The sequence below is a fragment of the Nocardioides zeae genome (genome assembly GCF_030818655.1).
GTDB classification, from domain to species: Bacteria; Actinomycetota; Actinomycetes; order Propionibacteriales; family Nocardioidaceae; genus Nocardioides; species Nocardioides zeae_A.
In genome coordinates this window covers 3,367,294-3,424,534 of the sequence record NZ_JAUTAN010000001.1, presented here as the reverse complement: position 1 = coordinate 3,424,534, position 57,241 = coordinate 3,367,294, and the positions used below count along the sequence as shown (strand labels likewise).

At 74.3% G+C, this 57,241-nt stretch carries 53 protein-coding genes and 1 pseudogene (2 of these 54 running past the window's edge); 17 read left to right on the top strand and 37 right to left on the bottom strand.

The window, feature by feature from the left end; genetic code table 11:
• The 3 genes in view from QE405_RS16225 to QE405_RS16215 are tightly spaced (at most 32 nt apart) and all read right to left on the bottom strand, a layout consistent with a single transcriptional unit that may run on beyond the window.
• Positions 1-305, bottom strand: partial view of a DNA-formamidopyrimidine glycosylase family protein gene (locus tag QE405_RS16225; RefSeq protein WP_307202621.1) — the 5' end (the start) only. It extends 526 nt beyond the left edge of the window; the window shows 305 of its 831 coding nt (coding positions 1-305); its start codon is at positions 303-305; its stop codon lies off the left edge, out of view.
• A complete protein-coding gene (locus tag QE405_RS16220) occupies positions 306-1,628 on the bottom strand; it encodes an NADH:flavin oxidoreductase/NADH oxidase family protein (RefSeq protein ID WP_307202619.1) in 1,323 nt (440 codons plus the stop codon). It lies immediately after the preceding gene.
• A 32-nt stretch (positions 1,629-1,660) separates the two neighbouring features.
• A complete protein-coding gene (locus QE405_RS16215) occupies positions 1,661-3,817 on the bottom strand; it encodes an acyltransferase family protein (RefSeq protein WP_307202618.1) in 2,157 nt (718 codons plus the stop codon).
• A gap of 84 nt (positions 3,818-3,901) precedes the next feature.
• Between QE405_RS16215 and QE405_RS16210 the strand changes: the two genes are divergently transcribed.
• On the top strand, positions 3,902-4,315 hold the full coding sequence (locus tag QE405_RS16210; RefSeq protein ID WP_307202616.1) for a DMP19 family protein: 414 nt from the start codon (positions 3,902-3,904) through the stop codon (positions 4,313-4,315).
• A gap of 19 nt (positions 4,316-4,334) precedes the next feature.
• On the opposite strand, the gene QE405_RS16205 is transcribed toward QE405_RS16210, so the two are convergent.
• The 10 genes from QE405_RS16205 to QE405_RS16160 form a co-directional block, all read right to left on the bottom strand.
• Complete coding sequence (locus QE405_RS16205) at positions 4,335-5,822, bottom strand: HNH endonuclease signature motif containing protein (protein ID WP_307202614.1); 1,488 nt, start codon at positions 5,820-5,822, stop codon at positions 4,335-4,337.
• 278 nt (positions 5,823-6,100) lie between these two features.
• The gene (locus tag QE405_RS16200; RefSeq protein WP_307202612.1) at positions 6,101-6,967 is read right to left on the bottom strand and encodes an NYN domain-containing protein; all 867 of its coding nucleotides are present in this window, start codon (positions 6,965-6,967) and stop codon (positions 6,101-6,103) included.
• Between the two features lie 33 nt (positions 6,968-7,000).
• The gene (locus tag QE405_RS16195; RefSeq protein WP_307202610.1) at positions 7,001-7,843 is read right to left on the bottom strand and encodes a DUF1295 domain-containing protein; all 843 of its coding nucleotides are present in this window, start codon (positions 7,841-7,843) and stop codon (positions 7,001-7,003) included.
• Positions 7,840-9,201, bottom strand: a complete 1,362-nt coding sequence (locus QE405_RS16190) for an SAM-dependent methyltransferase (RefSeq protein ID WP_307202608.1) — start codon at positions 9,199-9,201, stop codon at positions 7,840-7,842. Before QE405_RS16190 ends, QE405_RS16195 begins: the two co-directional genes overlap by 4 nt.
• Positions 9,198-10,613, bottom strand: a complete 1,416-nt coding sequence (locus tag QE405_RS16185) for an SAM-dependent methyltransferase (protein WP_307202605.1) — start codon at positions 10,611-10,613, stop codon at positions 9,198-9,200. Before QE405_RS16185 ends, QE405_RS16190 begins: the two co-directional genes overlap by 4 nt.
• Positions 10,610-12,778 carry a DUF1365 family protein gene (locus QE405_RS16180; RefSeq protein ID WP_307202603.1) on the bottom strand — a complete coding sequence of 723 codons (2,169 nt, stop codon included), beginning with the start codon at positions 12,776-12,778 and terminating at the stop codon, positions 10,610-10,612. Before QE405_RS16180 ends, QE405_RS16185 begins: the two co-directional genes overlap by 4 nt.
• On the bottom strand, positions 12,775-13,557 hold the full coding sequence (locus QE405_RS16175; RefSeq protein WP_307202601.1) for an anti-sigma factor: 783 nt from the start codon (positions 13,555-13,557) through the stop codon (positions 12,775-12,777). The genes QE405_RS16180 and QE405_RS16175 overlap by 4 nt, the downstream gene beginning before the upstream one ends.
• Positions 13,554-14,186 (bottom strand): ECF RNA polymerase sigma factor SigK, encoded by a 633-nt coding sequence (gene sigK, locus QE405_RS16170; protein ID WP_307202599.1) that lies wholly within the window; start codon positions 14,184-14,186, stop codon positions 13,554-13,556. Before sigK ends, QE405_RS16175 begins: the two co-directional genes overlap by 4 nt.
• 35 nt (positions 14,187-14,221) lie before the next feature.
• A complete protein-coding gene (locus QE405_RS16165) occupies positions 14,222-14,926 on the bottom strand; it encodes a fasciclin domain-containing protein (RefSeq protein WP_307202596.1) in 705 nt (234 codons plus the stop codon).
• A gap of 624 nt (positions 14,927-15,550) precedes the next feature.
• The gene (locus QE405_RS16160; RefSeq protein ID WP_307202594.1) at positions 15,551-16,996 is read right to left on the bottom strand and encodes a molybdopterin-dependent oxidoreductase; all 1,446 of its coding nucleotides are present in this window, start codon (positions 16,994-16,996) and stop codon (positions 15,551-15,553) included.
• A 194-nt stretch (positions 16,997-17,190) separates the two neighbouring features.
• On the opposite strand from QE405_RS16160, the gene QE405_RS16155 reads away from it, so the two are divergent.
• Positions 17,191-18,111 (top strand): AEC family transporter, encoded by a 921-nt coding sequence (locus QE405_RS16155; RefSeq protein ID WP_307202592.1) that lies wholly within the window; start codon positions 17,191-17,193, stop codon positions 18,109-18,111.
• A gap of 109 nt (positions 18,112-18,220) precedes the next feature.
• Here QE405_RS16155 and QE405_RS16150 read toward each other — a convergent pair whose 3' ends face one another.
• Genes QE405_RS16150 through QE405_RS16135 form a run of 4 tightly spaced genes read right to left on the bottom strand, consistent with a single transcriptional unit; the run spans position 18,221 to position 21,359 of the window.
• Complete coding sequence (locus tag QE405_RS16150) at positions 18,221-19,513, bottom strand: molybdopterin molybdotransferase MoeA (RefSeq protein WP_307202590.1); 1,293 nt, start codon at positions 19,511-19,513, stop codon at positions 18,221-18,223.
• Complete coding sequence (locus QE405_RS16145) at positions 19,506-19,742, bottom strand: MoaD/ThiS family protein (RefSeq protein ID WP_307202589.1); 237 nt, start codon at positions 19,740-19,742, stop codon at positions 19,506-19,508. The genes QE405_RS16150 and QE405_RS16145 overlap by 8 nt, the downstream gene beginning before the upstream one ends.
• A 52-nt stretch (positions 19,743-19,794) precedes the next feature.
• A complete protein-coding gene (moaA, locus tag QE405_RS16140; protein WP_307202587.1) occupies positions 19,795-20,811 on the bottom strand; it encodes a GTP 3',8-cyclase MoaA in 1,017 nt (338 codons plus the stop codon).
• Entirely contained in the window at positions 20,808-21,359 is a 552-nt protein-coding gene (locus QE405_RS16135; RefSeq protein WP_307202586.1) for a molybdenum cofactor biosynthesis protein MoaE, read from the bottom strand. Before QE405_RS16135 ends, moaA begins: the two co-directional genes overlap by 4 nt.
• A gap of 216 nt (positions 21,360-21,575) precedes the next feature.
• On the opposite strand from QE405_RS16135, the gene QE405_RS16130 reads away from it, so the two are divergent.
• Positions 21,576-22,568: an AraC-like ligand-binding domain-containing protein gene (locus QE405_RS16130; protein WP_307202584.1), complete on the top strand. Its 993-nt coding sequence runs from the start codon at positions 21,576-21,578 to the stop codon at positions 22,566-22,568.
• 256 nt (positions 22,569-22,824) lie between these two features.
• Here the strand turns inward: QE405_RS16130 and QE405_RS16125 are convergent, their stop codons facing one another.
• The 7 genes from QE405_RS16125 to QE405_RS16095 form a co-directional block, all read right to left on the bottom strand.
• The gene (locus QE405_RS16125) at positions 22,825-23,817 is read right to left on the bottom strand and encodes an NAD(P)/FAD-dependent oxidoreductase (protein ID WP_307202582.1); all 993 of its coding nucleotides are present in this window, start codon (positions 23,815-23,817) and stop codon (positions 22,825-22,827) included.
• Positions 23,814-24,140 (bottom strand): ferredoxin, encoded by a 327-nt coding sequence (gene fdxA / locus QE405_RS16120; protein WP_307202580.1) that lies wholly within the window; start codon positions 24,138-24,140, stop codon positions 23,814-23,816. The genes QE405_RS16125 and fdxA overlap by 4 nt, the downstream gene beginning before the upstream one ends.
• 1 nt (position 24,141) lies before the next feature.
• Complete coding sequence (locus QE405_RS16115) at positions 24,142-26,325, bottom strand: molybdopterin-containing oxidoreductase family protein (protein ID WP_307202579.1); 2,184 nt, start codon at positions 26,323-26,325, stop codon at positions 24,142-24,144.
• A 114-nt stretch (positions 26,326-26,439) separates the two neighbouring features.
• A complete protein-coding gene (gene mobA / locus QE405_RS16110; protein ID WP_307202577.1) occupies positions 26,440-27,033 on the bottom strand; it encodes a molybdenum cofactor guanylyltransferase in 594 nt (197 codons plus the stop codon).
• Entirely contained in the window at positions 27,030-27,821 is a 792-nt protein-coding gene (locus QE405_RS16105; RefSeq protein ID WP_307202575.1) for a GntR family transcriptional regulator, read from the bottom strand. The genes mobA and QE405_RS16105 overlap by 4 nt, the downstream gene beginning before the upstream one ends.
• Positions 27,822-27,867: 46 nt before the next feature.
• Positions 27,868-28,641, bottom strand: a complete 774-nt coding sequence (gene fabG, locus QE405_RS16100) for a 3-oxoacyl-ACP reductase FabG (RefSeq protein ID WP_307202573.1) — start codon at positions 28,639-28,641, stop codon at positions 27,868-27,870.
• 4 nt (positions 28,642-28,645) lie between these two features.
• Positions 28,646-29,656: a phosphotransferase enzyme family protein gene (locus tag QE405_RS16095; protein WP_307202571.1), complete on the bottom strand. Its 1,011-nt coding sequence runs from the start codon at positions 29,654-29,656 to the stop codon at positions 28,646-28,648.
• Between the two features lie 161 nt (positions 29,657-29,817).
• On the opposite strand from QE405_RS16095, the gene QE405_RS16090 reads away from it, so the two are divergent.
• Positions 29,818-31,200, top strand: coding sequence for an aspartate aminotransferase family protein (locus QE405_RS16090; protein WP_307202569.1), 1,383 nt, complete (start codon positions 29,818-29,820; stop codon positions 31,198-31,200).
• 48 nt (positions 31,201-31,248) lie between these two features.
• On the opposite strand, the gene QE405_RS16085 is transcribed toward QE405_RS16090, so the two are convergent.
• Positions 31,249-32,364 (bottom strand): carboxylate-amine ligase, encoded by a 1,116-nt coding sequence (locus QE405_RS16085; protein ID WP_307202567.1) that lies wholly within the window; start codon positions 32,362-32,364, stop codon positions 31,249-31,251.
• Between the two features lie 69 nt (positions 32,365-32,433).
• Between QE405_RS16085 and QE405_RS16080 the strand changes: the two genes are divergently transcribed.
• Positions 32,434-33,195, top strand: coding sequence for an enoyl-CoA hydratase-related protein (locus QE405_RS16080; protein WP_307202565.1), 762 nt, complete (start codon positions 32,434-32,436; stop codon positions 33,193-33,195).
• Between the two features lie 36 nt (positions 33,196-33,231).
• Here QE405_RS16080 and QE405_RS16075 read toward each other — a convergent pair whose 3' ends face one another.
• A complete protein-coding gene (locus QE405_RS16075; protein WP_307202563.1) occupies positions 33,232-34,053 on the bottom strand; it encodes a transglutaminase-like domain-containing protein in 822 nt (273 codons plus the stop codon).
• Positions 34,054-34,238: 185 nt separating this feature from the next.
• On the opposite strand from QE405_RS16075, the gene QE405_RS16070 reads away from it, so the two are divergent.
• Both QE405_RS16070 and QE405_RS16065 read left to right on the top strand, forming a co-directional pair.
• Positions 34,239-36,500: a HelD family protein gene (locus QE405_RS16070; protein ID WP_307202561.1), complete on the top strand. Its 2,262-nt coding sequence runs from the start codon at positions 34,239-34,241 to the stop codon at positions 36,498-36,500.
• Positions 36,501-36,503: 3 nt separating this feature from the next.
• Positions 36,504-37,637: a glycosyltransferase family protein gene (locus QE405_RS16065; RefSeq protein ID WP_307202558.1), complete on the top strand. Its 1,134-nt coding sequence runs from the start codon at positions 36,504-36,506 to the stop codon at positions 37,635-37,637.
• A gap of 299 nt (positions 37,638-37,936) precedes the next feature.
• On the opposite strand, the gene QE405_RS16060 is transcribed toward QE405_RS16065, so the two are convergent.
• Positions 37,937-38,215, bottom strand: coding sequence for a hypothetical protein (locus QE405_RS16060; RefSeq protein ID WP_307202556.1), 279 nt, complete (start codon positions 38,213-38,215; stop codon positions 37,937-37,939).
• A gap of 106 nt (positions 38,216-38,321) precedes the next feature.
• Here QE405_RS16060 and QE405_RS16055 point away from each other — a divergent pair, with 106 nt between their 5' ends.
• The 6 genes from QE405_RS16055 to QE405_RS16030 all read left to right on the top strand — a co-directional run bounded on the left by QE405_RS16055 (position 38,322) and on the right by QE405_RS16030 (position 45,811).
• Complete coding sequence (locus tag QE405_RS16055; protein WP_307202554.1) at positions 38,322-39,314, top strand: GNAT family N-acetyltransferase; 993 nt, start codon at positions 38,322-38,324, stop codon at positions 39,312-39,314.
• Between the two features lie 120 nt (positions 39,315-39,434).
• Positions 39,435-40,532, top strand: a complete 1,098-nt coding sequence (locus tag QE405_RS16050) for a sulfurtransferase (RefSeq protein ID WP_307202552.1) — start codon at positions 39,435-39,437, stop codon at positions 40,530-40,532.
• On the top strand, positions 40,525-41,796 hold the full coding sequence (locus QE405_RS16045; RefSeq protein ID WP_307202550.1) for a YeeE/YedE family protein: 1,272 nt from the start codon (positions 40,525-40,527) through the stop codon (positions 41,794-41,796). The genes QE405_RS16050 and QE405_RS16045 overlap by 8 nt, the downstream gene beginning before the upstream one ends.
• Positions 41,797-41,874: 78 nt before the next feature.
• Positions 41,875-43,818 (top strand): anthranilate synthase family protein, encoded by a 1,944-nt coding sequence (locus QE405_RS16040; protein WP_307202548.1) that lies wholly within the window; start codon positions 41,875-41,877, stop codon positions 43,816-43,818.
• Positions 43,818-44,414, top strand: a complete 597-nt coding sequence (locus tag QE405_RS16035; protein ID WP_307205897.1) for an anthranilate synthase component II — start codon at positions 43,818-43,820, stop codon at positions 44,412-44,414. The genes QE405_RS16040 and QE405_RS16035 overlap by 1 nt, the downstream gene beginning before the upstream one ends.
• Positions 44,411-45,811, top strand: coding sequence for an anthranilate synthase component I family protein (locus tag QE405_RS16030; protein WP_307202546.1), 1,401 nt, complete (start codon positions 44,411-44,413; stop codon positions 45,809-45,811). The genes QE405_RS16035 and QE405_RS16030 overlap by 4 nt, the downstream gene beginning before the upstream one ends.
• Here QE405_RS16030 and QE405_RS16025 read toward each other — a convergent pair.
• The 10 genes and pseudogenes from QE405_RS16025 to QE405_RS20995 all read right to left on the bottom strand — a co-directional run.
• Entirely contained in the window at positions 45,762-46,364 is a 603-nt protein-coding gene (locus QE405_RS16025; protein ID WP_307202544.1) for a DUF3558 family protein, read from the bottom strand. The genes QE405_RS16030 and QE405_RS16025 overlap by 50 nt on opposite strands.
• Positions 46,357-47,673 (bottom strand): S1C family serine protease, encoded by a 1,317-nt coding sequence (locus QE405_RS16020; protein ID WP_307202542.1) that lies wholly within the window; start codon positions 47,671-47,673, stop codon positions 46,357-46,359. The genes QE405_RS16025 and QE405_RS16020 overlap by 8 nt, the downstream gene beginning before the upstream one ends.
• Before the next feature lie 10 nt (positions 47,674-47,683).
• Positions 47,684-49,288, bottom strand: coding sequence for a sensor histidine kinase (locus tag QE405_RS16015; protein WP_307202540.1), 1,605 nt, complete (start codon positions 49,286-49,288; stop codon positions 47,684-47,686).
• The gene (locus tag QE405_RS16010; RefSeq protein ID WP_307202538.1) at positions 49,285-49,980 is read right to left on the bottom strand and encodes a response regulator transcription factor; all 696 of its coding nucleotides are present in this window, start codon (positions 49,978-49,980) and stop codon (positions 49,285-49,287) included. The genes QE405_RS16015 and QE405_RS16010 overlap by 4 nt, the downstream gene beginning before the upstream one ends.
• A gap of 48 nt (positions 49,981-50,028) precedes the next feature.
• Positions 50,029-51,090 carry a hypothetical protein gene (locus QE405_RS16005; RefSeq protein WP_307202536.1) on the bottom strand — a complete coding sequence of 354 codons (1,062 nt, stop codon included), beginning with the start codon at positions 51,088-51,090 and terminating at the stop codon, positions 50,029-50,031.
• Positions 51,091-51,326: 236 nt separating this feature from the next.
• Positions 51,327-52,205, bottom strand: a complete 879-nt coding sequence (locus tag QE405_RS16000) for a fructosamine kinase family protein (RefSeq protein ID WP_307202534.1) — start codon at positions 52,203-52,205, stop codon at positions 51,327-51,329.
• Positions 52,202-52,723 carry a low molecular weight protein-tyrosine-phosphatase gene (locus tag QE405_RS15995; RefSeq protein ID WP_307202532.1) on the bottom strand — a complete coding sequence of 174 codons (522 nt, stop codon included), beginning with the start codon at positions 52,721-52,723 and terminating at the stop codon, positions 52,202-52,204. The genes QE405_RS16000 and QE405_RS15995 overlap by 4 nt, the downstream gene beginning before the upstream one ends.
• Positions 52,720-53,115 carry a phage holin family protein gene (locus QE405_RS15990; protein ID WP_307202530.1) on the bottom strand — a complete coding sequence of 132 codons (396 nt, stop codon included), beginning with the start codon at positions 53,113-53,115 and terminating at the stop codon, positions 52,720-52,722. Before QE405_RS15990 ends, QE405_RS15995 begins: the two co-directional genes overlap by 4 nt.
• A 54-nt stretch (positions 53,116-53,169) precedes the next feature.
• Entirely contained in the window at positions 53,170-53,469 is a 300-nt protein-coding gene (locus QE405_RS15985; RefSeq protein WP_307202528.1) for an FCD domain-containing protein, read from the bottom strand.
• Between the two features lie 154 nt (positions 53,470-53,623).
• Positions 53,624-53,842 (bottom strand): annotated as a pseudogene (locus QE405_RS20995) (GntR family transcriptional regulator); the annotation flags it as partial.
• An 80-nt stretch (positions 53,843-53,922) separates the two neighbouring features.
• On the opposite strand from QE405_RS20995, the gene QE405_RS15980 reads away from it, so the two are divergent.
• The 4 genes from QE405_RS15980 to QE405_RS15965 all read left to right on the top strand — a co-directional run.
• Entirely contained in the window at positions 53,923-54,864 is a 942-nt protein-coding gene (locus QE405_RS15980; protein ID WP_307202526.1) for a dimethylarginine dimethylaminohydrolase family protein, read from the top strand.
• Positions 54,865-54,885: 21 nt separating this feature from the next.
• Positions 54,886-55,446 carry a VanZ family protein gene (locus QE405_RS15975; protein WP_307202524.1) on the top strand — a complete coding sequence of 187 codons (561 nt, stop codon included), beginning with the start codon at positions 54,886-54,888 and terminating at the stop codon, positions 55,444-55,446.
• Positions 55,447-55,456: 10 nt separating this feature from the next.
• Positions 55,457-56,551: a histidinol-phosphate transaminase gene (hisC, locus tag QE405_RS15970; RefSeq protein ID WP_307202521.1), complete on the top strand. Its 1,095-nt coding sequence runs from the start codon at positions 55,457-55,459 to the stop codon at positions 56,549-56,551.
• 254 nt (positions 56,552-56,805) lie between these two features.
• Positions 56,806-57,241: the start of a TIGR03857 family LLM class F420-dependent oxidoreductase gene (locus tag QE405_RS15965; RefSeq protein WP_307202519.1), read on the top strand. It continues 638 nt past the right edge of the window; only the first 436 of its 1,074 coding nucleotides appear in the window; the start codon lies at positions 56,806-56,808; the stop codon falls past the right edge of the window.

Below are 57,241 nucleotides of genomic sequence, written 5' to 3'. Positions count from 1 at the left end.
GCGGTCGGCCCCGCGGTGGTCTCGAGCACGACCCGCACGTCGGGGAGCAAGCGTCGGGGGAGGCGCTTGCCCGCGCCCGTGACGGTCCAGCTGCCGTCCATCCGCAGGTGGGAGTGCAGGGTGACGCCCCCGGAGAACCGGGTGAGGAGGTGCTTGCCGTGGGTCGCGTGCTCGAGCACCTCGCGGCCGGCGAGGTCCTTCGTCGCCAGGCGCGGCACGCGGAGGTCGCTGCGCGCGACGGTCCGGCCGCGCAGCGAGCGGTCCAGCCGCCGCGCCAGCAGGTGGACGCTGTCGCCCTCGGGCACCTAGCCCCGCTTCGGCACGAAGGCGCCCGGCCCGTTGCGGAGCGTCGCGGTGACCGCGGTCCGCCACCACGGGCGGGCCAGGTCGGGGGCCTTGCCGGCACCGAGCCGGTGCAGCTGGTCGGTGTGCCACGACAGGTCGAGCGCGCTGTCGACGGTGTGGAGCGGCGCGAGGCGGCGGACGAGCCGCCGGGCGCCCACCTGCACGGCCGGCAGCTCGATCCGTTCGAGGCGGCCGTCGAGGAGGTCCCGCGCGACGTGGGGGTACGCCGAGGCCGGGCGCCCGAGGCCGATGACGTCGCACTCGCCCGGTGCCGCGGCGGAGCTGGCCGCGGCGGAGCCGGCCGCGGTGGAGCTGGCCCCGCTGCCGGTGTCGCTCTCGTCGGGGCCCAGCGCCGCGGTCATCGCCGCGCGGGTGCGGAAGCCTCCCGTGACCGCGACGGGCACGGCACCGGCGGCGTCGCGGACGGACGCGGCGTACTCCAGGAAGTAGGCCTCGCGCTCCCGGGTCGACGCCCGCCGGGTGTCGGGGCCGAACATCACGGGCGACTCGTAGGTGCCGCCCGAGACCTCGAGCAGGTCGATGCCCTCCGCGGCGAGCGCCGCGACCACCTCGCGCGACTCCGACTCGGTGAAGCCGCCGCGCTGGAAGTCCGCGGAGTTGAGCTTGATGCCGACCGCGAAGCCGGGGGACACGCGCTCCCGGATCGCGCGCACGACCTCGAGCACGAAGCGGCGTCGACGCTCCGGGTCGCCGCCCCACGCGTCGGTGCGCTGGTTGGAGCGGGGCGAGAGGAACTGGGTGACGAGGTAGCCGTGGGCGCCGTGGACCTGCACCCCGTCGAAGCCGGCGGCCTCGGCGACGGCCGCGGTCGCGGCGTACCGCTCGATCGTCTCCCGGATCTCCGCCTCGGTGAGGGCGCGCGGGCGCGTGGCCACCGCGACGTCGGCGGCGACGGCGCTGGGGGCGACCGGGCGCGTGCGCCCGACGAGCACGTTGGCCTGGCGGCCCGGGTGGTTGACCTGCATCCACAGCGGCGTGCCCGAGGCGCGGAAGCCGGCGGCCCAGCGGCGCAGCGCGTCCAGGTGCCGCTCGTCCTCGACGACGACGTTGCCGGGCTCGCCGCGGTGGCGGAGGTCGACCATGACGTTGCCCGTCACGACGAGGCCCCAGCCGCCGCCGGCCCACGCGTCGTACAGCCGCTCGAGCCGGCGCGTCGGAGCGCCGGCGGAGGTGCCGAGGGCCTCCGACAGCGCCGACTTCATGAGGCGGTTGGGGAGGCGCTGCCCGCAGGGCAGGTCGAGCGGGGTGCCGAGGTCGGTCATGGACCGCATCGTGGCACGCTGTTGAACGTGGTTCAAGAGGGCGGCGGCAGGACGCCGAGGGTCCCGAGCCGTTCGGTGAAGGCGGGCTGCAGGAGCCGCTGGTAGGGCTGCGAGAAGTGCACGAGGTCGACCTTCACCAGGGTGTCGCCGACGAAGGCGGGGCAGCGGTCCTCGGCGCAGAACCAGTCGCGGCTGTCGACGTAGGTCGCGCCCATCTCCTCGGCCATCGCGGCCTCGGCGTCGTGCATGCCGCTCCACTGGCCGCGGACCTTGCTCACGCAGTCGACGGGCGAGGAGAGCAGGTTGTAGCACTCGTCGATGTTGACGTCGGACGGCGGCGGCGCGAGCACGACGGTGCGGCCGACGGCGTCGGCGACCTCGCCGAGCTGCGTGCGGGTGCTCTCCGCCCAGCGCTCGGGGGTGATGGTGCCCTCCTCGCCGACCTCGGTGCGGGGGGCGTACATGTCCGCCACCACGAGCACGTCCGGCCGGAGCTCCTCGACCGCGTCGACGACGTCCGCCTTGCGCTGCTCGCACCCGTCGACGATCGCGGCGTCGGGGTGCTCGGACAGCAGGTCGGTGAACGGGCAGCCGTAGGCGCCCAGCGACGTCAGGCTCCAGCCCTCCGGGAGCGCGCCGACGAGCAGCGGCACGTAGTTGACCGCGATCGAGTCGCCCACCACCGCGATGCTCTGGCCGCCCGCAGCACGGTCGAGCTCGCCGAACGTGCAGGCCGCCACGTCGACGCCGTCGATGTCGCCGCACGGCATGACGCTGCTCGGTACCTCCCGCCCGGCCATGGCCTCCTCGATCGGCGGGTCCAGCTCCGGCCACGCGCCGGCGGCCAGCGCCACGCGGATCTCGGTCTGGAGGTCGGCGACGGCGGGCGTGTACTCCGCGTGCGTCTCCGCGTCGATCGCCGCCACGTCCGCGTCGCTCAGCGTGCGCACCCCGTTGTCGGCGAGGACCAGGGAGGGCATCACGGGTGCCGCGGCCAGGGCGAGCAGGAAGACACCGGTGTACGCCGCCCGCAGGGTGCCCCTCCTCCCGGCGCCCGCCTCCCGCGACGTACGGCGGGGGAGGCGCCACGTCGCGGACCGCAGGGGCTCCTCGACGAGGTGGTAGGAGTGCACCGCGAGCACGAGCATCACGACGCCGAGGCCGGCCAGCACGAGCGGGGAGTCGCCGAGCACGACGACGCCGAGGATGGCGACGGGGAAGTGCCACAGGTAGAGCGAGTAGGAGATGTCGCCGACGTAGCCCGCCACCCGGTTGGTCAGCGGGAGGAGGAAGCGCTGCTGGCGACCCCGCTCGGCGAAGGTGCCGGCCGCGATCACCAGCGCCGTCGCGCCGACGGGGAGGGCCGCGGCGGGTGCCGGGAACCCGGCGTCCTCGGTGACGAGCCACAGGGAGGCCGTCATACCGACGAGGCCGCCCCAGGCCAGCACGGGACGGACGGCGTCGGGGATGCGGGAGCACAGGGGGGCCGCGACGGCGACGAGGGCGCCGAGCCCGAGCTCCCAGACGCGGGTGAAGGTGGAGAAGTACGCCGCCGACGGGGCCGCCGAGGTCTGCTGCAGCGCCCAGGCGAACGACGCGGCGACCACGCCGGCCAGGACGAGGCCGACGACGAGGCGGTGGTGGTCGGGGCGGGTGGTCGCGCCCGGGGGCGTGCCGGTGCGGCGGCGGGTGCGGGCCGCGAGGAGGGCGAGGACGCCCAGCATCAGCCACGGCCACACGAAGTAGAACTGCTCCTCGACCGCCAGCGACCAGTAGTGCTGCAGCGGCGAGACCGGGCCGTTGGCCGCGAAGTAGTCCGTCGCCTGCGTCGTGAACCGCCAGTTCGCGCCGAAGAACAGGGCCCAGAGGCCGTCGGTGGCGATGCTGTCGGCGCGCAGGCGCCCGACGAGCGCGTAGGACAGCGCCACCGTCACGGCCAGCACGAGGATCGACGCCGGCAGGATGCGCTTGGCGCGACGGCGGTAGAAGCCGACGAAGGAGATCGTCCCCGTGCGCTCGTGCTCGCGCAGCAGGATGCCGGTGATGAGGAAGCCGGAGATGACGAAGAAGACGTCGACACCGACGAACCCTCCGTGCGGCCAGCCCAGCAGGTGGTCGAGGACCACGGCCGTCACCGCAAACGCGCGCAGCCCCTGGATGTCGCGCCGCTGCGTGCTGGCCCTGCTCAACCGACGTTCCCCCTTCTTGCGGACTGCGGCGACGATAGTGCGTGAGCCGGGGGGCGCCGGGCCAATCGAGAGGGAGTGGCGGACGTGGTGGAGCGCAGCCGGGAGAAGGTAGCGGTCGACTTCTGGAACGAGTGCGGGGTGCCGCGGGACGCGCTGGAGGATGCCGCCGATCGCGAGCGGTGGGACCTCGGGGCGCTGGTCGCCCTGGTCGGTGTGGCCGGCAACGGAGGCCTCCTCGGCATGATCGAGAACAACCGCGAGACGAGCGGACCCCTGGTCGCGGACGCGCTCACGGCACTCCGTTCTCTCGGGCTGACGGACGCAGCCGACCTCGTGGCGCGAGCCGAGGCGGCGTACCTCGTCATGCGCCCCAACGACTGCAGCGACGACCTCACCGAGGAGCAGGAGGAGCTCTGGGACGAGCTCGACGAGGCCTGGTGGCCGGTCGGGGAGGAGATCGAGCGCGTCGTCGACGAACGTCTGGCCGCCCTCGGATGATCTACCTGCCGGGGCTGGGTCACTCGCGTCGGGTGAAGCGGAGCTTGCCGGTGCCGAGGCGTTCGGTGAGGTAGAGCGGGTCGTGGATCTGGTGGTGGTGCTGGTCGCAGAGGAGGCAGCTGTCCTTCGTGTTGGTGTGGCCGCCTGCTGACCATTCGGTGAGGTGGTGGGCGTGGGTCTGGTGGGGTGGTCTCGTGCAGCCTTCGGCGACGCAGCCCTTGTCCCTGGTGGCCATGGCGAGGCGCATGGCCTTGGTGTGGAAGCGGGCGGTGCGGCCGAGGTCGAGGACCTCTGACGTGGTGCCGAAGACGGCGGGGATGAGGCCGGCGTCGCAGGCGAGGCGTCGCGCTTCGGCGGCGCTGATGGTGCCGCCGGTGTCGAGCGACGCCGTCGCCAACCCGCCCATCAGCGACTCCAGGGTCATGGTGACCACGACGGTTGCGCCGGTGCCGCCCGTTGCGGGGAGGTCTTTCTGGTCGAGCATCTCAAGGAGCTGTTGGAAGGCCTGGCCGTAGCGTTCGGGGGTCGACCGGTCCCGTTGGAAGCGTCGCTCGGGGTCGTCGGCGGCGTTGAGGTGCTGCGGCGCGGCGTAGGCGTCGAGGGCTTTGCGGAGCATCGCGCCGTGGAGCTCGGGGATCACGAATCGTCCCCAGACGCGGCCGAGTCCGTCGGAGACCATCGAGAGCTGCGAGGTGGCCCGTGCTTCTCGCTCCTCCCGTTCCAGCAATGCCGCCTCGTGGGCCTCGCCGATGTCGGGGGCGATCACGGTGAGGATCCTCTTCCCGATCGCGCGCAGGGCGCGGGCGTCGTGGTCGGCCGCGAAGCCGACCAGTGTTTTCTCGGCTTGGAGTCGGAGGTCGGGGTCGAGGTCGTCGGGTAGCGCGTCGAGGGCCTTGACGATGACGTCGGCCTGCTCGGTGTCCACGCCGCCGGTCTCGCACGCAGGTGCGAGGTGGGTCCGGTAGCGGCTCGTGTCGTCGATGATCGCCTCACCGACGCGGGCGAACCGGTAGGCGTCGCGTCGAGTGGTGGCCGTCGCGTTCGCCAACCACACCGCTGCGGTGGAGGCGCCGTTGCTCCGGTGGAGCTCGACCTCCTCGGCGTGCTGCACCAGCACGGCCACCAGCGCGGAGGCCCGCGCCACGAGCCGGTGTGCGTCGACCAACGCGATGCCGGTCTGCGGTGCGCTCAACCACCCGAGCCCGGTGCGCCCGTCGGCCGAGAGCACGTCCGTCGCCGTCCGGATCGCCTCGAGCAACGGGTGTCCCACGTCGACACCCGGCGCCACCCACCCGGGCTCCGGCTCCGCGGCGGGGTCAGGCGCGTCATACTGACTTTCGCGACTGACGACCCGGCACCCCAGCGTCGCCTCCTCGGGCCACTCCCCGGTGGTGAACGCGTGCTCCAACCAGTCCGGCTCCGGTGTGTCGACCAGGAAGTCGGCAGGGGGTTCCGGCACCGGTGGCCCGAAGCCACCGGCGTCCCCAGAAGAGCTGACCCCCGTCATGGCCACCACTCAACCCGGACCCACCGACAGTTCTGACCAGCGCGGCCCACAGCGCCGTACCGCCTGTGGACAACCGCGGCGTACATGACAACTCGCCGCGCCGTACGACCCAACTCGGCGCTCCTGCCGCGCCGTACGACCCAACTCGACGCACCCGCCGCGCCGTACGACCCAACTCGACGCGTCTGCCGCGCCGTCCGACCCAACTCGACGCCCACGCCGCGCCCTAGAACCCAACTCGACGCCCACGCCGCGCCGTACAACCCAACTCGACGCAGCTACCGCGTGAACCACACGTGCTGGTTCCGCTCGTCGGTCTCGACGCCCTCCTGGGCGCGGACGTAGGCGGAGAACGAGTCGAAGCCGAGCGTCGTCTCGTCGAAGCCCGGGCTCATCCGCACGAGCACCTGCTTCAGCACGGACAGCGGGACCTTCTCGTCGCTGCGCTGCTTCTGCACGAGGTTGACGGCGCGGCGGAAGAGCTTGGAGTACGGCACGGGGCGCGCCCGGTCCTCCGTGTCGGGATCGTCGTCCACCCCAGCCCCGACCCCGACCCCGGCATCGGCCCCTGCAGCGGGCGGCGACGTGACGGCCGGCTCCACGCCGGGCAGGGCGTCGTAGCGCTTGAACTCGTCGCACGCGGCCTCCCAGTAGCGGCCGATCGACCCCGCGACGCCCACACCGACCACCGACCGGCCGAGGCGCTTCGCCTTCTGGGCGACCGCCACGTAGTCGGAGTCGCCGGCGGCGACGAGCACGTGGGTGAGGTCGGCGTAGCGGGTCAGGTCGTCCACGACGTCCGTCGCCAGCCGGATGTCCGCGCCGTTCTTCGTGCCGGACAGGGGGAACAGCTGCGTGAGGTCGATGGCGCGCGAGGTCAGGTCCCGGGCGTAGGACGAGAACGCGGGCGAGGCCCAGTTCGCGTAGGCCCGGCTGATCGCCACCACCCCGAGCGACGCCGCGTAGTCCACGATCGCGTCGACGTCGAGCCGCGAGGCCTCCAGCCGGGGCGCCACCACGGGGTCGTCCGCCGCCGCGTGCACCACCTTGTCGCGCTGCCAGGCGTGGCGGCCGTGGACCGCGTCGTACTGGGACGCGACGAGGTTCTCGAAGTCGACGTAGAGGGCGACGCGGGGTTCGGTCATGTCCCGATCCTGCCGGAACCCCCCCCGCGGGATTCACCCGGCGCGACGACGCGGGGGCCGCGGGACGAACATCGAGGTGCGCGCGGCGTACTCCGGGTAGCCCGGGCGCTGCATCATCTCGCGCTCGAGCAGTCGCGCCCCCGTCGCGAACGCGAGGAAGTAGGTCATCGCGATCGGCGCGACGACCGTCGCCAGACCCGCGACCCACCCCGAACCCAGGCCGCCGACGAGCCACAGGCCCCACCAGACCGTCGCGTCGCCGAAGTAGTTCGGGTGCCGCGTCCACGCCCAGAGGCCCGTGTCCAGCACCGGCGGCCGCTCCGGCTTGGGGATCTCCTTGTACGCCGCGAGCTGCGCGTCGCCCCGGGCCTCGAACGCCAGCCCGACCGCGAACACGACGACGCCCAGCACGATCGGCCACCGCTGCCACGACGACGCCGGCACGGCGACGGCCGCGCCGACCACCACGGGCAGGGCGACGACGAACATCGCGACGCCCTGCGTGACGAAGACGCGGGTGACGGCGTAGGAGAACGGCTTGCCCTCCATCAGCTGCGCGTAGCGCGGGTCCTCGGGCGGGGTCTCGCCGGGACCGAGCAGCCCGTGCGCCCGCGAGCGGATGTGCCACGCGAGGCGACCGCCCCACACGGCGACCAGCAGCACGAGCAGCCAGCGCTGCGCCACCGTGCCGCCGCCGCCGGCGTCGACGACGGTCGTGACCACGGCGGCGACCAGGGCGACGAGCACGAATCCGGCACCCCACACCACGTCGACGACGGCCAGCCGGCCGACCCGTCGCGCGACCACGGCGGTGGCGGTCATCAGCACCGTCACCGTGGCCGCCGCGGCCACGAGGGCCGCGACGAGCGCGCTCACCAGTCCCGGCGCGGCGGGAGGGTGTGCGCGGCTCCCGGACGCACCATCAGGATCTGGTCGACGCCCATGCGGCCGTCGCGGAACGCCATGCGGCCACCGACGAGGTAGAGCCGCCAGACCCGCACGACCTCCTCGCCGACGAGCTCGGTGAGCCGCGCCTCCGCCTTGGAGAAGCGCTCCATCCAGGCGTCGACGGTCCACACGTAGTGCTCGCGCAGGGCGTGCACGTCGCGCACCTCGAGGCCGCCGGCCTCGAGCAGGTCGACCGTCTCGCCGACGGGCCGCATGTGCATGTCGGGCGCGATGAACGACTCGATGAACGGGCCGCCGCCCGGGTGGCCCTTGCGGCCGCCGGAGCGCGACATCTGCTGCACCAGCACCCGACCGCCGGGCTTGACGGCGTCGTGGAGCACCTTGGCGTACGTCGGGTAGTTCTGCTGGCCGACGTGCTCGCCCATCTCCAGGCTCGCCACGGCGTCGAAGTGCCCGGCGCCGCCCTGGGCCTCGGGGACGTCGCGGTAGTCCTGCAGCCGGATCTCGACCCGGTCGCCCAGCCCGCGCTCGGCGATGCGGGCGTCGATGAACTTCTTCTGCTCGGCGGCGATCGTCACGCCGGTGACCTTCGCGCCGAAGTGCTCCGCGGCGTACAGCGACAGCGAGCCCCAGCCGCAGCCGACGTCGAGGAACGTCGCGCCCTCGGTCAGCCCGACCTTGCGGCAGACCAGGTCGAGCTTGTCGGCCTGGGCGTCCTCGAGCGTGTAGCCGGGGGTGCTCGGCGGCTGCGTGTAGTAGGCCGAGGAGTAGGCCATGTGGTCGTCGAGGATCAGCGAGTAGAACTCGTTGGAGAGGTCGTAGTGGTGGCTGATCGCCAGCCGGTCCCGCAGCTTCGAGTGCAGACGACGGCCCAGCAGCGCGTTGAGTGGACCACCCACCTGCGCCTGGCTGCGCGGGGCCCGCGGGGGCCTCAGCAACATCCCCGGGCCGACGGTGCCGGTGTCGACGGCGGCGCGGAGGGCCGCGACGTACGCCTGCGGACCCGGGCGGACGCCCGACAGGTTGCGCTCGGCGACGACCGACCAGGCGTGGGTGAGGGCGTCGTCGAGGTCGTGGTGCACCTCGAGCTCGCCCGTGACGTAGGCCTGCGCGGCACCCAGCTCGCCGGGGTGCCGCACGAGGCGGCGTACGGCGGCGGGGCTGCGCAGCTCGACCAGCGGCGCGTCGACGGGACCGGCCTCGGAGCCGTCCCAGGCGCGGAGGCGCACGGGGAGGTCGCCGCCCACGAAGGGACGCAGGGCCTCGGCGAGGCGGTCGGCGACCCCGCTGGGGGCGGTGGACCGGTCGGCAGGGGTGGCGGTCATCGACCGGCCTCCTTCTCCAGCACCAGCTGCTGGACGTCGATGTAGCCGGACGCGAAGCCCGCGCGGGAGTACTCCAGGTAGAAGTGGAACATCCGCGCGAAGGTGGCGTCGAAGCCCAGGCCCGACACGTGCTCGCCCCAGGCGGTGAGGAACTGCTCGTCCCAGCGTCGGAGCGTCTCGGCGTAGTGCCCGCCGAAGGAGAGCCGGTCGGCGCCGCCGAGCAGGCGGAGCGCCGTCTCGTCACGGGTGATCTCGTCGATGACCTGCACGGAGGGCAGGAAACCGCCCGGGAAGATGTACTTGTGGATCCAGGTGTAGGTCTGCCGGGTCGCGAGCATGCGGTCGTGCGGCATGAGGATCGCCTGGATGCCGGCGCGGCCACCGGGGGCGAGCACCTCGTCGATCTTCGCGAAGTAGGTGCCCCAGTAGTCGTAGCCGACCGCCTCGATCATCTCGACCGACACGACCGCGTCGTAGCCGCCCTCCGGCGCCACCACGTCGCGGTAGTCGCACAGCTCGACGTCGACCCGGTCGGAGAACCCGGCGGCGGCGACCCGCTCGCGGGCGAGCGCCTGCTGCTCCGTCGACAGCGTCACGGAGTGCACCCGGGCCCCGCGGCGGGCGGCGCGCAGCGACAGCTCGCCCCAGCCGGTGCCGATCTCGAGCACGCGGGTGCCCTCGCCGACGCCGACGGCGTCGAGCAGCCGCTCGATCTTGCGGCCCTGCGCCTCCTCCAGCGAGGCGGCGTCGCGCGGGTCGGGCGAGGTGGCCACGTGGTGCGCACCCACCGCGTCCACCCGGGGGATCGCCTGGTGCTCGAAGAGCGCGGAGGAGTAGCTCATCGTCGGGTCGAGGAACGCCTCGAAGAGGTCGTTGCTCAGGTCGTAGTGGTGCGCGATGTTGGCGCGGCTGTTCTCCTGCGAGCTGACCTGGTGGGACGGCGGGCGGGAGACGTACGCCGCGCGCAGCCGCTGCATCCACTGCGGCACCAGCGTGGGCATCTGGGCGGCGAGCACGGTGAGCACCTCACCGAGCGCGCCGGTGGTGCCGCCCTCTGCCGGCGACGGCACGTCCCAGGCACCGGTCAGGTAGGCCTCACCGAAGCCGATGAGCCCGTGGCGCCCGAGGCGGGCGAAGAACTCGTCGGGGCGGCGGAGCACCAGCTCCGGACCGCCGCGGCCCCAGACGGGGGCGTCGGCGCCGGGACCGACGCGGACCGTGAGGTCCAGGCGGTTCACCACGCCGTGGAACAGGGCGCGCGCGACCCGGGCGTACGCCGCAGCGCGGGGCCCGGAGGGCACGACGTCGAGCCCGGGCCAGCGCGCGGCGTCGACCCGCGCGGGGGCCCGGGGCACGGTGGGGGCGGGGACGGACGAGGACCCGTGGGACGACTCGGGGATCTCCGTGGTCATCGGACACCTTCCTGGTGGTGCTCGGGGCGCGGCTGGATGCGCAGCCGTCGCGCCCACAACGTGATGCCGTGCAGGCGGATGAGGAGCGACGCCCGCAGCGTCGCGGGTGCCGCGCGCCACGCGGCGCTGGGTCGGGCGTCGGGACGACCGGTCAGCGACGCGCTGAACGTGGCGCCGTCGTCGGTGCGGAGGGTGACGGCGACGTGCAGCCTCCCGTCCGGCCCGGCGGTCGGGGTGGGCACGGCGACCGCATAGGTGCCGTCGGTGCCGTGGAAGGGCGAGACGTACATCGCCTTCGTCGTCTCGGCCCGCCCCGCGGCGTCCGGGTGCACGAGGTAGGCGTGGCGGTCGCCGTAGGTGTTGTGCACCTCGACCACCACGGCGACCGGCACGTCGGCGAGGGTCTGGTCGCCGGCGAAGCACCAGAAGACGCTGATGGGGTTGAAGCAGTAGCCGTAGGCACGCGGCTGCGCGGCCATGAGGATCCGGCCCCGGTCACCGCCGCGGGCGAGCTCGATGCCGTGCAGGTCGAGGAACGCCTCGACGTTGGCCCGCAGCGAGCGCTCCGGCTCGCCGAGGTGGTCGCGTGCCTCGAAGCTGCCGCGGGTCCAGGCCGTGCGGCCGTGGTCGGGCAGGTCGTCGAGGTCGACCACCCAGGTCGACGACGTGTGGGCGAAGCTCCGCTTCCACGGTCGCCGCCGGGTGTGCCGCACCGTGGTGCGGTAGACGGTGCCGGCGGGGTCGGTGCCGGCGGGGTCGGTGCCGGCCGGTGCGCCCGGACGGCGGGCAGCGTGCCGGCCGCGCCCCGCGCCGGCACCGTCCTCCGGCCAGCCGAGCCCGAGCCGGGTCACGGCCTGCAGGCCGGAGCGCGCGCCGTCCTCGTGGAAGCCCCACCCGTGGTAGGCACCGGCGAAGGCCACCCGGGGTGTCTCGCACTCCCCGAGCCGGGCCTGGGCGGCGACGGACTCCCGCGTGTAGAGCGGGTGCTCGTACTCCATCGTGTCGATGACCTGCGCCGGGTCCACCAGGTCGAGCCCGCCGAGCGTGACGAGGAAGCGCGTGTCGGGCGCCCCTGGCAGGTGCGGCACCCGCATGAGCCGGCTGAGGTCGTAGGTCAGCGTCACCGGGCCGCCGCGCTCCTCCACCGACGGCAGGTCGGCAAGGGTGGCGGGGTCGCGGCGCAGGTAGTTCCACGACGCGCGCGCCTTCTCCTGCCGCGGCAGGAGGGAGGCGTCGGTGTGGAGCTGTGCGGTGTTCGGCGTGTAGGTGATCGCCCCGAGCAGCTCGCGCTGCGCCGGGGTCGGGGCCGCCAGCATCGCCAGCGCCTGGTGGGGGTGCGTGGCCACGACCACCGCGTCGTACGCCGCGACCTGGCCGTTGCCGTCGGTCACCCGCACCTCGTCGGGGGTCTCCTCGATGCTCGTCACCTTGGTCCCGACACGCACGTCGGGGAGCCGGGCGGCGATGCGCGCGACGTACTCCCGCGAGCCGCCCGAGACCGTGCGCCACTGCGGGGAACCGAAGATCCCGAGCATGCCGTGGTGGTCGAGGAACCGGAACAGGTAGCGCGCCGGGTAGTCGAGCGCCTGCGCCGGGTCGGTCGACCACACGCAGGCGACCAGCGGCTCGGCGAAGTGGGTGCGGAACGTCGGCGAGAAGCGCCCGGCGTCGAGGAACTCGCCGAACGTGACGCGGGCGTCGACGTCGCTGGCCTCGGACTCGAGCAGCCGCCGCGCGCGGCGGTGGAAGCGCGGGATCTCCGCGAGCATGCGGAGGAAGGCGGGGCGCGTGGCGTTGCGCCACGTCGGGAACAGCCCGGCCAGCTTGAGGGCGCCCGCCCACTCGAGGCCGTGCGGTCCCGCGGAGTCGTCGCGGATCGACATCGACATCTCGGAGTCCTGCGTCGCCACGCCGAGCTCGGCGAAGATCCGCAGCAGCACCGGGTAGGTGCGCTCGTTGTGCACGATGAAACCGGTGTCGATGGGCACGAGCTGCTCGCCGCCGCGCCCGTCGGGCACGGTCACGAGGTGCGTGTCGGCGTGCCCTCCGAGCCGCGCGTCGGCCTCGTAGAGGGTCACGTGGGCGTTCTTGGAGGCGACGTACGCCGCGGTCAGGCCGGCGACGCCGGAACCCACCACGGCGAGCCGCCGGGGGGTGGCGGTCATGCGTCCTCGAGGGCGAAGAAGGCGACGGGGTCGGAGGAGGGCTCCTCGGACCCGTGCGGCGCGGGCTCGACCGTGATGCCCACGGCCTTGGCGTCGGACCCGTCACCCTCGAGGAGGACGGTGTTGTCCTCGCCCTCGGGCATGAGGCCTGCACGGACCATGTCGCCGGCGGCGTTCTGGTACCAGAGCTCGTAGAGCTTGCCCTCCGGGGCGGCGGGCATGCCGTCGGTGACCAGGACCGCCTTGCCGAGCGACGGCGACCAGTGCACCGAGGCGTGCGTGCCCTCGGGCAGCGTCGTCGACGCCTCCACGACCTGCACGTCGGAGGCGGTGAGGACCTCTTCCAGGTCGTCCGTCTCCGGCGCGGCCTCCTGCGAGGTGCCGTCCGGGTCGTCGTCGAGCTGGCTGATCCCGACGCCCACGCCGCCGGCCACGATCAGTGCCGCAGCAGCTGCGACCAGCGCCGTGCGAAACCGGTGCCGCCGCAGCGGCACCACCGTTCCGGCGACGGCCGCGCGGCCATCGTCCGCCTCGGGGCCGTGGGCCACGAGCGGCGGGAGCGGACGGACCTGGGTGATGTCGGCGAGCACCGCGGCGCGGACCGCCGGCGACGGCGTGGTCGCGGTGGTCGCGGGGAGCAGGGCGGCCGCCTCGCGCAGGGAGTCGACCTCCTCGCGGCAGGAGGAGCACGCCTCGAGGTGCTCCTCGAAGCCGGCCCGCTCCTCGTCGGACAGGGCGTCCACCGCGTAGGCGCCCGACAGGGCGTGGATGTCGTTCACTGTCCCACTCCCATCGCGTCGCGCAGCCTGATCAGGCCGTCTCGAATCCTCGTCTTCGCCGTGCCCACCGGCAAGTCGAGCATGGTGGCCACCTCGGTGTGCGTGTAACCCCCGAAGTAGGCCAGCCTCACGGCCTCGTGCTGCACGGGGGTCAACGCCTGCAGTGCGGTGCGGACCCGCTGGGCCTCCAGCGACGTGTGGGCCGCGTCGGCCGTCGCGTCGTGGTCGACGGGCTGGGTCTGCTGGTGGTACGTCGTGTCGCGGCGGGTCGACGCCTCCGCGGAGCGCACGCGGTCGACCGCCTTGCGGTGGCCGATCGTCATGAGCCAGGAGAGGGCGGAGCCACGGGCCGGGTCGAACCGGCTCGCCATGCGCCACACCTCGAGGAACACCTCCTGCGTGACCTCCTCGGCCTGCGCGGGGTTGCGCACCACGCGGAGGACGAGGCCGTGCAGGCGCGCCGAGGTCGCGTCGTACAGCTCCGCGAAGGCCTGCTCGTCCCCCAGGGAGGAACGGTGCAGGAGCTCCGCGAGACGCGGTCCCACCTCATCGGGCAGGTCGGCGGCCGGGCCACGGCCGCCCGTGCCCTCCGGCGGGTCGCCGGAGGGCACGGAACGAAGGGTCGTCATGGGAGAAGTGTCCCTGGTTCCTCAGTGCTGCGTGGTCACTCGGTGGTGGCCGGCGGCATCAGCACGGAGTCGATGACGTAGACGGTCGCGTTGGCCGTCTGGATGCCACCGCACAGCACGGTCGCCTCGGTGCCCTCGGCGCCGACCGTCATGCCGGACGAGTCGCCCTCGACCGTGACCTCGGGGCCGGCGAACGAGGCGTAGGTGCCCGCGATCTCGTCGGGCTCGATGCGCTCGGGGAGCACGTGGTAGCCGAGGATCGCGCCGAGCGCCTCCGGGTCGGCCGTCAGCGACTCCATCGTGGCGGGGTCGATCGCCTCGAAGGCCGGGTCGTACGGCGCGAAGACCGTGAGCGCCTCGGCGCTGTTGAGGGTGTCCGCGAGGCCCGGCACGATGCCGACGGCGCCGACGAGCTGGCTGAGCAGCGGGTTGTTGCTGGCGGCGGTGGCGACCGGGTCGACGGTCATGCCCTCGAGGGAGCCGGCACCCGAGGAGGGGATCTGGTCACAGGCCTCACCGAAGGTGGTGTCCTCCATGGCGCCGTCCGACGACTCGCCCATGCTCGGGTCCTCCGACATGCCGGAGTCGGACGACTCGCTCGTGTCGGGGCTCGAGGTGCCGTCGTTGGTGTCCTCGCTGCTGTCGTCGCCGCACGCGGCGAGGCCGACCGACATGGTCAGGGCGAGAGCAGCGATCCCGCTCGCGCGGCGGACCGTGGAGCGGCGGTTGAGAGTCTTCATCGTGCTGACCTTCCTGTCGTGGTCCCGCTCCCCTACCGGCACCTGGGGGATGTGCCGGTCGCGGCGGGCTTACACACGTTGTTCGCCACCCCCGCCGGGGTGGATTGGTGACGGGGGAAGTTTTTTTCGGGGTTCCTCCGGGGGCTCGCTCGCGCCGTGCCGTCCCCGGGACGTCATGCGGTGCGGCGGTCGGGGCCGGCGCCTCGCATGACGTCCGGGGTGGGTGGCCGGGGTGGGTGGCCGGGGTGGGTGGCCGGGGTGGGTGGCCGGGGTGGGTGGCCGGGGTGGGTTCTCGGTGGGGACCGAGAACTGTGCAGATGGGGTGCCTCGGATCGCGCAGGGCCTGACCCACGCGCACATTTCTGGCGTCGGGCGGCGGGCGGCGGGCGGCGGGCGTCGGGCGGCGGGCGTCGGGCGTCGGGGACTGGCGTACGGCGCTGGCTCGCCCAGCGCCGTACCCCGGGACGTCATGCGGTCCGGTGCCCGGGGCCGGCGCTTCGCATGACGTCCCGGCAACGTCCCGGAGATGGCCGGAAATGACCCGTGGCAGGGACACCCCTCGGCTTGAGGTGTCCCCGCCACGGGCGAGGGGGGCGGGCGCTGGGGCCCGCGGGAGCGCGGTCGTCAGGCGACCATGACGGCACGGGTGTGGTACCCGCTCGAGCCCTCCGGGAACGGCGACATGCGCACGTCGGTCTGCACCTCGCCGTCCTCGTCCGTCGCGCGGACGGTGAAGGCGTGGTTGCCGGAGTCGCTGGCGTCCCACTCGTAGTACCACTGCCGCCAGTAGTCGACGCCCGCATCGGGCCCGAGCGTGGCCTCCTGCCACGCCCCGCCGTCGATCTGCACCTCGACCTTGGCGATGCCGCGGGTCTGCGCCCACGCGACGCCGGCGATCACGACGGTGCCGGGGTCGACCGTCGTCGCGGCCTTCGGCACGTCGATGCGCGACGAGATCTTCACGGGGGCGTCGGTCGCCCAGTCGCGCTCGGTCCAGTAGGCGACGTCGTCGTCGTACGTCGTGAGCGTCAGCTTGGTCAGCCACTTCGTCGAGCCGACGTACCCGTAGATGCCCGGGATGATGAGCCGCACCGGGAAGCCGTGCTCGCGGGGCAGGGGCTCGCCGTTCATGCCCACCACGACGAGCGCGTCGCGCCCGTCGGTGGCGACGTCGAGCGGGGTCGAGATCGTGAAGCCGTCGACCGCGGTCGAGAGGATCTGGTCGGCCCGGTCGCCGACGCCGGCCCGGTCGAGGATGGTCTTCAGGGGGACGCCCAGCCAGCGGGCGGCGCCGACGTACTGGCCGCCCACGTCGTTCGAGACGCAGGTCATCGTGATGTCGCGCTCGACCATCTCCATGTCGAGGAGCTCGTCCCACGTGATGGTGAGCTCGTTCTCGACATCGCCGTCGACCGTCAGGGTCCACGACTCGTGGTCGACGACGGGCACGCTGAGGTTGATGTCGACGCGGTAGAACTGGTCGTTCGGCGTGCGGAACGGCGACAGGTCGGGGATGTCGAGGCCCTCGGGCAGGGCGGGCGCTGCCTCGGCCGGCTTCGGCAGCACGATGTTGCCGATGCGGGTGCGGACCGTGGAGATCCACTGGCCGACGGAACCGGCCACGACCGCCGTGCCCGCGAGCACGCCGGAGGCGATGAGCACGCCGCGGCGCGTGGGGCCCTGCGTGCGGCGCGAGTCCGGGTCGCCGTCGGGGTCGACGCCGGTGGTGCCGTCCGCGGGGGCGGGCGCTCCGACCGTCGCGCGGTGGAACCACCACAGGGCACCGCCGCCGGCCAGGGCCGTGGCGAGGGCGGGCACCACGTCGAGCGGACCGGCGGTCGGGCGCAGCAGCGCCAGGAGCCCGGCGACGCCGACGAGCACGAGGAGGAGGACGAGCCCCACCGCGAAGCGCCGACGCGCGACCACCCCGGCGGCGGCCGCGAGCAGGAGGGTCACCACCAGCACCGAGCCGATGAGGATGGGCTTGTCGGCCGTGCCGAACTGGGCGACCGCCCACTCCTTCACCGGGGTGGGCGCGAGGTCGATGACGGTGGAGCCGACCGCCAGCACCTGGGGAGGCGGCGGGGTCGACGAGCGCGGCGACGAGGTGGCCGACGGCCATGCCGACGACCGTGGCGAGCACGCCGCCGGCCGCGGCCAGCAGGATCTGGCCGCGACGGCGGGGGGATGCGCTGGTGTCCATGGAGGTGGTTCGTCACGGGTCGTCGGAGGGATGGGTCCGATCGAGAGATAGCGTGCGCCCCGTGACGGCGGTGCTCGAGGGGTTCACCACCATCACCCTGCTCGTGTGCCTCGGCATGCTGCTGGCGCACCTCGGGATCATCGACCTGCCGGGACAGCGGGCGCTGTCGCTGCTGGCGTTCTACGTCGCGAGCCCGGCCCTGCTGATCACGGTGCTCGAGGACGCCGACATCGGCTCCCTCTTCTCCGGCGCGCTCCTGGCGTCGGCGGTGGCCGTGGTGGTGAACGTCGTGGTCTACGTGCTCCTCGCGCGGTTCGTGTTCAACCGCGACCTGGCGCACACCGTGGTGGGCTCCCTGTGCGCCGCCTACGTCAACGCCGGCAACCTCGGCATCCCCATCGCCGCCTACGTGCTCGGCGACGCGGCGCTCGTCGCCCCGGTGCTGCTCATGCAGCTGCTCGTGCTGCAACCACTGGCCCTGACGGTCATGGACGTCGCGGTCGCCGAGGAGCGGCTGTCGGTGTGGCGGATCGTCAGCCGCCCCCTCCGCACGCCCCTGACCGTCGGCTCGGTCATCGGGCTCGTGCTGGCCGGCACCGACCTCACCCTGCCCCGCCCGATCCACGACCCGCTGGAGCTCGTCGCCGGGATGGCGGTGCCGTCGATGCTCATCGCGTACGGCGTGTTCCTCCGCCTCGGCCCCCGCCCCGGCCTCGGCGACGCCCCGGAGCTGGGACTCATCGTCGGGCTCAAGCTCGTCGTGCAGCCGGTCGTCGCCTGGGCCGTCGGCTTCTACGTGCTGGGCCTCGAGGGCACGCCGCTGCTCGCCGTCACCGTGCTCTCGGCGCTGCCGACGGCGCAGAACGTGTTCGTGCACGCGACGCGCTACGACCGCGGGATCGTGCTCGCGCGCGACGTCGTCTTCGCCTCGACCGTGCTCTCCGTCCCCGCCGTGGCGGTCGCCGCGGCGCTGGTGGCGTAGGGGATCGCGGCACTTTCCCCGGTCGACCGGGGAACACGCCACTTGGACCATCAATATTGATGGTCTAAGCGACACTTTCCCCGGTCGACCGGGGAAAGTGTCGGTCCGCCTAAAGCGGCTCGGGGTCGATCCGGAGCACGGTGACGGTCGCGCCGGCGCTCAGCCGCGTCACGCCGACGGGCACCACGACGAGCACGTCGCTGCGGGCGAGCGCCCCCACCATGTGCGAGGCCGTGCCACCGGGCGTGACCCGCGGTAGGTCGTCCCCGTGCTCGAGGGTGGCGCGCACGAGCTGCAGCCGGTCCGCGGGCGAGTCCAGGTCGGTGGCCAGGACGGCGGACGAGGTCGGCCAGGCGACGGAGGCGCCGCGCAACCGGGCGAGCGCAGGGCGCACCAGCACGTGGAACGACGTGAAGGAGGCGACCGGGTTGCCCGGCAGGCAGCAGAGCAGCGGTCCGCCGGCCTCGAGGCGGCCGAAGCCCTGCGGCTTGCCCGGCTGCATCGCGATGCGGCCGAACCACATCGACCCGCGGCCCGCCAGCGTCAGCCGCACGACGTCGTGGTCGCCCTCGGAGACGCCGCCGGTCGTCACGACGAGGTCGGCCAGCGGGGCGACCTCCGCGAGGGCCTGCTCCAGGGCGGCGGGGTCGTCCGGGACCGTGCGGGTCGCCATGACGACGCCCCCGGCCTCGACGACGGAGGCGCCGACCAGCGTCGCGCCCGAGTCCCGGATCCCGTCGGGACGCAACGGCTCCCCGGCGGGCTGCAGCTCCGACCCGGTGGCGACCACCGCGACGCGGGGCGCGGGGTGCACCCGCACCGTGCGCACGTCCAGCGCGGCCAGGACGCCGAGGTGGCGCGCCCGCAGCGTCGTACCGGCGGCGACGACGAGGTCGCCGCACGCGACGTCCTCGCCCGTACGGCGCACGTGGCGCCCTTCGTGGACGCCGTGGTGCACCTCGACCCGCGCGGAGCCGCGGTCGGTCGACTCCCACGGCACGACCGCCGTCGCGCCCGGGGGCATCCGGGCGCCGGTCATGATGCGGACGGCCCGGCCCCGCGCGACGCGGGGAGGGGCGCCACCGGAACCGGCCGCGACGGCCCCCACCACGGGGAGCGTGACCGGCGCGTCGGGCGTGGCGTCGGCGACGTCGCGGTGGTCGACGGCGTACCCGTCCATGGCGGCGTTGTCGAAGCCCGGCAGGGGAGCGGTGGCCCGCACGTCCTCGGCGAGCACCAGCCCGAGGACGCCGGCGGGGTCCTCGGACGGGGCGACGGCCACCGGCACGGTGGCGGCGAGGTCGCCGAGCACGTCGGCGAGGAGGTCCTCGACCCCCCGCAGCGTCGGGTCGTCCGTGCAGCAGCCGCCGGGCGCGCCCGCCGGCGGCCGGGTGTCAGCCACCGGCGACCGGCGGGATGACCGCGACCTCGTCGCCGACGGCGAGCGGGCGGTCGTCGGCGACGTCCTCGCCGTTGACCCACACCCGGCACCCGGGCAGCACGCGGGCGAACGGTGCGCCGTACCGGTCACGTGCGGCGGTCATCAGCTCGCCCAGCGTGGCGACGTCGAACGCGTCGCGCGTCGTCCCGGCGGCGTCGCGGGCCGTCGCGAAGAGCAGCAGCCTGGCCATGGTCCGTCCTCCTTCTCCTGGTCGGTCGTCAGGTCGACCTGGTCCGCCGGCCTCAGCCGCCGATGTACGACATCTCCACCGGTGCCGCCCGGCGGGTGCCCGCCGCGCGGACCTCCGCGCGTACCTCCGAGTAGCGGTCCGACCGCGTGCTCCACAGTCCGGACAGCAGCTCCGCGAGGTCCCCGGGCCGCCGCCGACCGCGCAACAGTGCACGGGCATCGGTGCCGCCGGTCGAGAACAGGCAGGTGTGGATCCGGCCCTCCGCGGTCACCCGCGCCCGCGTGCACGTCCCGCAGAACGGGGTGGAGACCGAGCTGATCACGCCGATCTCGGCCGAGCCGTCGGCCAGCCGCAGCCGGCGCGCGGTCTCGCCGTAGCGGCGTACCGGGAGGTCCTCGAGCGGCCAGCGGGCGCCGATGGCCGCGAGGATCTCCGCGGCGGGCACGACCTCGGCGTCGGTCCAGCCGTTGGTGGCGCCCACGTCCATGAACTCGATGAAGCGCAGCACGTGGCCGGTCCCGCGGAAGTGCTCGACCAGCGGCACGACCTGGTGCTCGTTGACGCCGCGGCGCACGACCGCGTTGACCTTGACGTCGCCGAAGCCCGCGGCGCGGGCGGCGTCGATCCCGGCGAGCACCGCCGAGGCGCCGAACGGGCTGTCGCTCGCCCGGCGGAACACGGCGTCGTCGATCGCGTCGAGGCTCACGGTGACCCGGTCGAGGCCCGCGGCGGCTAGGTCGGCGGCGTGCCGCGGCAGCAGGACCCCGTTCGTCGTCATCGCCAGGTCGAGGCCGCCGATGGCGGCCAGGCGCGCGACGAGGTCGGGCAGGCCCGGGCGCAGGAGCGGCTCGCCCCCCGTGAGGTGCACGGTGGTGACGCCGAGCTCCACCGCGGCGCGCACCAGCTCCTCGACCTCGTCGAAGGAGAGCAGGTCCCCGCGGTCCAGGAAGGCGTGGTCGGCGCCGAACAGCTCGCGGGGCATGCAGTAGGCGCACCGGAAGTTGCAGCGGTCGGTCACCGAGACCCGCAGGTCGCGCAGGGGCCGGCCCCGCAGGTCGTGGAGGGTCACGCGCACTCCCGGCAGCCCGGGTCGCTGCCGTGGTGGCCCGCCAGCCAGGCCCGGGCCGCGGCGGCCACCGACACCGGTACGGCGGCCCCGGCGTCCGCGCGGTGGGAGCCGGTGCCGTCGTGCTCGACCTTCCAGACGGGCACGGTCGCCTTCAGCACGTCGATGCAGAAGCGCGCGGCGTCGAAGGCGGTCCCGCGGTGGCCCGCCGCGACCGTCACGTTCACGCTGGCTGCGCCCAGGGCGACCAGCCCGGTGCGGTGCCACAATGCGACCGGTCCCAGGCCGGGGAAGGCCGCGCCCGCGGCCGCGGCGACCTCGACGAGCCGGTCGAGGGCCACCGGTGCGTAGGCCTCGTAGTCGATCGCCCGCACCTGCTCCCGGTCGGGCCCGTGGTCGCGGACGACGCCCTGGAACGTCACCACCGCCCCCGTGCGGTCGCGGACGGCCCAGTCGTGGGCGCTCGCGGCGTCGGGAAGGTGGGGCGCGACCAGGCACCAGGTCGTGTCCGTGCGGTGCTCGGTGCGGGCGGGGACGGACGTGGTGGTCATGGCAACCTCCGGGTCGGGGGACGACCAGCATGCGCGGCGTCGGGGTCGTGGTGTCGTCGCGCAGCGACCAGAAGTCGACCGTCGGTGCCAACCTCGCGGAACCCGTCGTACGCCGTGGACCGCCGCGTTCCACAGCCGTAACATCGCCGGAATGTGAGTGGCATCACCGTTCTCTAGGGTGTCGCTCCGACCTGTCTGCCAGCGAGGGAGCCAGCGATGCTGCACGAGTTCGCGCCGGAGACGGCGGTGCGTGCGTCCGACGCGGGCGCGTGGCGCACCACGCTGCGGGAGCACTTCGTGCGCCTCGACGTCGACCGGCGCACCCCCGACCTCCAGGGGGCCGTGGAGAGCCGCATGCTCGGCCACGTCCAGGTCTCGACCGTCACGTCCGTCGACCAGGACATCGTGCGCACGCCGCAGCTGCTCCGCGACGGCGACGCCCTCCTGCAGGTCGGCGTGGTGCGGTCGGGGTCGGCCGTCGTCGAGCAGGACGGCCGGAGCGCGCGGCTGGGCCCGGGCGACTTCGTGGTCTACGAGACGGGGCGCCCGTTCGAGTGGCGGCTCCGGGCGCCCAGCACGGCGCGGCAGTGGGAGCTCGCGGTCTTCACCTGGAAGCGGGCGGCCTTCGCCCTCGGCGAGGCCCGCTCCCGCGAGGTGACCGCGCGTGCGTTCGCCGGTGCGGAGGGCATGGGTCGCGTCATGAGCGAGCTGCTGTGCGGCCTCGTGACGGAGGGCGCCGACCTCGCACCGGGCCAGGCGGCCGCTGTCGCCGACCACGTGGGCGACCTCGTCGCCATCGCGGCCGAGGCTCTGCCCGAGCTGCCCATGCAGGTCGGGTCGGAGGCGCTGCTCAGCCGCATCGACGCGTTCATCGACGCGAACCTGGCGGACCCCGACCTCAACCCCGACAAGATCGCGGCGGCCGTGTGCATCTCGACGCGCCAGCTGCACCGGCACTTCGCGGCCCGCGAGCTGACGGTGGCGCAGACGATCCGCACCCGCCGCCTCGAGGGCGCCCGGCGCGAGATCCGCAGCAGCATCGCGCGGGACCGCTCGCTGCGGGAGATCGGGCGCAACTGGGGCTTCGTGGACCTGGCCGTCTTCGGCCGGCTGTTCCGCCAGGCCTACGGCATGAGCCCGCGGGAGTACCGCCAGGTCATGTGCCTCGCCTCCGGCGACCCCCGCGCCGTCGTGCGCCCCCGCCGCTGACGCTGCGTCGAGTTGGGTCGGACGGCGCGGCAGGAACGCCGAGTTGGGTCGTACGGCGCGGCAGGGACGCCGAGTTGGGTCGAACGGCGCGGCAGGAACGCCGAGTTGGGTCGAACGGCTGGCACGCCGCAGCCGTACGACCCAACTCGACGCGTGAGCCGCGCCGTACGACCCAACTCGACGCGTGAGCCGCGCCGTACGACCCAACTCGACGCGTGAGCCGCGCCGTACAACCCAACTCGACGCGCGACGACCCTCAGTGCGGGTCGTCGCTGGAGTGGCCGGGGACCACGGGGGCGCCGGCGGAGACGAGGGGGGCGGCGTGGTTGACCGCCGTCGCCGCCTCGCCGAACCCGACGCTGATGAGCGTGACCTTGTCGGGGTGGCCGCAGCAGTCGCCCGCCGCGAAGACGCGGGGCAGCGACGTGCGCTGCGCCCGGTCGACCGCCACCTGGCGCCGGTCGAGGTCGAGGCCCCAGCGCTTGAGCGGCCCGAGGTCGGCCTTGAAGCCGAGCGCGGCCACGACCACGTCGGCGGACCGCTCGACCAGGCCGCCCTCGCCGTCGACGAGCCGGACGCCCTCGACGCGCTCGGAGCCGAGCACCGCGTCGACCTCGTAGGGCGTCAGCACCTCGACGGTGCTGCCGAGCAGGCGCGTCACGCTGGCCTCGTGGGCGCGGAACGCGTCGCGCCGGTGCACGAGCGTGACCCGCTGCGCCACGGGCTCGAGGGTCAGCGCCCAGTCGACGGCGCTGTCGCCGCCACCGACGACGACCACGTCCGCCCCCGCGTAGTCCGCCGGGCGCGGCACGAAGTGCACGACGCCGGGGAGGCTGCCGTCGCCCGCGGGCAGCGGACGGGGACTGAAGCTGCCGATGCCCGCGGCCAGCAGCACGGCCTTGCCCCGCAGCGTCGTGCCTGCCGCCGTGGTGAGCAGCGCGTGGTCCGGCGCGGTCACGAGGTCGACGACCTGCTCGCCCAGCACGTAGTGCGGCTTGGCGCTCGAGGCCTGCTCGGCGAGGGCGTCCACGAGGTGCTGCCCCTTGACGGCCGCGTAGCCCGCGACGTCGTAGATCATCTTCTCGGGATACATGGCGGCCGTCTGCCCGCCGAGGTGGTCGAGGGCGTCCACCACGGCGACGCTCATGCCGCGGAACCCGGCGTAGTACGCGGCGTACAGGCCCACGGGCCCTGCGCCGACGACGACGAGGTCGACATCGACCTCGACGCCGCCGGCCACCCCGCTCACGCCCCGCCCCCGCTGGGCCAGGCGGCCACCACCGGGTGGTCCGACCCGACGGCGCCCACGTCCTCGGCACCGCCCTCGGCCTCGGGGAACGCCTCGAAGAACTCGACGGCGATGTCGCGGAAGCGCTCCGCGTCACCGCTCAGCTTGTGCTCCGAGGCGATGGCGCCGTTGGGGCACGCGGTCACGCACTTGCCGCAGTCGACGCACTCGTCGGGGTGGATGTAGAGCATCCGGTCGCCCTCGTAGATGCAGTCGACGGGGCACTCCTCGCGGCACGCCTTGTCGGCGACGTCGATGCACGCGTCGTTGATGACGTAGGCCATGTCAGCGCGCCTCCCCGGGGGTCGCGTCGACCACGAGGGCGACCTCGATGAGGGTGTCGGAGAACGTCGGCGCGTTCCCGAGGTCGGCGAAGCGCGTCGGGTTGAGCTGCGACAGGGTGGACAGGCCCAACGCGTCGCTGCGCCAGTGGCCGACGTGGCAGACGGTGACGCCCGGCATGGTCGACGCGTCGACCTTGGCGAGCAGCTCGACGCTGCCGCGGTCGTTGTACGCCCGGACGACCGCCCCCGTGGTGATGCCGCGCGCGGCGGCGTCCTCCGGGTTCACCAGCAGCGTCGCCGGCTTCTGCACCAACTGATGAATCTCGATGTTCGCGAAGCTCGAGTTGATGAACGCGTGCGACTTCGGCGAGATGAGGTTGAGCGGGTAGCGCGCCGCGAGCCCCGGGTCGGTCGCCGCCGCCTCGCGCGGCGGGATGTAGTGGGGCAGCGGGTCGACCGGCTGGCCGGGCTGGTGGTCGTTGGAGCCCTGGCGGAAGAGGGGCACGACGAAGTTGCCCCCGGCTGCGGCCGACGAGACGAACTCGGTCTTGCCCGACGGCGTGTGGAAGCCGCCGTCGCGGTGGGGCGCGTACTCGTCGGACGGCGGCAGGTTGAGCCGCGAGAAGCCCTTCTCCTTCAAGGACTCCACCGTGATGCCCTGCATGGCCGGCGCCGACCAGTCGAACGCCTCCGCGATGAGCTGCTCGTCGGTGCGCGTGAAGATCGGGTCGTCGTCGAAGCCCATCGCCGCCGACAGCCGCCGGAACAGCTCGGTGTTGGGCACCGCCTCGCCGCGGGGCTCGATCGAGGGGTTGTTGTACGTCACGTAGAGGTGCCCCCAGGAGAACATGATGTCCTCCTGCTCGAGCTGCGTCGTGGCGGGCAGCAGGATGTCGGCGTAGCGCGCCGTGTCGGTCATGAACTGCTCGCTGACCACCGTGAACAGGTCGTCCCGCGAGAGCCCCTCGATCATCTTGGCCTGGTCGGGCGCCACCACGAGCGGGTTGGAGTTGTAGACCATCAGCGCGTGCAGCGGCGTGGTCAGCTCCAGCTCGCCGGTCAGCGCCTGGCCGAGCAGGTACTGGTTGACCACCTGCGTGCCGGGCGTCAGCAGCTCGGGGTGCATGAACGCGCCCCAGTTCACCGGGAACGCCCACAGCGGCAGCTGCAGGATGCCGCCGCCCGGCTTGCGCCAGGCGCCCACCAGCGCGGGCAGGCACGACAGCGCCCGCACCGTCTGGCCGCCGCCGGCGTGGCGCTCCACCGCGACGCCGATGCGGATGACGGAGGGCTGCGCGCCGGCGTACTCGCGGGCCAGCGTCACGATCGTCTCCACCGGGATGCCGGTCTCCTGCGACGCCCACTCGGGGGTGTACTGCTGCACGCGCTCGACCAGCTCGTCGTACCCGACCGTGTGGTTCGCGACGTAGTCGTCGTCCGTCAGGCCCTCGTTGATGATGACGTGCATCATCGCCATCGCGAGTGCACCGTCGGTGCCGGGCCGGATCGGGATGTGCTGGCTCGCGAGGCGCGCCGTCTTCGTGCGCACCGGGTCGACCACGACCACCTTCGCGCCGCGTCGCTTCGCCTCCGCGATGTAGGGCCACAGGTGGAGGTTGGTGCTCATGATGTTGGCGGCCCAGATGAGGATGAACCGCGAGTGCACGAGGGCCTCGGGGTCGACGCCGGCGGTGTCGCCGATCGTCATGGCGTACGCCGTGCACGAGCCCGCGTCGCAGTAGGTGCGCTCCGAGACGGTCGCCCCGAGCCGGTTGAAGAACGCGTCGCCGACGTTGAGGCCGTTGATGATGCCCTGGGTGCCGAGGTAGCTGACGGGCATGATCGCCTCGGCGCCGTGCTCCTCCTTCACCGCGGTGAAGCGGCGGGCGACCTCGGCGATCGCGTCGTCCCAGCTGATCCGCTCGAACTCGCCGGAGCCCTTGGGGCCCACGCGGCGCATCGGGTGCAGGATCCGGTCGGGGTGGTAGACCCGGTCGAGGTAGTTGTCGACCTTCACGCAGAGCCCGCCGTTCGTGTACGGCTGGTCCTTGTTGCCCGCCACCTCGACCGCGACGCCGTCGCGCACGGTCACCACCATCGCGCAGGTGTCGGGACAGTCCTGGGGGCACGCCCCGAGCACGGTCAGCTCGCGGGTCGGTGCCGTCGGTTCGATCAGTTGGGTCATCGCTCGCTCCTCGCAGGGCTGGTTCTCCGTGCGTCCAGCGTCGTCCGCGCGAGGCCCGTCCCGGCCGGGGTCGGGTGACAGGAAGTCGACGATCCGTGCCGTCGGGAGGGGCTCTCAGGCCTCGCCGCGCTCCACCCCGAGCCGGGCGGCGTCGTCCCAGGTGTCGACGTCGGCCTCCTCGCCGGCGCGGGCGGGGACCGGCGCGAGCTGCAGGTCCGCGAGCAGCCGGCGCAGGGGCATCCCGCTGCGCTCGGCGAGCGGCGGGGCGACGCGCGCCAGGGCCGCGGTCCGCACGACGAGGGCGAGGTGCCGACGTCCGGTGGCGTCGACGAGCACCGACCCGTCGGACGCGCCGGCCGGGTCCGAGGCCGCACCCACCAGCCGCCGCACCGCGGCGCGGTCCAGCAGCGGCATGTCGACGCCGAGGGCGACCACCGTCGTCGTACCCGGCGCGAGCGCCGCGACCCCCGCGAGCAGGGCGGCGGCGGGCCCGCCGTACGCGGGTTCCTCCCGCACGAACCGCACCCCCGCGCGACCGCCCGTCGGCGGGTCGCCCACCACGACGACCTCGGCGCAGTCCGCGCACGCGGCGAGGGCGCGGTCGAGGAGCGTCGTGCCGTCGTGGCGCAGGTCGGCCTTCCGCGCGCCGCCGAGGCGCGACCCGCGTCCCCCGGCGAGCACGACCCCACCGATGACGTCGAGCGTCACCCCGCGCCCAGCCCGATCTCGATGACCCCGTCGGCGGCCCGGCTCTCGGCGCGGTCGACGCTCCGCGACGTACGCCGCGCGACGAGCCGCACCCGGTCGGCCCGGAACAGGTCGTCGGACAGCTCGAACGGGGTGCCCTCCGCGGTGGCGGCGACGCGGGTGACGTGGAGGAGCGGGGAGCCGGTGGGTACGGCGAGCTCCCGCGCCTCCCGCTCGTTGGCGCGCACGACGGTCACCTGCTCCTCGGTGACGTCGGGCCGCAGCCCGTAGACCGTGTCGAGCAGCGCGTAGAGCGACTGCTCCAACGGCTGCGCGAGCAGGTCGGGCACGAGCGCGGACGGGAACCGGGCGACGTCGAGCGAGAGGGGCAGGCCGTCGGCGTACCGCACCCGCTCCACCTCCACGACCGTCGCACCGGGTGCGAGGCGCAGCGCCGCCGCCTCCGGTTCGCCGGCCGGACGGAGCACCGACCCGAGCAGCGCGGTGGCGGCGGCGTGCCCCGTCGCGTCGAGGCGCTCGGGCAGGCCCAGGCGCTCCGCCGCCTCGCGCTCGACGAGCCCGGCGCGCACGAAGGTGCCGCCGCCGCGGCCGGTACGGCGCTCCAGCACGCCCGCCCGCCCCAGGGGCACGAGGGCACTGCGCAGGGTGGACCGGGAGACGTCGAACCGCTCGGCCATCTCCCGCTCGGTGCCGAGGCGGTCGCCGGGCCGCAGCGCGCCCGAGGAGAGGAGGCGCACGATGCGACGGCGCACGTCCTCCGCGACCGCGCCGCCCTCGGTCTCCGGCAACGTGGGTCCTCCCCTGGTCGGGCCTGGTCGGGGCCTGGTCGGGCCGTCAGGCCACCGCGTCGGGCGACTCGGGCAGCACCTGTCCGCCGTCGACGACCAGCGCGTGGCCCGTGATGAAGCCGGCCTCGCGGCTCGCGAGGAACGCTACCGCGTGACCGATGTCCGCCGGGGTGCCGAGCGCACCCAGCGGGATCGACCGGACCATACCGTCGAGGTAGTCCTGGCCCATGCCCGCCAGCCCCTCGGTCAGCACGTTGCCGGGCAGCACGGCGTTGACGGTGATGCGGGCGGGCGCGAGCTCGAGCGCCGCGCTCCGCATGAAGCCCAGCTGCGCCGCCTTCGAGGCGCCGTAGTGCGACCACCCCGGGAACCCGGTCGTCGGCCCGGTGATGGACGAGGTGAGCACGACCCGGCCGCGGCCGGAGGCCTCGAGCGCGGGGAGCGCCGCCTGGACGGCGTGCACGGTGCCGCCGACGTTGACGGCGAGCACCTGCGCGAGGTCCTCCTCCGTCATGTCGCGGAGGCGGGCCTCGGGGAAGATGCCCGCGTTGGCGGCCAGCACGTCGAGGCCGCCGAGCCCGTCGACGGCGGTCGTCACGACCTCCGCGGCCCCGGCCCGCGTGGCGAGGTCGCCCGCCACGGTGACGACGCTGCGGGCGCCGGCGGCCTCCAGCGTCGCGGCCGCGGCCTCGAGGTCGGCGGTGCCGCGGGCGGTGACCGCGACGGCGGCCCCGGCACGGGCGAAGACGGTCGCGATCCCGAGGCCGATGCCGCGGGAGCCGCCGGTGACGAGCACCTTCACGTCGGAGAGGTCGAACACGGTCTCAGTCCTTCCGGTGGGTGGTGGCCGGCACGGGGAGCCGGAACCAGGCGGGGTCGTGGAGGTAGCGGCGGGCGAGGTCGCCCGTGCCCGCGCCGTACGTCGTGCCGAGGGCGAGCGCGGGCGGCGAGCCCGGGTGGGTGCCGAGCCAGGCCGTGAGCATGAGGCGGCGGAGCATGACGAACGTCGGCACCATGGCGAGGTCCTCGGCGGTGAGGGGCCGCTCGGTGAGGTAGCCGGCCAGCCACGCCGCCGCCGTGGCCTGCGCCTCCGGCTCGTGCTCGATCCACGAGGTGACGGTCGCGAGGTCGTAGAGGAACCACCCGAACCCGCAGTCGTCGAAGTCGATGACCGTGAGGGAGCCGTCGTCGCCGACCATGAGGTTGGCGTGGCGCAGGTCGGCGTGCACGAGGCCGTAGCGGTCGCGGCCCTGCCCGTACGCCGCGAGCCGGGCCCGCACCGTCCGCGCGGCCGCGTCGAGCACGGGGAGGTCGGCGGCGCGCACCCCCGGGCCGGCGGCCCAGTCGCCCCAGCGGGCGCCGGGGCCGAGGCACGCGGCGGCGTCCCAGTGGAAGCGGGTGAACCCGGGGGGCAGCTCCCACGCGGTGACGTCGCAGTGCATTCGTGCGGTGACGCGGCCGAGCTCCTCGGTGGGCAGCGCGTCGGGCCGCTCCTCCCCGGTGCCGCCCACGACGAAGGTGAAGACGACGACGTGGCGGTCACCGTCGGGCCGCGGCACGCTGACGACGCGGCGCCCGTCGAGCGCCGGCACGACCGCGTGGGCGGTGACGGCCCCCGAGGCCCGGAGCCGGTCCAGCCAGGTCAGCTCCGCGTCGATGGAGGCGGGGGTCTGGTAGCCCGGGCGGTGGACCCGGGCGACGACCCGGTCGGCGCCCGTCCCGACGAGGTAGGTCGCGTTCTCCGACAGGCTGAGGAGCCGACGGGGGGCGTCGCCCGCGCCGTACGCCGGCAGTGCGGCCGCCAGGATCTCGTCGCAGTCCTCGACGCTGAGCATGGGTCCTCCCCGGGGCGGCGGGACGGTCCCGCTCGGGGACCAGTAGACCGTCTGGATCGGTCGAGCAGACCAATTCGTCGTCGGATTTCACGGCCCCGAAACGAGATGTAACAAGCCGGGAGGGCATGCTGGCGTCGAGTCCCATACCAAAAGGAGAATCCGTGGCGACCCGCTCCAGCATCCTCGACGCGAACGCGTACCGGCCCGACGCGGACGGTCCCGGCGGCCCGGACGGCACCCGCGGGGGCGACCTCCTGCGGCGGCGCGCGGCCGCGCTGGGCCCGGCGTACCGGCTCTTCTACCGCGAGCCGCTCGAGCTGGTGCGGGGGAGCGGGGCCTACCTCTACGACGCGGACGGTCGGGCCTACCTCGACGCCTACAACAACGTCGCCAGCGTCGGCCACGCCCACCCGCGGGTCGCCGCCGCGGTGGCCCGGCAGGCGGCGACGCTGAGCACGCACACGCGGTACGTCGACGCGGGGCTCGTCGCCTACGCCGAGCGTCTCCTCGGGTTGCTGCCCCCGGCGGTCGACCAGGTGATGCTGACCTGCACCGGGTCGGAGGCGAACGACCTCGCGCTGCGGGTGGCCGCCGCCGCGACGGGCGGGACCGGCGTGATCGTGACGGAGGAGGCCTACCACGGCAACACCGCCCTCGTGACCGGCGCGTCGCCGTCGCTGGGACGCGGGGCGCCGCGCGGGGAGCACGTCTGGACCGTCCCCGCGCCCGACCCCCTGCGCCGCCCGGGCGTCGACCCCGCGGCCGAGCTGCTCGCGGCGGTGCACCGGGCGCTCGACGCGATGGCGGTCGCCGGGGTGCAGCCGTCCGCGTTCCTCGTCGACTCGATCCTGTCCTCCGACGGGGTGCACAGCCACCCGGTCGGCTACCTCGCCCCCGCAGTGGAGGCGGTCCGGGCCGCGGGCGGGCTGCTCGTCGCGGACGAGGTGCAGCCCGGCTTCGCCCGCACGGGCAGCGCGTTCTGGGGCTTCGAGCGCCACGGCCTCGACCCGGAGATCGTGACGATGGGCAAGCCGATGGGCAACGGCCTCCCCATCGCCGGGATGGCCGCACGGGCCGCCGTGCTCGAGCCCTTCGCGTCGACGGTGCCCTACTTCAACACCTTCGGCGGCAACCACGTCAGCGTCGCGGCCGCGGCCGCCGTGCTCGACGTCATCGAGGAGGAGGGCCTGCAGGAGAACGCCGCCCGCGTCGGCGCCGCGCTCCGCGCCGGCGTGCGGGAGGTCGCCGCGCGCCACCCCGTGGTCGCCGACGTGCGCGGCGACGGGCTGTTCGTGGGGGTCGAGCTGGTCGCCGCGGAGGGCTCGACCGAGCCCGGGTCCGCGCGGGCCGCCGACGTCGTCAACGCCATGCGCGACCGGGGCGTCCTGACCTCGGTGTGCGGGCCGTGGGGCTCGACGCTCAAGGTCCGCCCGCCCCTCGTCGCCACCGAGCACGACGCCGCGCGGTTCGTGGAGGTGCTGGACGAGGTGCTGGCACTTTCCCCGGTCGACCGGGGAACACGCCGCTTAGACCATCAACATTGATGGTCTAAGTGACACTTTCCCCGGTCGACCGGGGAAAGTGACGGGCCGTCACCGCCCCGCCGTACGCCGCGCGAGGTCGTCGACCACGTCCTCGAGCCGCCCGGTGCGCTCGTGCACGGCGCGCTGGGCCGCAGCGCCGCTGGTCGCGAGCAGCCGGGACACGCCCTCCTCGAGCAACGGCCGGTCGCCCGCGTCCGCGGCCGCATCGGCCACCACCCCCAGCACACCGGCGACGACGTCCGCGGCGGGTGCAGGCTCGCCGTACGGGCGCTCGGCGTGCAGCAGCCGCCCGTGCGGCCCCTCGCGCGCGGCCAGCCAGTGCGCGGCGCGCAGGAGCTCCGTGCGCCACCCGACCTGAGGCAGGGCGTCGCGGGCGGCGGTCTCGACGAGCGCGCGCACGAGGGCGACGAGCACGACGACGTCGCGCCGCTCGGTCATCACGTCGGCGACGCGCACCTCGACGGTCGGGTAGTCGGCGGCGAGCCGCGCCGGGAGGTAGAGCATCCCGGTGTCCCGCGCCGCGCCCGACCGCACGAGCGCCTCGGTCGCCGCCCGGTAGCCCGCCAGGTCGCCGAACGGCTCCGTCACGCCGGCGCTCGGCCACCGCGCCCACTGCTGGCTGCGCCAGGACGCGTGGCCGGTGTCCCGCCCGTCCTCGAACGGCGAGTTGGCGCTCAGCGCGAGCACCACGGGCAGGTAGGGCGCGATCCGGTCCAGCACCCGCACGCCCTCCTCCGGCGACGCGATCTGGACGTGCACGTGCATGCCGCAGGTGCCGGCGGCGCGCACGACCGCGCCGTACCGCTCCGCCATCGCCCGGTAGCGCCCGTCGTCGGTGAGGACGAGCTCGTCGTGGGGGAGCGGCACGGTGCCCGCCGCGACGAGGAGGAGCCCCGCCTCGTCGGCCGCGGCCACCGCCCGCTCGCGCTGCGCCGCGACGTCCGCGGCGAGGTCGCCCAGGTCGGTGTGCGGCTCCGTCGTCAGCTCGACCTGGTGACGGAAGAGCTCCTTCTCGAGCCCGTCCGTACGGCGCCCCGTCACCTCGGGTGCCTGCGCCCGGGCCGCGCGCGTGCGCGGGTCCGCGAGCCACATCTCCTCCTCGACGCCGACCGACCGCCCACCCCGGGGGGTGTGCGGTTCCTGCTGTCCACCTGTCGCTGTCACGTCGCGACGGTACCCACGGGCCGGACCGGCCGTGGACGCCCGCGCCTGCCACCGGCAGGATGCGGTGCCATGACCGACGAGCTCGTCCACCTGACCCACGCCGACACCGCCGACGGCCGGGTCGCCACCCTCACCCTCGACTCCCCGGGCAACCGCAACGCACTCTCGCGTCGGCTCGTGACCGAGCTCCTCGACCACCTGGCGACCACCGACGCCGACGACACCGTCACGGTCGTCGTGCTGCGCTCGGCCCACCGCGTCTTCTGCTCGGGCGCCGATCTTTCCGAGGCGGCCACCGTGCCGATGGAGGAGGGGGCGCGGGCGGTGGTCGAGGTGCAGCGGCGGATCGTGGCGCACTCCAAGCCGGTCGTCGTCGTGCTCCCCGGCCCGGTCCGGGCGGGCGGCATCGGGATCGTCGCGGCCGCCGACGTCGTCGTGGCGAGCACCGCGGCCACGTTCGCGCTGACCGAGGTGAAGCTGGGGGTCACGCCGGCGGTCATCTCCCTCACGGTGCTCCCGCGCCTCACGGACCGCGCCGCGTCCCTGGCCGCGCTGGGGGGCGAGGTGTTCGACGGGGCGCAGGCGGCGGCGTACGGGCTGGTCACCACGGCCGTCGCCCCCGAGGAGCTCGACGCCGAGGTCGACCGCGTCGTGGGGTCCCTGCTGACGGGCGCCCCGCAGGGCCTCGCGGCGACGAAGGCGCTGCTCAACGCGCCGCTGCTGGCCCGGATCGACGCCGAGGGCGAGGCGATGGTCGAGCTGAGCGCGCGGCTCTTCCGGTCCGACGCGGCCCGCGAGGCGATGACGGCGTGGTTCAGCCGCTCCCGCTGAGCCGTGCCGTGCTGAGCCGTGCCGCCGAACCGTGCCTCAGGTGATCGCGACCAGCTCGGCGAGGTCGTCGCCGGGCAGGTCGCCGTCGACGATCGCGTGCACCTGCGAGACGTGGAGCTGGATGCCGCCGCCGTGGTTGTCGCAGAACGCGGTGTCGGCGGCGTCCCGGCCGGTGGCGATGCGCACGAGGCTGGAGCGCGGCGCGAGGCAGGTGGCGTCGGCGACGTGCCACGTGTCGCCGACGAGGGCCTCCGCGACCGCGTGGAAGTCCATGGGGTCGCAGCCGGGGGCGTAGACCGCCGCCAGCCGCGCCGGCACCCCGAGCGCCCGCAGCAGCGCGACGGTGAGGTGGCTGTAGTCGCGGCAGACGCCCGCCCCGGCCAGCAGCGTGTCCTTCGCGGAGTCGGTCGGGCCGCTCGCCCCGGGCACGTAGTCGAGCCGCGACCCGACCCAGGCCGCGACGTACGGCAGCAGCACCGCGGCGTCGTCGCCGTGCTCCTCGACGACGTCCGCGAACTCGGTGGCGGCGAAGCCGAAGAACTTGTCAGCCTCCGCGTAGCGGCTGGGCCGCAGGTAGAGCGAGCGCTGGTGCGCGGCGCCCGTGGCGGGGCGCGCCCGGCCCGTCACCTCGGCGTCGTAGTCGACGACCAGGCGCCCCGGTCCGGCGTCGAGCACGTGGATCCGCGCGCCGGCCGGGTCGCGCACCTCGCGCACGTCGACGGGGCGCCCGTCGAGGGTGCAGCGCAGCGACTCCGCGACCTGCCCCTCGTCCCACGCGCCGCTCACGGCGACCTGCAGTTCCACCTCTGTGGGGTCGAAGACCTCGATCTCGAGGTGGCACCCCATCACGCGCTTCACGGGCACCATTGTGCGGGGTCGCACCAGCGCGGCGGCGGGCGCCGGGGTGTGGCGTACGGCGCGTGCCGGACCACGGTCGCGGAATCCGATTCGTCACGGGGCGGGGGTACGCTTCTCTGCTTGCCCGTATCGCCGGGCAGAGGAGTCGCAGAGCCCCGGTGACGGGTGGGAAGAGGGCACGAGACGTGACGCAGGACCCGACCCAGGGACAGGGCACCGACGAGCAGGTCGCGGAGCGGGAGGTCGCCGCCGAGCAGGCGTTCGTCGACCACGTGCAGGCCGAGCTCGTGGCCTCCACCGAACGGGCCCGCCGGCTCGCTGACGAGGGGCACCAGCGCGGCAGCCTCGGCCACGAGGGCGGGCTCGTCGAGCGCGACGCCATGGTGTTCCAGGCGGCCAAGCGCATCGCCCAGCTCGACGCCGCGCACGAGGGTCTCGTGTTCGGGCGGCTCGACCTGACGAGCGAGCGCGACCCCGAGCCGCGCTACATCGGGCGCATCGGCCTGCGCGACGAGAACCACGACATGCTGCTCATCGACTGGCGGGCGCCCGCGGCCGCGGTGTTCTACCAGGCGACCGCCGCGAGCCCCCAGGGCGTCGTGCGCCGGCGCGTGCTGCGCTCGGCCGGCACCGTCGTGGAGGGCGTCGAGGACGAGCTGCTCGACGCCGAGGCCCAGGAGGCCGAGGAGGCCGCCGGCCGCGCGCTGCCGATCATCGGCGAGGGCGCGCTGATGGCCCAGCTGTCCCGCGCCCGCGACCGGTCGATGCACTCGATCGTCGCCACCATCCAGGCCGAGCAGGACGAGGCCATCCGCGCTCCCTCGAAGGGCGTCGTGGCCATCTCGGGCGGACCCGGCACGGGCAAGACGGTCGTGGCGCTGCACCGTGCGGCCTTCCTTCTCTACAACGACCGGCGTCGCTTCGAGTCGGGCGGCGTGCTCGTGATCGGCCCGAGCGGCGTGTTCATGCGCTACATCGAGCGCGTGCTGCCGAGCCTCGGCGAGACCGCCGTGGCGCTGCGGTCGCTCGGCGAGGTCGTCGACGGCGTGCGGGCGAGCCGCCACGACGAGCCGCGGGTCGCCGACATCAAGGGCTCCGAGCGGATGGCCGAGGTCGTGCGACGCCTCGCCCGCCAGCAGGCGCCGGACTCCCCGCGGGAGTTCTCCCTGTTCTGGCGCGACAACCGCCTCGTGCTCGACGGCACGACGCTCGGCCGCATCCGCCGCCAGCTCATGGGCCAGGGCCTCCGCAACCGCCAGCTCACGCGGGTGCCGCGGGCGCTGCTCGACGCCCTGTGGCGCCAGGTGCGCTCCGAGCGCGGTCGCGACCTGGGGCGGGAGTACTTCGACGAGGACCTGCTGTCCACCCGCGCCTTCCTCGACTTCGCCACCGCGTGGTGGCCGCCGCTCGCCGCGGTCGACGTCTTCACCTGGCTCCGCGACCCCGACCTGCTGGGCCGTGTGGCCAACGGCCTCCTCGAGCCGGAGGAGCAGCGCCTGCTGCTCAAGTCGTGGTCGGACGGGCCCGTCGACGCCCGGAACGGCATCGGCATCACGATCGAGGACGTGCCGCTCATCGACGAGCTGCGCTACGCGCTCGGCGACGTGCCCGCGGCGACGGAGTCCGACACCGACCTCGACGACGTGCTCGGGCACCTCGAGGGCGGCGTCGACATCCAGGAGCTGACGACGGCCTCGGACCGGGAGTACGCCCCCCGCGGCCGCACCTGGGCCCCGCCCACCCACCGCATCGAGGACGACCCCTACGCCCACGTGCTCGTGGACGAGGCGCAGGACCTCACGCCCATGCAGTGGCGCATGGTCGGCCGCCGCGGCCGCACGGCCTCGTGGACGATCGTCGGCGACCCGGCGCAGTCGTCGTGGCCGGTGCCCGCGGAGTCCGACGCCGCCCGCGCGGCGGCCCTCGAGGGCAAGAAGCAGTTCCGCTTCCACCTCTCGACGAACTACCGCAACTCCTCCGAGATCTACGAGTACGCCGCGGCGTACGCCGAGCGCGTCGGCCTCGACGCCGACCTGCCCGACGCCGTGCGCCGCACCGGTGCCGCGCCCGTCGAGGTGGGGCCCGTCGCGGACGCCGACCTGGAGGAGGCCGTGCGGGCCGAGGTCGCGCGCCTCGCCGACGCGGTCGCCGGCACGGTCGGGATCGTCGTGCCCGTCGCCCGTCGCTCCGAGGTCAACGGCTGGCTCGCCGGCTGGCCCGAGCGCGCCGAGGACGCGCCGTCCGCGGCCCGCTCGGTGGACTCGTCGGTGACGCCGAGCGGCACCGACCGCGTCGTCGTGCTCACCGGCCTCGACACCAAGGGCCTCGAGTTCGACGGCATCGTGGTCGTGCGCCCGCAGGAGATCGAGGACGAGTCGCAGACGGGCCGCGCGACGCTCTACGTCGTGCTGACGCGCGCGACGCAGCTGCTGAGCACGGTGGGCTGAGGGGTGACCGACGCTCCCGGCGCCGGCCTCCGCGTGCTCGTCTGCACCGTGGTGCACCACCCGGGCGACGCGCGCATCGCCCACCGCGAGATGGGCGCGCTGCTCGACGCGGGGTTCGCGGTGACCTACCTGGCGCCGTTCGGCGGCTTCGGCGTGGACCCCCGGCCCGGGGTCGACTGCGTGGACGTCCGGCGGTCCTACGGTCGGCGGCGCCTGGGTGCGCTCCTCGACGCGCGGCGCAAGATCCGCGCGCTGGCGCCCGCGCACGACCTCGTGCTGCTCCACGACCCCGAGCTGCTGCTCGTCGCCGGCGCCGCGGGGGCGACGCCCGTGGTCTGGGACGTGCACGAGGACGTGCCGGCCACCGTGCAGATCCGCACGTGGATCCCGACGTGGCTGCGGGTCCCGCTCGCGGGGTTCCTGACCTGGCTGCTCGGTCGCGCCGAGAAGCGCCACCACCTGCTGCTGGCCGAGCACGGCTACCGCAGGCTGTTCCACGGCGCGCACCCCGTCGTCCCCAACTCGACGGCCGTGCCCGACGACGTGCCCGGTCCCGACCCCGACGGCCCCGCTCGCGTCGTCTACCTCGGCTCGCTCACCCGCGACCGCGGCGCCGGGGAGATCGTCGCCCTCGCCGAGGGCCTCCGGGCGCGCGGGCGTGACGACGTGCGCGTCGAGGTCGTCGGTACGGCGCACGGCGAGACCGGCGCCGCCCTCCAGGCCGCCCACGACGCGGGTGACCTGGTGTGGCACGGCTTCGTCCCCAACGACCGGGCGCTCCCGCTCATCCACGGCGCGGTGGCGGGCCTGGCCCTGCTGCACGACGAGCTCAACCACCGGGTGTCGCTGCCGACGAAGAACATGGAGTACCTCGCCCACGGCGTGCCCGTCGTCGCCACCCCGCTGCCCGAGGTGGAGTCGTTCGTGGCCGCGTCGGGCGGGGGCGTCGTCGTGCCGTTCGGCCACGCGCCGGTCGACGAGGTGCTCGCCCTGGCCGACGACCGCGACCGCGCGCGCTCGCTGGCCGAGCAGGGGCACGCGTACGTCGCGGCCCACCACAACTGGACCCGCGACCGCCGCACGTTCGTCGAGCACGTCGCGCGCTGGGCGCGCGAGGGGCGGGCGGCGCGGGGCTGAGCCTCTAGCCCGGGTCAGGCCCCTGCTGGCCCCCGGAAATGTGCGGCTGGTGCAGGTCCGAGGCGGTCCGGGCTGCCCCAGCGGCCCAGTTCGGGGGCGGGCGACCTCAGGCTCGAGGCGGCGGAGGTTCTGGTTCACCCTGTGCGCTGGATGTTCCGCGGGGCCTGGGTCGATGGACGACCGGGCCGGCCCCGGCGGGGGCCGAAAATGTGCGGTTGGGGCAGGTCGGGGGTGGTCCGGGCTGCCCCAGCGTCCCAGTTCGAAGCCCGGGCCGGGCCCTCCCCAGCGTTGGCCGGGCCTCAGGCCCGCGCGCCCTCGCGCCGCTGCTCGGCCTGCTCGGCCTGCTCCGCCCGCTCGAACGCGCGGAACCGGTCCCACCGGACGAGGAAGCGGTCGACGCGCCGCGACACGAAGCGCCACCAGGCCACGAGCGCGATGCCGAGGGTGATGGAGAGCTCCCAGCCGCCGAACATTCCTCCGAAGAGAGCGGCACAGACGGTCGCCAGCGCCATGACGGTGGCGAAGGAGAGCAGGACCGTCGCGACGACGGCAGCGAGGTGGGCGACGAGCTTGAGCACGCGACGATGCTCCCAGTTCCGACCGACGTGCGCGGCGGCTTGCGCCGATCTTGCGCGCCCGAAAACCCGTCGACCCTGCCCGACCCCCGCGCCTACCGTGCGGGACGTGCCCATCGACCTCCCCCGGATCCAGCTCCGCGGGTTCCGGCCCGACGACCTCCCCGCCCTCGACGTGCTGCTCCGGGAGGTCGAGACCGTCGACCAGACCGACGAGCACCTCGACCTGGCCGACCTCGAGGAGGAGGTCGCCGACCCGCTGCTCGACGCCTCCCGCGACTGGGTCGTGGCCGTCGACGGCGGCACCCTGGTGGGCTGCTTCCGGATCATCCCCCGGGACCCGGACGGGGCCGAGCTCACGGCGTACGGCTCCGGCTGCGTGCACCCCGACCGCCGCGGTGAGGGGATCGGCACCCGGCTGGCGGCCGCGATGCTCGAGCGCGCGCAGGAGCGGCACCGGGCGCTCGCGCCCGCGAAGCCCGCCCAGCTGAAGGTGAGCGGCCTGACCGACCAGGCCGACCAGGCGGACCTCCTGGCCGCGATCGGGTTGGTCCCCCACCGCTGGACGCTCACGCTCGGCGTGGGACCGATTCCCGAGCAGGACGTGGGGGACCTGCCCGCGGGCCTGCGGGTACGGCGCTACGACGCCGCCCGCGACGAGGAGGCCCTGCGGCTCGTCCACAACGAGGTCTTCCGCGACCACCCCGGCTCGTCCCCCTGGACGCCGGACGAGTGGCGGCAGTGGGTGACGAGCAGCCGGAGCTTCCGCGGCGACGTGAGCCTGCTGGCCGTCGACGCGGAGGGGGCGATCGCGGGCTACGTGCAGGTGGAGGAGTGGGACGCGGTCCGCCAGGTCACGGGCCTCCGGGAGGCCTGGATCGCCCGGGTGGGCACCACCCGGGAGCACCGGGGTCGCGGCCTCGCGTCGGTCCTGCTGCGCCACACCCTCGAGGTCTGCCGGCAGGACGGGTTCGACCGGGCGGCGCTCGACGTCGACTCCGCGAACCCGACGGGGGCCCTGGGGGTCTACGAGCGGGCCGGGATGACGCTCGAGAAGCACTGGACGACCTACCGGCGCCCCGATCCGCCCGCGACCGCGTGATCCGCGAGCGAATGTTTGCCCAGGCCAAGTGGTGTCTCGGATATCGAGCAGCCTGAAAGAAACCAAAGACAACTGAAAAACTCCTGTTTGTCCGAACCCGACCACACAGGAGTCGATGTCATGTCCGACGACACCCCCGAGAAGACCAACCCGCACGCACCCCACGGCCCGCCCCGCGCCGGTGCCACCCGCCGCCTGCTCGTGCTGGGGGGAGTGGTCGCGGCCGTCGTCGCGCTCGTCGTCGGCCTGCTCCAGCTCGGCGGCTCCGACGACGCCACGACCGCAGCTGACGCGGGGGGCTCTGGGGCCTCCGACGCCGGCGGCGGCAGCGGTGCCGTCGTGGAGGACAACGCGGCCGAGAAGCTGGTCGACGCCGACTGGTTGGAGGCGAACCTCGACGACCCGTCCGTCGTCCTCATCGAGGTCAGCACCGACGAGGGTCTCTACGAGCGAGGCCACATCCCCGGGGCCGTGAACTTCCCGTGGACCACCTCGTTCGTCGACACCGTGTCGCGTGACGTCGTCTCCCGCGAGACGTTCGGCGAGCTGACGGCGGCCGCGGGGGTGGACGAGGACAGCACTGTCGTGCTCTACGGCGACGACAACAACTGGTTCGCCGCCTGGGGCGCCTGGGTGTTCAACCTGTACGGCCACGACAACGTGAAGCTCCTCGACGGCGGCCGCACGAAGTGGGACGCCGACGGCAGGGCCTACGACGTCGCCGTGCCCGCGGCGGCCGCGGGCTCGTGGCAGCCGGCCGAGGCCGATGGCGAGCTCCGCGCGCTCTTCCCCGAGGTGCTCGAGGTCGCCCAGGCCTCCGCCGACGGTGACGACCCGGGCGCCGTGCTCGTCGACATCCGTGGCGCTGCCGAGTTCAACGGCGAGATCTTCGCCCCCGAGGGCTTCCAGGAGACCGCCATCCGCGCCGGTCACATCCCGGGCGCGGTCAACGTGGCGTGGCGCGAGACCGTCAACGAGGACGGCACGTTCAAGTCCGCTGACGAGCTCCGCGCGATCTACGCCGCGCACGGCATCGACGGCTCCGAGCCGGTCATCACGTACTGCCGCATCGGCGAGCGCGCCAGCCACAGCTGGTTCGTGCTCTCGGAGATCCTCGGCTACGACGTCAGCCTCTACGACGGCTCCTGGACCGAGTACGGCAACGCCGTCGGCGTCCCGGTCGTCAACAACGCCGGAACGGTCTGGGGCGTTGCCTGACCCCGTCGTGGTCCGCGGGGGCGTCGTCGACGCCCCCGCGGCACCGGTCGCCGCCCGGCACGAGCCGACCCGACCGACCCGGGCGGACCTTGTGCGGACCGGTGTCGCGCTCCTCCTCCTCGCGACGCTGCTGGGCGCGGCGTACGTCGTGCACGGGCTCGAGGTGGCGCCCGGCGGCAGCGTCGCCGCCGACGCGGCGGTCCTGCTGCTCGTGGGCGCTGCCCTGGGCATCGCGTTCGAGCGCGGCAGGTTCTGCTTCTTCTGCATCTCGCGCGACTTCGCCGAGCGCCGGGACGCCGACGGGCTGCGCTCGATCCTCACCGCGCTGGCGGTCGGCGCGATCGGGTACGCCGCCGTGCTGAGCCTCTTCGTCCCGGACCCCACCGCGGGGCGGCTGCCGCCCGAGGCGCACATCGGCCCCGTCACCCCGGTGCTGGCGCTCGGGGGCTTCGTCTTCGGCATCGGCATGGTGCTCTCGCACGGCTGCATCGCCGGCCACCTCTACCGCATCACGCAGGGCGCCGTGCGCTCCGGAGTGGCCCTCGTCGGCACCCTCGTCGGCTTCGGGCTCGGCTTCTGGACCTGGAACCGGCTCTACCTCGGCCTGATCGGCAACCGTGCGCCGGAGACGTGGTTGCCGACGTCCCTCGGGTACGGCGGAGCGCTGCTCGCCACCCTCGCCGTGCTCGCGCTGGTGGCAGCGCTGCTCGGACGGTGGCCCAGCCGGTCGACGACGCCACCGCGCGTGACCGGTGTCGTCGGCACCTGGAGGCGGCTCGTCGTGGACCGCTGGCCCCCGCTCCTCACGGGCGTCGTCGTCGGGCTCGTCGGCGTCGCGTCGTACCTGCTCGTCGGTCCGCTGGGTGTCGCCGCCCAGCTCGGGAGCGTGACGCGGTCCGTGCTGGATGCGGAAGGCGCGCTCCCGGAGACGCTGCACGGCCTCGACGCCTTCGCGGGGTGCGCGACCGTGGTCGCCGGGGCGGTCATCGACAACGGGTGGCTGGTGATCGGCCTGGTCGTCGGTGCCTTCGCCGCGGCGCTCGCCGGCGGCCGGGTGCGGCTCGAGCGGGTGGGCGCGACGGGCGCGGTCGCCGCCCTGGTCGGCGGTGTGCTCCTGGGCTGGGGCGCGATGACCGCGCTGGGCTGCACGGTCGGGGTGCTGCTCTCCGGCACGCAGGCGTTCGCGCTGTCGGGCTGGGTGTTCGCGGCGGCGTTCGTGCTGGGCGCGGCGCTGGCCTTCCGGTTTCGCCTGCAGGACCTCTGACCGTCCGAGCGCCCGAGCGCCCGGGCGCCTGTGGACACGCGGACGCAGCGGGATCCGGCGGAAAGTAGGCTCCCGCCCATGACCACCACCCCCGCCGCCCGCCCGAACGCCGAGGACGCCCTCGCTGCGCTCCAGGGGCACGAGGCGTGGGCGATCATCCGGCGCTCGACCCGCGCGGGCGATCGCGACACGGTGGGGCTCGTCGGCGGCACGCGGTCCGAGGTCGACTCGATCCTCGACATCCCGCTCGAGACCGGCGCGCCCGCGCCGGGCCGGCAGTGCGACCGGCTCGTCGCCGTCCCGTTCCGGCAGCTCGCGGAGCGCGGCTTCGCGGCCCACGACGACGGCACCCCGCTCGTGGTCGTCGACGTCGACACGGAGTGGGAGTTCAGCGTCGCGGAGATGCTCGAGGCGCTGCCCGACGGCGAGGTCGACTTCGTCGACCGGGGCGGGTTCGACGTCGAGGACGAGGACTACGCGAAGGTCGTCCGGCAGATCATCGACGAGGAGATCGGCCGCGGCGAGGGCGCGAACCTGGTGGTGGCGCGGCAGTACCGCGCGGTCGTCGCCGACTGGACCGCCGAGCGCGCGCTCCAGGTCTACCGGCGGCTGCTGGCCCGCGAGCGCGGCGCCTACTGGACCTTCCTCTTCTTCACCGGCGACCGCTACCTCGTCGGCGCGAGCCCGGAGCGGCACGTCAGCGTGCACGGCGGCCACGTGCGGATGAACCCCATCTCCGGCACGTTCCGGCTGCCCCGCGAGGCCGACGAGGCCTCGCTCAAGCGCGACCTCCTCTCCTTCCTCGCCGACGAGAAGGAGATCTACGAGCTCTTCATGGTCGTCGACGAGGAGCTCAAGATGATGTGCGACGTCTGCCACGAGGGCGGGCAGGTGCTCGGGCCGTTCCTCAAGCCGATGTCCCACCTCGTGCACACGGAGTACCTCCTCGCCGGCCGCACCGACCGCGACGTGCGGGAGGTGCTCCGGGACACCATGTACGCCGCGACCGTCACCGGCAGCCCCGTCGAGAACGCCGCCCGGTTGATCGCCGAGTACGAGCCCGGCGGGCGGGAGTACTACGCGGGCGCCCTCGCCATCTTCGGCCGCGACCCCGACGGCACCCCCGTGCTCGACAGCCCCATCGTCATCCGCACGGCCGACGTGAAGCCCGACGGGCGGCTCACGGTCACGGCCGGCGCGACGCTCGTGCGGGACTCGGACCCGGCGTACGAGGTCGCCGAGACCCACGCCAAGGCGGGCGGCATCCTCTCGGCCTTCGGGCTGGTGCCCGCGCGTCCCGCGAGCGAGGTCGACGTGGCGGAGCTGGTCAACGACGAGGACGTGCTGCTCGCGCTGGCGTCGCGGAACCGGCGGCTGTCCGGCTTCTGGCTGACCGACCAGGGCGACGAGGAGCCCGACCCGGACCTGGCCGGGAAGAGCGTCGTCATCCTCGACGGCGAGGACGACTTCGTGAACATGCTGCGCCACGTGCTCGGGGTGCTCGGCATGACGAGCACCGTCGTGCGGCACGAGGCCTACGCGCCCCGCGCGCTCGACGGCCACGACCTCGTGATCGTCGGCCCCGGGCCGGGCGACCCCCGGGACGACGCCGACCCGAAGATGGGCCAGCTCCGGGCGGCCGTCGCCGAGCTGATGGCGGCCGAGCGGCCGTTCCTCGCGGTCTGCCTCGGCCACCAGGCGCTCTGCCACCACCTGGGCGTGCCGCTGGCGTTCAAGGACATCGTCTTCCAGGGCACGCAGTCGCCGGTGCGGATCGACGGGCACGTCGAGCGGGTCGGCTTCTACAACACGTTCGTGGGTCGGGTCGACGGCGTCGACGCGCGCGGCCGGGCGACGCTCGGTGACGGCGTGCACGTCGAGGCGGACCCGGCGACGGGCGACGTGCACCTGGTGGCGGGCCCGCACTACCGCGGCATCCAGTTCCACGCCGAGTCGATCCTCACGCAGAACGGCTTCGCGCTGATCCACCGCCTGGTCCGGGACCTGCTCGTCGAGGCGTGATGGGCCGGACGGGCGGGCTGGTCGACGTCGTCGTCGTCGACCACCGCGACTCCTCGACCCACAACCTCGCCCACCTCGTCGCGTCGGTGACGGGCGTGCTGCCGACCGTGGTGCAGCACGACGCGACGACGGCCGACGAGGTGCTCGCCCACGACGTCGTGGTGCTCTCGCCCGGCCCCGGCCATCCCGAGCGGCCGACGGACTTCTCGGTCGGGCGGGAGGTGCTCCGGGCCGCCACCCGCCCCGTGCTCGGCGTCTGCCTCGGGCTGCAGGGGCTCGTGACGACGTACGGCGGCCGCGTCGACCGCCTCCACCCCGCCCACGGCGACGTCGCACGGGTGCGGCACGACGGGCGCGGCGTGTTCGCGGGCCTGCCGCAGGACTTCCGCGTGGTCCGCTACCACTCGCTGGGCGCCGTCGCCGTGCCCGACGTGCTCGAGGTGAGCGCGACCTGCACGGGCGCCGACGGGCAGGAGGTCGTGCTCGGCGTGCGGCACCGGACCCTCCCGCTCGAGGCCGTGCAGTTCCACCCCGAGTCGGTGCTGAGCGAGCACGGCGCCGACCTCGTGGCGCGCTTCCTGGAGCAGGCCCGGTGACGACCCCCGCGCCCGGCGTGACCGACGCCGACGTCGCGGCCCTCGCCGCGGCGTACCCCCGCTGCGTCCTCCTCGACGGCTCCGCCGGCCGCCCCTGGTCGGGTGACCGCAGCGTGGTGGCGGGCCTCGACGAGGACGACGTGTCGCTGACGTGGGACGCGACGGCCGGCGAGGTACGTCGCTGGACCGGCCGCCCCGGCGCCTGGCGCGGCGTCGTGGTCGGCGACGACGTGTTCACGGTGCTCGAGCGCGAGGTGGCCGCCGCTCCGGGGGCGCGGTGGTTCGGGTGGCTGGGCTACGGCGCGCGGAGCGACCTGCCCGCCCGGCGCGACGCCGCCGACGCGCCCGACGCCGTCTGGATGCGGCCCTCGCGCCTGCGGCACGTCGGTGGACTTGGTGGCACTTTCCCCGGTCGGCCGGGGAACGTGTCACATAGCGCATCAAATTTGATGGTCAAAGCGACACTTTCCCCGGTCGACCGGGGAAAGTTGCAGCCCCCCGCCTGGTACCGCACCGCGTTCACCCAGGTGCAGGAGGCGCTGCACGCGGGGGAGTCCTACGAGGTCAACCTCACCCACCGCGCCGAGGCCGCGACGACCGCCGCCCCCGCGGAGGTGTACGCCGCGCTCCGGGCCGCGACGCCCGCGCCGTACGCCGCCTTCCTGCAGCACGACGTCACCGGCACGTCCGACGCGGCGCGCGCCCGCGGCTGGCTGCTCGCGGCGTCCCCGGAGCGCTACGCCCGCATCGGCCCCACGGACGTCGGCCGCGCGCGGCGCATCGAGACCAAGCCCATGAAGGGCACGGCTCCGCGCGGCGCGACCCCGGCGGAGGACGCGGCGCTGCGCGACGCCCTCACCACCGACGAGAAGGTCCGCGCCGAGAACCTCATGATCGTCGACCTCCTCCGCAACGACGTCAGCAGCGTGAGCCGCCCCGGCACCGTGACGGTCCCGGAGCTGATGGTCACGGAGACGTACGCCGCGGTCCACCAGCTCGTCTCCACGATCGTCGGCGAGCTGCGCCCCGAGGTCACGACGGTCGAGGCCGTGCGGGCGCTGTTCCCCGCGGGGTCGATGACGGGGGCGCCGAAGCACCGCACCATGCAGGTCATCGAGGCCGTCGAGTCGAGCGCCCGGGGCGTGTACGCCGGCGCGTTCGGCTGGCTCGACGGCGACGGCGCCGACCTGGGCGTCGTGATCCGCAGCCTCGCGAGCCGCGACGGGCGGACCTGGCGCGCCGGCACGGGCGGCGGCATCACCGTCCGCTCGACCGTCGAGGACGAGTGGGCCGAGGCGGGCTGGAAGCTGGAGCGGGTGCTCGCCGCCGTGGCCGGCGCGGGACCGGCTACGACGCCGGCGCCGGCTGGGCCGCCAGCCGCTCCAGCAGGGTCGTGATGCCGGCGGTGGTCGCCGCCTCGTCGTAGGGCGCCACCACGTAGAAGTTCGCCAGGTCGACGAGGCCGTCGTGGGCGACCGCGGCGGTCATGGCGAGACTGCCCTCCTCGGCGGCCACGATGAGCCCCGCCGCGTCGGCGCCCGGGACCGTCACGTCCTGCACGGCGAGGTCACCGAGGTCGAGGGAGTCCCACACCTCGTCGAACGGCGCCTCGGAGGCGTAGCGCGTCGTGTTGATGACGACCACGTCGTCGGCGTCGGTGTAGCTGCACCCGCGGTAGTTGCCCGCGCCCGCGCTCGTGGCCGTCAGCGGTTCGCCGAGACCGAGCAGCTCGCCCATCTCCGGGCCTGGCACGGCCTCGCAGGGGTCGCCGACCTCGACCACGTCGTCGGTGGGGAAGCTGCTGGCCGACGAGGTGGGGACCGACGACGACCCGTCGTCCCCGTCGCCGCCGCACCCGGCGAGGGCGACGACGGCGACGAGCGCTCCGGCGATCCCGGCGGAGGCGCGCAGCCCGCGGCGGTCGGTGCGGCGGTCGGTGCGGTCAGTCATCCAGGTCGCTGCCCAGGGTCACGGTGGTGGTCTCCTCGTTGCCGTCGCCGTCGATGTAGGTCACCTCGACGTCCTCGCCCGGTTCGAACGTGAGCACGGACGTCACGAGCGCCCGCGCGCTGTTGACGTGCAGCTCGCCGATCTCGGTGATCATGTCACCCTCCTCGAGCCCCGCCTGCGCCGCGGCGCCGTCGGGAGCGAGGTCGGTGAGCACGGCGGCCCCGTCGACGATGTTCTCCACGACGGCGGTCTCCGCGACGGCGCCCAGGCTCGCGTGCTCGGGCTCCTCGCCCTCGCGCAGCTGGTCGACGACGTGGCGCACGTCGTCGATGGGGATGGCGTAGCTGATGCCGATGAAGCCCGCGTCGTACCCCTCCTCGCTCTGCGCCAGCTCGATCGCCCCGTTGATCCCGACGACCTCGCCGCGCAGGTTCACGAGCGGGCCGCCGGAGTTGCCGGAGTTGACCGCCGCGTCGGTCTGGATCGCCGGGTAGGCGACCAGGCCCTCCGGCAGCTCGAGCACGAAGGGCCGGTTGAGCGCGCTGACGATGCCGGCGGTGACGGTGGACTGGAGGCCGTACGGCGCGCCGATCGCCACCACCGCCTGCCCCACCTCGGTCTCGTCGGACGAGCCGAGGGAGGCGACCGTGAGGTCGTCGGGCGCGTCGGTGAGCTGGAGCAGCGCCACGTCGAGCAGCGGGTCGCTGCCCACGACCTCGGCCTCCGCGAGGGTGCCGTCGTCGAACGTGATGACGATGGCCTCGCCCGCCGAGCCGCCCTCGACCACGTGGTGGTTGGTGAGGATCTCGCCGTCGTCGGAGACCACGAAGCCGGAGCCCTGCGAGTAGCCGCCCGTCACCGGCACGTTGATCTGCACCACCGCGGGCAGCACGGCGTTGGAGATGTCGTTGACCGACACCAGGTCGAGCGGGTCGATGCTGCCGGTGTCGAGGTCGTCGGCCTGGATGCGGGTGTCGCCGTCCGAGCCGCCGTCCCCGCTGCTGGAGGAGAAGATCCCGTCGTCGTCGACGAGCGCCGAGTAGCCCGCCGCGCCGCCGATGCCGCCGACCACCCCGAGCACGAGCGCACCGACGACCACCCCGGCGCCGAGGGCACCGCCTCCGCGACGGGGCTGCGGGGGGTACGACGCGGGTGACGGCTGCTGCGGCGGGCGCGGACCCCCGCCGTACGGCGCCCCCGGGGGCGGCCCGCTCGGCCGGTGCGGGCCGGGCTGCTGGCCGGGCTGGTGGCCGGGCTGGTGGCTGGGTTGGCCGGGCAGGCCGGGGAGGGGCGGGCGCTGGTCGCTCATGGCGGGGTCCCTACCCCGTCGGAGCCGTCGTCGCACCTCGGGACTCGCGCGGGATCGGGCGGGTCGCGTCGGGGTGCAGCGGGCCGCCCGGCAGCGTCATCGTGAGGCGCGCTCCGCCGGAGGGCGACACGCCGGCGCGCACGGAGCCGGCGTGCCGCTCCGCGACCTGCCGCACGATCGCCAGGCCGAGGCCGGAGCCGGGCATGGCGCGGGACTCGGTGGAGCGGAAGAAGCGCTCGAAGACGTACTCGCGGTCGTCCTCCGGGATGCCCGGGCCCTGGTCGTCGACGGTGAGGATGCCGTTCGCCAGCGTCGCCACGACCCGACCGTCGGTGGGGCTCCACTTGGCGGCGTTGTCGAGGAGGTTGGTGATGGCGCGCTCGAGCGAGTGGGACTCGCCGACGAGCCACCACGGGGCCGCGCGCACCTCGAAGGTCACCGTCGGGGCGCGCAGCCGCACCCGCGCGACGGCCTTGTCGAGCACCTCGACGAGGGAGACGGGCTCGACGACGTGGCGCACCTGCTCGTCGCGGGCGAGCTCGACGAGGTCGCCGATGAGGGTGCTCAGCTCCACGATCTGCGCCCGCACGTCGTCGATGAGCTCGCGGCGGGTCTCCGGCGACAGCGCGGCACCGGTGTCCTCGGCCTGGGCGAGGAGGTCGAGGTTGGTGCGCAGCGACGTCAGCGGGGTCTTCAGCTCGTGACCGGCATCCGCCACCAGCTGCTTCTGCCGCTCCCGCGAGGCGCTCAGCGCGGTCAGCATCTGGTTGAACGCCGTCGCGAGGCGAGCGATCTCGTCGTCGCCCTCGACCCGCAGGGGGGTGAGCTCCTCCGTGCGCGCGATGGTCTCGACGGACTCGGTGAGGCGTCGTACGGGCCGCAGGCCGTTGCGGGCGACCACGGTGCCGGCGACGGCCGCGAGGATCACGCCGGTGCCGCCGAAGCCCAGCATGACCAGCCCGAGCTTGCCGAGGAACTTCTGCTGCGAGTCGGTGTTCTGCGTCATCACGAGCGCACCGATGCGGCCGTTCGACAGGTCCATGGGCACCGTCGCCATGCGCACGTGGTCACCGGCGACGGTCACCGACCGCAGCACGGCGTGGTCGGCGTCGCTGGTCGCGACGTCCCACTCCTCGTCACCGAGGGGGAGCGTCGTGGTGCCGTTGGTGAGGAGGATGCTGCCGTCCGCGAAGAGGATCTGCACCCGCGAGTCACGGGGCAGGAACCGCAGCTGGGTGAGGAGCTGGTCCCGGTCCTTGTCCGCGGCGGCCGACGTCAGGCCGGCGGCCATCGACGTGGCCCGGTCGAGCAGCTGCTCGTCCATCGTGTCCTCGAGCTGGATGCGCACGACGAAGTAGACGCTCAGCGACAGGAAGGCCACCGCCACGCCCACCGCGATCGTGGTGAGCAGGGTGACGCGGCTGGCCAGCGAGCGGCGGTAGTGCCAGCGCCGCTCCGGGAGCTCGTGGTCGAGGTCGAGGTCGTGCCGGTCGTCGTGCCGGGGGTCGTGCTGGTCCGCCGGGGAGGCGTCGGTGGGGTCCGTCTCGGCCGTGGGCTCCGCGTCGGTCGGGTGGTCGGTCGGCGCGGCGTCGGGTCGGGGCGGCAGGGGCCTCATGCTTCCTTCAGCACGTAGCCCACGCCCCGCACCGTGTGGATCAGCCGCGGCTCGCCCTCCGCCTCGGTCTTGCGGCGGAGGTAGCCCACGTAGACCTCCAGCGAGTTCGCGGTCGTGGGGAAGTCGTAGCCCCAGACCTCCTCGAGGATGAACGACCGCTCCAGCACGCGGCGCGGCCGGCGGAGGAACATCTCGAGCAGCGTGAACTCCGTGCGCGTGAGCTCGATGGCCCGCTCGCCGCGGAACACCTCGCGCGACGCGAGGTCCATCGCGAGGTCGGCGAAGAGGAGGCGCTCGTCGGCCTGCTCCGTGGGGACGGCGCGGCGCAGCAGCGCGCGGACCCGCGCCAGGAGCTCCTCGAGCGCGAAGGGCTTCGTGAGGTAGTCGTCCGCCCCCGCGTCCAGGCCCTCGACCCGCTCGCCGACGGCGTCGCGGGCGGTCAGCACGATCACGGGGACGTCGTTGCCCGCCGCCCGCAGCGCCCGTGTGGCCTCGAGGCCGTCCAGGCGCGGCATCATCACGTCCATCACGACGAGCTCCGGCGCCACCGACGCGATCTGCGCGAGCGCCTCGGCCCCGTCGGAGGCCGTCGCCACGACGTACCCGTTGAACTCCAGCGACCGCCGCAGCGAATCGCGCACCGCGCGGTCGTCGTCGACGACGAGCACGCGGGACCCCTTGCTCTCTGGCACCTGAGCAGTATGCCGATCGGGGCTGAGTCGCGCCTGAGAACGCCACGGTCACGACGCGATCGGAAGATCTGCGCCATCCGGTGGGTCGATCTTTCCGGGGTCGAGGTCGCAGCCCGTACCGCAGGGCATCGGGCGGCCCGTCCAGCCGGCGGCACGGAGGATCCGCGCGAGTCGTTCGGCGGTGACGCACGCGCGGTCGTGCGTCTGCGACCACCCGAGGCGGACCGTCCGGCGACCAGCGTCGGCGGCTGCGTCGAGGTCGCGGTCGAGGTCGCGCGCCCGGTCGGCGGATCCTGTGTGGTGCTGGGCGCCGTCCAGCTCGACCACGAGGCCGAGCTCGGGTAGGTCCACGTCGCGGTACGTCACTCGTCCCCCGCTCGCGACCGCGGCCTGGCGCACGCCCTCGGGCAGACCGTGCGGCCGCACGACCCGGGCCAGGTAGGCGTGCTCCAGCACCGAGGAGGTCCCGGCGCGGATGTCGTCGAGCGCCGCCAGCAGCCAGGCACGTCGACGGGTGCGCGGACGTCCCAGGAGTGCCGTGACCAGCCGGTCCGCTGTCGTGCGGCGCGCCCCGACCGCGTCCGTGACGTGACCCAGGGCGCGGGACTCCGTCGTCTCGGCCTCGGCGACGTCGAGCACCGCCTCCTCGTAGCGCACCCGGGGCGGCCCGAGGTTCCACTGGGCGTCCTGGTCGAGCCGAACCCGTCGCCTCACGGTGACGCCGCTCGGCGCGACCACGCGCCGCTCGGCCTCGATCGCCACGTGGACGACGTCGTGATCGTCTGCCCCTGCGCGCCGCACTCCCTCGAATGCGCGCAGTGCCGATGGACCACAGAGCGCGGCCGGATGCGCCCACAGCACCGCGGCCCACGCGCGCTGGGTCCACGTCGGCGCCCCCGTGTGGGTCAGGTAGACGCCGTCGTGGAGGCGGGCCCACTCCCGCCGTCGGAGCTGCCGCGCGATGTCGGAGGGACGCCACCCCGCATCGAGCACCTGGAATCGTGCGATCACACCGTCCTGCTGCACCAGGTGCTGCTCGACGGCCGCGGCTCCCGCCGCACGGCGCGCCCGGGCAGCAGACAGATCCCGCCGACCTCTGCTCGTGCTCACCCGCCCAGGCTCCACCCGCCTCGCCGGGACGGGGTGCCGCTCACCACCCGCTGTGGATGGATTGCCTCGAGTCGCCGCCTGGGGGCCGCGAACGGGCTCGCAGAGATCTGGTCCTGCCGGCCCCTGGAGGATCCGATGCACCAGAAGGATCCGATCTTCCGAAGGCCCGCGCCTTCCGATGTCGGGGCTCGGGCCTGGGGAAGATCCGACCCACCCGGTGCGTCGGATGCTCCGCCTCAGCCGTACGACGCGGCGAGCGCGCCGGCGCGTGCGCCGTACCCACCGCCGAACAGCGCTGCGTGCACGAGCAGCGGGAAGATCTGGTGCACCCCGAGCCGGTCGCGCCACTCGGCGTCGAGCGGGCGGCCGAGGGCCGCGCTGGCGTCCTCGTAGGCCTCGGTGAGCTCCCGCAGGTGGGGGAGGCCGAAGAGCGCGAGCATGGCGAGGTCGACCTCGCGGTGGCCGCCGTACGCCGCGGGGTCGAGCACGTGCACCGTGCCGCCGACGCCCCACAGGACGTTGCCGTTCCACAGGTCGCCGTGGAGCCGGGCGGGGGGCTCGTCGGGCACGAGCGCGGGCAGGCGGCGCAGCAGCGCCTCGACGCGGGCGGCGTCCTCGGGGAGCATCGCGCCGCGGTCGCGGGCCAGCTTCAGGTAGGGCAGCACGCGCCGCACGGCGTAGAACTCCGTCCACGACACGCCCTCGGGCGCGCGGCACGGCAGCGGGAGGCGGCCGATGAAGCCGTCCTCCTCCGCGCCGAGCACGGCGCCGGCGAGGTGGGTGCGCGCCAGCCGCGCACCCAGCTCGGCCGCGGCGTCGGCGGTGGGTCGGCCGGGATCGATCCAGCGCAGCAGCAGGCAGTCCTCCGCGGCGGCGAGGATCTCGGGCACGGGCACGCCGTCGCCGACCTCGGCGAGCCAGCGCAGGCCGCGGGCCTCTGCCTCGAAGAACCCGGGCGGCGCGCCGGGGTGCGTCTTCATGAGGGCGTTGCGGCCGTCGGCCAGGCGGAGGCGCGTCGACGTCGAGGTGTCGCCGCCGGCGACGGGGGAGGTGGCGGAGACAGCCGTGCCCAGCAGCGCCTCGGCCCGGCGCGCCAGGAGCGGCTGTCGGGTCATGCGGTCGGCTCCCGCAGGGGCAGCGTGTCGGCGAGCCGTCCGACGAGGGCGTCGGCGGTGCGCTCGACGACGGCCAGGGTGCTGGTGAAGCCCTCGGGCCCACCGGCGTAGGGGTCCGGCACGTCACCGGGTCCCTCGGGGTCGAGGTCGCGGAAGCGGTGGATCCGCTCCACGTCGTCCGGGAGCAGGGCGACGAGGTCGGCCACGTTGGCGCTGTCCATGCCCAGCACGAGGTCGAACCGGCCCGCGTGCGCGGCGGCGACCTGCTGCCCGCGGTGGCGGGTCGCGTCGTACCCCGCCTCCCGCAGCACCCGCGCCGACCGCTCGTCCATCGGCTCGCCCACGTGCCACGGGCCGGTGCCGAAGGACTCGACCGTGACGGCGCCGGACAGGCCCGCCGCGGTCAGCCGGTCCTCGATCACCACGTCGGCGATCGGCGAGCGGCAGATGTTGCCCAGGCAGACGACGGCGACGCGGTACGTCGCGGGGTCGCGCGGGGCGGGGAGCGGGACCGTCACCCGCGGACCTCGGTGTCGGTGACGGCCTCGACGAGCCAGGTGACGACGGTGATGACGATGGAGGCGCCGAGCGCGGTCCAGAAGCCCTCGACGTGGAACGGGATGTCGAACTGGTCGGCGAGCCAGCCGGTGAGCAGGAACATCGCGGCGTTGACGACGAAGAGGAAGAGGCCGAGCGTCAGGATCACGAGGGGCAGCGACAGCAGCTTGACGATCGGTGCGACCCACGCGGTGACGAGCGAGAAGATGAGCGCGACGCCCAGCAGGGGGAGGATCTTGTCCTCGATCTCCGCCTGGCCGCTCGTGGCGCCGTCGAACGAGATGCCCTCGAAGAGCCACGCGGCCACGGCGATGCCGAGCGCGTTGACGAGGACCCAGGCGACGAACTTCACGAGGTCGATCGTAGGCAGACCGGGCCAGTCCCTGCACCTCGCCTCAGGTGATCCTCAGGTGGCCCCGAGCGCGTGGAGGATGTCCCGCTCGGCGTCGCGGAGGTGCTCGTCGATGGCGACGAGGCCGTCGTCGACCCGCCCCGCCTCGAGGAGCGCGACGATGGCCTCGTGGCTGTCGGCCTGGTCGTGGGCGTTGCGCTCGGCGCGGTCGATCTGGGCGAGCACGACCTTCAGCTCGGCCACGAGGGCCCGGGCGGTGTGCACCAGCCGCGGCGACCCGGCGAGCCCGACGAGGGCGACGTGGAACTCGAGGTGGGTCTCGTTGAGCTCGGCGTAGCCGGCCCCGCGCGCCACCGCCCCCGTGTAGGCCGCGAGCCGGTCCCCGCACCTCCTGGCGCGCGGCCTCGGGGGCGTCGCACCAGCGGCGTACCCCCGCCGACTCCAGCACCGTGCGCGCCCGGCACACGTCGCGCACGGCGTCCGCGTCCGGTACGGCGACGCTCACCCCGCGGTTGGGCTCCCGCGTCGCGATCGACTCGGCCACGAGCACGGTGAGCGCCTCCCGGACGGTCGACCGGGCGACGCCCAGCGACGCGGCGAGGGCCACCTCGCGCAGCGGGGTGCCGGCCTCGAGCTCGCCGTCGAAGACGGCCCGGCGCAGCTCGTCGGCGACGCGCTGCGTGGTCGAGGTGACCTCGACATGGAGGCCGGCGTAGGGATCGGGCACCCGCGCATTCTCGCGGAACGCCTCCGGCCTGTGCCACACTCCCCCTCGTCGGATTGTCGGACAATCGAGGAGGTGGGGTCATGACCCTGGTGCAGGAGACGACGACGGGCCTGGCGGGCGGACTCGCGGACGAGCTCGTCGGCGAGCTGGCCTGGGGCCGCTCCTACGCGGTCGTGAGCCCCGACCACTTCCGCGTCGACTACGTCATCAACCCGTTCATGGACCCCGCGGACCAGCCCGAGCCGGAGCGCACCCGCGAGCAGTGGCACGCCATGCTCGCGGCGCTCCGCGACGCCGGCGCGCGCGTCGACGTGCTGCGGCAGCGGCCCGACAGCCCCGACATGGTGTACGCGATGAACCTCGGCATCGCCCTCACGCTGGCCGACGGCCGGGACGCGTTCCTCGCGTCCCACATGCGGTACGCCGAGCGTCGGGCCGAGACGACGAGCGCCGCCTCCTGGGCGGAGAGCCGCGGACGCGTCGTCCTGGGCGTCGGGCGCGACGGGGTCGGCCCCCACCTCGAGGCGGGCGACCTCTTCGCGTGGCGGGGCGACCTCGTGGCCGGCTTCGGGCCCCGCACCGAGGAGGCCGCGCTGGCGCCGGTGGCCGCGGCCCTCGACGTACGGGTGCGGGGGCTGCGGATCGTGCACCCCGCGATGTACCACCTCGACCTCGCCTTCTGCCCCCTCGACGACCGGCGGGCGATGGTGTGCCCGGCCGCGTTCGACGCCGCCTCCGCGGCGGCGCTGCTCGACCTCGTGCCGGAGCCGCTCGTGCTCACGGAGGAGGAGGCGCTCACCTTCTGCGCCAACGCCGTCGTCGTCGGGCGCACCGTGCTCATGCCCGCGTGCCCGCCGCGGGTGCGCGAGCGGCTCGAGGCGTGGGGCTTCCGCGTCGTGCTGCTCGACCTGTCCGAGCTGCACAAGGGCGGCGGCTCCGTGCGCTGCCTCACCAACCCGACCGACCTGGTCGTCGGTCGTGACCTCGACGTGGTGCCCGGCGGGGCGGTCGTCCTGCCCTGAGGCCCGCTACCGTCGTGCGCCATGGTGACGTTCGGCGGACCCGAGGTGATGGTGCTCGGCGCCCTCCTGTCCGGCCTCGTGCTGGCGGGGGTGGCGCTGCTCCTCGCGCCCCGCACCGGCCCGGTCTTCGCCGTGGCCGCCGCGGGGTTCGCGTGGTGGGTGGTCGTCATCGCGCTCGTGACCCTCGTGCCGGCCACCGGCGCGCCGGGCTGGGTGGCGGCGGAGACGCGCGCCGAGGTCTGCTCGATGGACTACGGCGGCCCGGCCCCGGACGGGTTCTGGATCTTCGACGGCGGCCAGCGGCTGCTCAACACGGCGCTGTTCGTGCCCGCGGGGCTGCTCGGCACGGTGGCGGCCTGCCGGTGGCGCGCCGGCTGGGTGCTCGTGCCGCTGCTGGTGCTGGGGCTCGCGGCGTACTCCGGCGCCATCGAGCTCGCCCAGCTCGAGCTGGCGCGGCTCGACCGCGCCTGCGACGTCACGGACGTCGTGGACAACGCGACCGGCGCGGTGGTGGGCGCCGGGCTGGGTCTCCTGGCGGCTCTCCTGCTCCGCCCCTGGCGGGCCGTCTCCCGCGAGCCCTAACGTGCGACCCATGTCCGACACCCCGGTTGACCTCCCCACCCCGCGGAGCAACGTGCTGGCGATCCCGGCCTACGTTCCCGGCAAGCCGCCCACCGCCCGTCCCGGCCTCACGTCCTACAAGCTGTCCAGCAACGAGAACCCGTTCCCGCCGCTGCCCGGCGTGCTCGAGGCGGCGACCGCGGCGGTGGCCCACCTCAACCGCTACCCCGACCTCGGCAGCGCGGCGCTGTACGACGCGCTCGCCGCCCACCTCGACGTGCCGAGCGACCACCTGGCGGTGGCGACGGGCTCGGTGGGCCTGCTCTACCAGCTCATCGGCGCCTACTGCGACCCCGGCGACGAGGTCGTGCACGCCTGGCGCTCCTTCGAGGCGTACCCGATCGCGCTCGCGACCGCGGGGGCCGTCGGCCGCGCCGTACCCCTGCTGGCCGATGGCCGCCACGACCTCGACGCCATGGCGGACGCGATCGACGAGCGCACGCGGGTCGCCGTCGTCTGCACGCCCAACAACCCCACCGGGCCGGCCGTGACGCAGGCGGAGCTCGACGCGTTCCTCGCCCGCGTGCCCTCGCGGGTGCTCGTGGTGGTCGACGAGGCGTACGTCGAGTTCGTCCGCTCCGACGACCCGGTCGACGGCGTCGCGACCCTGCGGGACCACGCCAACGTGGTGCTGACGCGCACGTTCTCGAAGGCGTACGGGCTCGCCGGGCTGCGCGTCGGCTACGCGGTGGCGCACCCCGAGGTGGCCGCCTCCCTGCGGGTGGTGTCGCTCCCGTTCGGGGTCTCCGCCATCGCCCAGGCCGCCGCGATCGCGTCCCTGGCCGAGCAGGAGGCGATGGTGGCCCGGGTCGACGAGCTCGTCGTGCGGCGCGACCGCCTCCTCGCCGGCCTCCGGGCCCAGGGCTGGCCCGTGCCCGACGCACAGGGCAACTTCGTGTGGCTGCCCTTCCCGGGCGAGCCCGCGGCCACCCTCGCGTTCGCCGCCGCGGCGGAGGAGGCCGGCGTCGTCGTGCGGCCCTTCCCGGGCGACGGCGTGCGCATCAGCGTCGGCGAGCCCGAGGCCTGCGAGCGCGTGCTCGCCGTGGCGGGGGCGTTCCGCGGTTGAGCCTCACCCCGGTGGGGGCGGAGCCCGCCCGGGGCGGAAGAAAACGCGGACGGGAGTCGGGTCGGGCGAGGAGAACGCGGACCCTCCGCGACCCTCGGTCCGCGTTTTCCTCGGGCGCCCCTTCGCGGCTCGCCGATCGCAAATCGCACGACGCCCTGCCGGTCCAGAGCGCCTATTGACCGCCGCATGGCGCCGCACTACGGTGACGCCCGTCACATGATTTGCGACACGGCAGTCGCTAACAAGGAGTGCGCATGCGAACAGGACCTGCCCCCACCGGACGCCCCGGTGTCGATCGCCTCGGCTTCTACGCGCTGGGCGGCCACGTCGAGTCGCCGCGCGACCTGCTCGCGGAGATCCGTCTCGCCGAGGAGCTCGGCCTGGGCAACGCGTTCCTCTCGGAGCGCCTCAACGTCAAGGAGGCGTGCAGCCTGTCGGGCGCCGCCGGCGCGGTGAGCGAGCGGATCGACATCACGACCGCCGCCACCAACATCAACACCCGGCACCCGGCGATCACGGCGGCCTTCGCCTCGACCATGCACCGCCTGACGGGCGGCCGCTTCGTCCTCGGGATCGGCCGCGGCCTGCGTCCGCAGATCGCCGCGATGGGGCTGAAGCAGACGACGACGGTCCAGATGGAGGAGTTCGCCCACCTCATGCGGCGCCTGTGGCGCGGCGAGACGGTGCGCG

Excerpts from the sequence above, each read along its gene's own strand:
- QE405_RS16040 (WP_307202548.1), top strand. The coding sequence starts at position 41,875 with ATGACCACCACCCCCGCCGCCCGCCCGAACGCCGAGGACGCCCTCGCT.
- QE405_RS16020 (WP_307202542.1), bottom strand. The coding sequence starts at position 47,673 with ATGAGCGACCAGCGCCCGCCCCTCCCCGGCCTGCCCGGCCAACCCAGC.
- QE405_RS16185 (WP_307202605.1), bottom strand. The coding sequence starts at position 10,613 with ATGACCACGGAGATCCCCGAGTCGTCCCACGGGTCCTCGTCCGTCCCC.
- QE405_RS16050 (WP_307202552.1), top strand. The coding sequence starts at position 39,435 with ATGTCCGACGACACCCCCGAGAAGACCAACCCGCACGCACCCCACGGC.
- QE405_RS16180 (WP_307202603.1), bottom strand. The coding sequence starts at position 12,778 with ATGACCGCCACCCCCCGGCGGCTCGCCGTGGTGGGTTCCGGCGTCGCC.
- QE405_RS16135 (WP_307202586.1), bottom strand. The coding sequence starts at position 21,359 with ATGACCACCACGTCCGTCCCCGCCCGCACCGAGCACCGCACGGACACG.
- QE405_RS15980 (WP_307202526.1), top strand. The coding sequence starts at position 53,923 with ATGACCCTGGTGCAGGAGACGACGACGGGCCTGGCGGGCGGACTCGCG.
- QE405_RS16145 (WP_307202589.1), bottom strand. The coding sequence starts at position 19,742 with ATGGCCAGGCTGCTGCTCTTCGCGACGGCCCGCGACGCCGCCGGGACG.
- QE405_RS16220 (WP_307202619.1), bottom strand. The coding sequence starts at position 1,628 with ATGACCGACCTCGGCACCCCGCTCGACCTGCCCTGCGGGCAGCGCCTC.
- hisC (WP_307202521.1), top strand. The coding sequence starts at position 55,457 with ATGTCCGACACCCCGGTTGACCTCCCCACCCCGCGGAGCAACGTGCTG.
- QE405_RS16205 (WP_307202614.1), bottom strand. The coding sequence starts at position 5,822 with ATGACGGGGGTCAGCTCTTCTGGGGACGCCGGTGGCTTCGGGCCACCG.
- QE405_RS16115 (WP_307202579.1), bottom strand. The coding sequence starts at position 26,325 with ATGACCCAACTGATCGAACCGACGGCACCGACCCGCGAGCTGACCGTG.
- sigK (WP_307202599.1), bottom strand. The coding sequence starts at position 14,186 with ATGACGACCCTTCGTTCCGTGCCCTCCGGCGACCCGCCGGAGGGCACG.
- QE405_RS16130 (WP_307202584.1), top strand. The coding sequence starts at position 21,576 with ATGCTGCACGAGTTCGCGCCGGAGACGGCGGTGCGTGCGTCCGACGCG.
- QE405_RS16000 (WP_307202534.1), bottom strand. The coding sequence starts at position 52,205 with ATGACCCGACAGCCGCTCCTGGCGCGCCGGGCCGAGGCGCTGCTGGGC.
- QE405_RS16165 (WP_307202596.1), bottom strand. The coding sequence starts at position 14,926 with ATGAAGACTCTCAACCGCCGCTCCACGGTCCGCCGCGCGAGCGGGATC.
- QE405_RS16095 (WP_307202571.1), bottom strand. The coding sequence starts at position 29,656 with ATGCTCAGCGTCGAGGACTGCGACGAGATCCTGGCGGCCGCACTGCCG.
- QE405_RS16080 (WP_307202565.1), top strand. The coding sequence starts at position 32,434 with ATGACCGACGAGCTCGTCCACCTGACCCACGCCGACACCGCCGACGGC.
- QE405_RS16200 (WP_307202612.1), bottom strand. The coding sequence starts at position 6,967 with ATGACCGAACCCCGCGTCGCCCTCTACGTCGACTTCGAGAACCTCGTC.
- QE405_RS16035 (WP_307205897.1), top strand. The coding sequence starts at position 43,818 with ATGGGCCGGACGGGCGGGCTGGTCGACGTCGTCGTCGTCGACCACCGC.
- QE405_RS16025 (WP_307202544.1), bottom strand. The coding sequence starts at position 46,364 with ATGACTGACCGCACCGACCGCCGCACCGACCGCCGCGGGCTGCGCGCC.
- QE405_RS16015 (WP_307202540.1), bottom strand. The coding sequence starts at position 49,288 with ATGAGGCCCCTGCCGCCCCGACCCGACGCCGCGCCGACCGACCACCCG.
- QE405_RS15975 (WP_307202524.1), top strand. The coding sequence starts at position 54,886 with ATGGTGACGTTCGGCGGACCCGAGGTGATGGTGCTCGGCGCCCTCCTG.
- QE405_RS16190 (WP_307202608.1), bottom strand. The coding sequence starts at position 9,201 with ATGACCGCCACCCCTGCCGACCGGTCCACCGCCCCCAGCGGGGTCGCC.
- fdxA (WP_307202580.1), bottom strand. The coding sequence starts at position 24,140 with ATGGCCTACGTCATCAACGACGCGTGCATCGACGTCGCCGACAAGGCG.